The following is a 57671-nucleotide window of genomic DNA, read 5'->3' as shown; positions in this document are numbered from 1 at the left end:
ACGTATTTGCCTGAAAAAACAAATATGAGTCAATACATGGAAATTGTAAACCAAGCATGGATGAATGCAGGAAATCAACCAGTCTATGGTGATAATTTTTTTAATGCATTGGGTACAAATACAATATTGAATTTTGCTGATACAAATTTGGGAGGAGCTGTAAGAGAAGATAGTTACCTTATTTTTAATCAACCAGAAAACGCCTTTGTAGATCAGTTCTTTGAAGATGGAGTTCGTCAAAACCATAACCTAAGTATTACTGGAGGTGGAGAAAATTCTACCTACAGATTTTCTTTAGGATACTTTAACGAAGATGGTTTGCTTAATACTAAGTTTGATAATTATGAACGTTACAATATACGATTGAACAATACCTTTGATTTATCAGACAAATTCCGAGTAACCTTGCAAAATGCCGTAGAAATTGGTGATAGATCTAGAAATACTCAAGATTTTGCTGCTATAGGTCGTTTGCAAACCAACTGGACCTTTGCGCCTATAAGAAACCCACAAGGAGAGTATTATACGTTTAGAGGATTTAACAATGCACTAGATTTGTTAGAACAAGGTAGCGAAAACCGTTTAAAGCAGCATCGTTTTATTTCTAATATAAAAGCAGATTTAGAGCTTATAGATGGTTTAACCCTAACAGGACAAGCTGGTATAAACTATCTCACTACTAAGTCGAGAACAGAAGTTACTACCATCACTTTAAATAAAGCGTGGAGTCCAGGTGTAGTTAACGGAAACACATTTTCAAATACAACACCAGAACGTTTGTTAAGAGACGATAATACGGCTTCAGGATTTACGCTTAACGGTTACTTTACATACGAGAAAACAATTGCAGATGATCATAACTTTAAGCTAGTAGGTGGAGGATCGCACGAGGAATTTAGATCAGACAATTTAAGTACTCAAGCATGGTTGTTGGTAAATGGGTTTTTCTCGCCTAATGTAGCCGATGATGAAGAAGACAGAATTGGTGCAGGTGGTTCAAGATGGACATTGCGTTCGGCTTTTGGTAGGTTTAACTATGATTACAAAGGAAAGTACATTCTAGAATCTAACTTGCGTTATGATGGATCGTCTCGTTTTAATGCAGATAATAGATGGGGGCTTTTTTATTCGGGGTTAGCGGCTTGGAGAGCTTCAGAAGAACAATTTGTAAAAGACCTCAATATATTTGATAATTTAAAATTTAGATTTTCATACGGAGAAACTGGAAATCAAAGTGGTATAGGTCTCCACGATTATTTGGCGTTGGTAGGTTCTGGTACTGGTGCATTAATTGGGAAGCCAGCAGGCACGGGAGGCGTTGGTAATATTTCAGCATTTGGCGTGCAACAAATCTTACAAGTTTATGCTGAAAGCAATATCGTGAGTTTAGATAGAAGCTGGGAAACGGTACAAACTACTAACTATGCTGTAGATATGAGCTTCTTGGATAATAGATTAGGGTTAACCTTTGAATATTTTAAGAGAGTTAATAAAGATATGTTAGTGCCTCTCGATTTGCCTACCGTTTTAGGTGGAACGGCTCCATCGCTTAATGCAGGTGAGTTAGAAACCAAAGGATTTGAGGTAGAGGTTAATTGGCGTGACAATATAGGAGATTTAAATTACTTTGTAAGAGGTGTACTTTTTAACGACACAAACAGGCTTGTTGAGCTTCAAGCGGCTTCTGGAGTTGTTAGATCAGGTATCAACAACAGGTTGGTGGGCGAGTCTTTAGGTACTTATTTTGGTTGGGATTTTGATGGTATTTTCCAAACCCAGGCAGAAGTAGATGCGTATAGAGCAGATGTAACTGCTGGACTTCCTGCAATAGGCGTTGGTGATGCACGCTATGTGGATAGAGATGGTAACGGTAGGTTAGAAGCTGTTAATGAAGAAACAGGAGGTGATTTAATTAAGCTTGGTAATATTAGACCACAATATAGCTTCAGTTTTGATGTAGGAGGCGATTATAAGAACTTTGATTTTAGAATGTTATGGCAAGGTGTAGGTAAGCGTACCCTATTTAAAAGTGGAGGGTTTTCTGCACCATTCCAGTCTGGTTCATGGTGGAACCAAGGGCTTAAGTATTGGTACGGTAAAATATGGACACCAGATAACACGGGTGCTAGATACCCAAGGGTGCATACCAATGCTGGTATAGCTAATTATAATTACAGACCTTCTATAAACAATAAGCTTAATGGAGCTTATGCTAGACTTAAAAACCTGCAAATAGGGTATAGCCTGCCAAGTGATGTATTGTCAAAATTAGATATAGACAAAATACGCCTTTTCGTATCTGGTGAGAATATTTTGGAAATACAATCTAGAGAATCCAGAGAACTTGGATTTGACCCAGAACAAGGAACAGGATCTAGTGCATATCCGTTTACAAGAAACTTTTCTTTTGGAGCTCAAATTACATTTTAAGCATAACAATTAAAAACAATGAGAACAATGAAAAAAATAATATATATCATATGTATTGCGTTTCTGTTTACTGCTTGTCAGGAACTAGATTTGTCACCAGAGCATACAATAACAGATGGTTTCCTTTGGGACAAAGAACAAGATTATGAACTGGCCGTTAACTTTTTATATAATGATTTAGACGGGTTTAGGTCAGATACTAATTCAGATATAGCATTTGCAAATTCACCTAGCGATGTTAGTAATGGTAGTAGGGTAGCACCACAAACAAGTGGGTTTTATAATGGTTCGTATGCCGATATTAGAGATGCCAATTTTATTATAGATAGAGCTAGTACCAATGGTTTTGAAAATAGTCGTTGGGTTGCAGAAGCACGATGGTTTAGAGCCTTGTATTATACACGTCTAGTAATGGCGTATGGCGATGTACAGTTTTACACCAGCGTTATAGATCCTGCTGATAATGATGCGCTTTTTGCTTCAAGAACTTCAAGAGAAGTAGTTGTAGATTTTATTATAGACGAGCTTAATGCTATTAGGGATTTATTACCGTTGCAAAGCCAATTACCTAACAGCGAGTATGGGCGTATAACCAAAGGAGCTGCAGATGCCTTACGTGCAAGAATAGCTTTATTTGAAGGTACTTGGATTAAATACCACGGAACAACTGGAGATGCCAACCAAAGGTTTGATGAAGCTATTGATGCTTCTCAAGCTATTATGAATAGTGGCGAGTACTCATTATTTAATTACGCGCCAAATCCAGCGCAATCATATCGCTATTTCTTTATGGAGGTAGGTAACGATTCTCCTCAACAGATTGTAGCCAAACGTTTTGATAGAGATAGAAGGCATGGCCACAGTAGTACAGCAAGAGATCGAAATTCAGTCACTAAAAAACTGGCAGATATGTATTTGTGTACAGATGGCTTGCCTATAGATGTATCTCCTTTATTTCAAGGTAGGGCCTTGATGGATACTGAATTTGAAAATAGGGACCCTAGAATGGCTATGACCATTATTACTCCAGGTGCGTTTACTATAGATCGTTTAGATCAGACGGGAGCAGAAGCCGATTGGCCAATTATAGCATTAGATCAAACATTTTATGCTAACTATAAGTTTATAAGTGAGTTTTACTTTGAAGGGACAGGGTCAAATACATATTATGCCCATAGTTTTCACTTTGCAGAAGTATTGTTAATTAATGCTGAAGCTACTTTCGAGAGGAACGGTAGCATTACAGATGCACAATTAAATAGCAGTATTAACTTATTAAGAACAAGAGCTGGTATTGCAGCTTTAACTAATAGCTTAGTAACTACAAATGGATTGGATATGCTTTCCGAAATTCGTAGGGAGCGTACTATAGAATTAGCGCAAGAAGGATATAGGAGAGACGATTTGCGCCGTTGGAAAACAGCAGAAGTAGAAATGCCTATGGCTTTAAAGGGAGCACAATTTGTGGGCACAGAGTTTGAAACAGCAGAGCTCAGTCCAGGAGTATTACGTTATCCGTCTGCTCCTGCTACAGATGCACTAGGATTTGTTATTGTAGAACCTGGAAGTGAAAGAAACTTTACTGCTAGAGATTACTTAGAGCCATTTCCTGTAGAAGAAACCATAATAAACACTAACTTGCAGCAAAATCCAGGTTGGTAAAAATACTAAAGTCATAATCATATTATTTATATTTGAGTTATTTAATTTGATTTGTTTAATGAAAAAGGGAGAATATACTTTCTCCCTTTTTTTAAATTCACAAAAAACAAAATCAAAATAGCTTTTTATATAAGTGCATAATAGTATAAAATTGAAAATAATTACGATATAGCAATATAGTAATTAGAGCACAAGATTATAACAGAATTGCAAACCATTGGTACAAGGAATTTCAAAAAGAATTTAAATTCCAAAACAAGATACCGACAAATATTCGGCAAAAATAAAAGTGCTTTCAGGAACATTGGAAATATCAAAATTAGTATTTAAAAAAGCCAATACAATAAAGGTCAAAACAAAAACCTTAAAACAACATGAAGCATGGTTGTTTAAATAAAATGAAAAAGTTTAAATAATTTCAATATACATTACAAAAATATAATACATTCAGAATAATTATGAGATTAAAACATGCACTAATCAAATCCACTTTACTTTTTACGGTATTTTTGTTACTGTCCTGTCAGGAAGGAAAACAGAATAATGCAGAGGTCATTGCTGAAAACGTAAAAAAAGAATCTCAAAAAGAAGTTTCGTATAGTTACACAAAACTTAACGGCATAGGCGAGGAGGCGAACCTTACCCGTCGCGACCCAAGCGATGTGATAATGGTAAACGGCCAGTACTATGTATGGTATACTAAAACAGATAAGCATTTTAGTGGGTACAATGCCTCTATTTGGTATGCTACTTCTAAAGATGGGGTTAATTGGGAAGAAAAGGGAGAAGCCATTCCAAGAGGAGCAGCGGGAAGTTGGGATGCCTATAGTGTATTTACCCCAAACGTATTAAAGAGCAATAATAAGTTCTATCTATACTATACAGGCGTAAAACCTACGCCTGGTAATGCAGAAGGTGTTTTCGAAAACAACTCTGTCAACGATATTACAGCCATAGGTTTAATGGAGGCAGATAGTCCCGATGGTCCTTTTAAGCGGGTTTCAGAAAATCCCATATTAGAAACAAGTACCATAAAAAGTGATTTTGACAGTTACAGGATAGACGACTCCTGTGTGCTGTACAGGGAGGGTAAATATTGGTTGTATTACAAAGGACGTTCAGCAAATTATGGCAATAGTGGACCGAGCCATACTAAAATGGGTGTTGCTATAGCCAATCAACCCGAGGGGCCTTATGAAAAGCATACCGAAAACCCTATAACCAATGGAGGTCACGAAGTAATGGTATGGCCACATAAAGAAGGTGTGATGACATTGCTGTCCAGTCATGGAACAGAGGGCAGAACACTTCAATATGCAAAAGATGGTATTAATTTTTATGTAATCGGAAGTTTTGACAATAAGTATCCAAAAGCCCCAGGATATTTTAGGTTTGATGATTTTGAGGGAGAAAAAGAGGAAAAAGAGAACATCACGTGGGGTATTTCCATGTTTTATGGAGACAGAGCTAATAACATTTGGCCTTATTTAATGCGTTATGATATTGAAATCAAGGATGCTGAATAATAATACTTATGGGGTAAGCCTATAGTTCATGAGCAAATATAATTTAGTTGCCATTGCTGCTCAGACAGGAATCCATATAGAGACTGTTTAAAACAGTCTTTAAGTAATAAGAAGTGTAGCCATGGAATACAAAACCTGTCAAACCAATTAAAATGAACAGACCATTAATTTTTTTAATCGCCTTATCTGTATTAACAGCCTTTGGTTGTTCTGAAAAGACAAAATCCAATAAAGCTGTACCCGATAAACCCAATATCATACTCTTTTTGGTAGACGATATGGGCTGGCAGGATACTTCGGTACCGTTCTGGGACAGAAGAACCCCTTTAAACGATATTTACCAGACCCCCAATATGGAGCGTTTGGCAAGTCAGGGAGTCAAGTTCACCAATGCCTACGCGACGTCGGTCTGTTCGCCTACCCGAGTAAGCTTAATGACAGGCATGAACGCTGCAAGACACCGTGTGACCAATTGGACGTTACGAAAAGATGTAAATCAACCCATGGAGGACAATCATAAAACTTTGAGCTTTCCGCAATGGAACGTGAACGGCATCAGTCCGTCTCAAGATACTCCAAGGGCAGCACATGCTACCACATTGCCGCAGCTTTTGCAAGGTGCAGGCTATCATACTATACATGTAGGGAAGGCTCATTTTGGAGCCAGAGAAACCTTGGGCGCCAACCCAACAAACCTGGGTTTCGATGTTAATATAGCAGGTCACGCTGCTGGAGGTCCTGGAAGTTATTTGGGAACGGACAATTTTGGAAACAGGAAAAACAACGTTTGGGGCATCCCGGGACTGGAAGTCTACCACGGGAAGGATATATTTTTGACTGAAGCCCTTACCCTAGAAGCTAAAAAAGCGTTGGATGCATCATTAAGCAAGGAGGAACCATTCTTTCTGTACATGTCCCATTACGCCATACACGTGCCTTTAATGGCAGACAAAAGATTTATCCAGAAGTACTTGGATAAGGGCATGCCAGAGTCCGAGGCCAAATATGCCGCATTAATAGAGGGTATGGACAAAAGCTTGGGCGATTTGATGGATTATATAGAAGAAAAGAACATAGTCGACAATACCATCATCCTATTTATGTCGGACAATGGCGGATTGAGTGCTCATGCCAGAGCAGGTGAAAAGCACAAGCACAATGCTCCTTTAAATAGTGGAAAAGGTTCTATTTACGAAGGTGGTATCAGGGAGCCTATGATTGTAAAATGGCCAAGTATTACTAAACCTAATACTGTAAACGACGATTACTTGATTATTGAGGATTTTTACCCTACCATACTAGAACTGGCAGGGGTAGAGAATTACCAAACCATTCAAAAAATAGATGGGGTCAGTTTCACCGAAAAGCTAAAAGGCAAAGACGAAGCTATCCAAGACCGACCGTTGTTTTGGCATTATCCTAATGAGTGGGGTGTGTCGGGTCCAGGTATAGGGGCTTTTAGCGCTGTTAGGCAGGGTGATTGGAAATTCATCTATTTCCATGAGAGCAAAACCATGGAGCTGTACAATCTTAAAGAAGATATTAGTGAAGCCAATAACCTAATTGAGCAACATACAGATAAAACAAAAGTATTAGCAAAAACACTGTCAGATTATCTTGTAGAAGTAGGAGCACAAATGCCGAAGTATAAGGAAACAAATAAAAAAGTTCCATTGCCAATAGAGTTATTTTAATAGATTAATTGTTTGTTTTAGATCTAATTATTTAAGTAAAATGAATGTAAAATTTAACGTAGGTTTAATTTGTTTTTTCACATTGATTATATCGTGTAAAGGCAAAGTTGAAAAAATGCAAAGGTTGCAAGAATCACCTAAAAAAGAAGAATATCCAAAAGGAACATTTGGATACGATAGGCAGTTTTTAATGCAGCAGTATAAAAACACAATTGTTCTCGAAAATTCAATAGAAAAGTCTTCAATATTAGTGTCTCCAGAACTTCAAGGGCGCGTTATGACAAGCTCTTTAAATGGTAATGAGGGGATGAGCTTTGGGTGGATCAACCATGATTTGATAGCCTCGGGAGAATTGAGCGAACAATTTAATGCTTTTGGGGGTGAAGAGCGTTTTTGGCTGGGTCCTGAAGGAGGTCAATTTTCACTATATTTCCCAGAAAATGTTTCGTTCGATTTTAAGAATTGGAAGGTGCCTACATTAATAGATTCAGAACCCTTTGAAGTTGTAGCGAATAATAAATCAACTGCTGTATTTAATAAAAAGGCTGCTATAACAAATTATTCTGGAACTACGTTCAACTTAGATATTACAAGAACCATTAGTTTGATATCTAAAGACGATATTAAAAACAATTTAGGGTTAATAGATGTAGATTTTTCTGCGGTAGCTTTTAAATCTAAAAACAAAATCGTTAATCAAGGAAATAATGCTTGGACGGAAGATTCTGGAGTTCCTTCCATCTGGATTTTATGCATGTTAAATCCGGCACCGGCAGTTACCGTGGTCGCACCAATTAAAGAAGGAGGAAAAGAAGAATTGGGAGCGAAAGTAAATGATAATTATTTTGGAAAGGTAGACCAAGATAGATTAAAAGCAACAGATAAAACTGTCTTTTTTAAAGCAGATGGAAAGAGTAGAGGCAAAATAGGATTTTCACCTAAAAGGGCTACAAAGTTTATTGGCAGTTATGATGCTAATAACAAAGTATTGACTATTCTTGAAATTGATGAGCCTAGGGTTAAAGATAAGTATGTAAATTCTGCTTGGGAGATTCAAGAAAACCCATTCTCGGGTGATGTTATCAATTCTTATAATGATGGACCGTTAGAAAATGGAGAGCAATTAGGGCCATTTTACGAATTAGAAAGCTCATCACCAGCACTATTTTTAAAATCAAAAGAAAGTTACACACATACGCAAACTATATATCATTTTAGCGGAACCGATAAACAAATAAACGCTCTTGCATTAAAAATTCTAGGAGTTTCAGTAAATGAAATAGAAGCGGCACTGTAAATTAATCAAAAATAATTCCTTGAGGCTTTATTTCTTGCGACATAGCTGGCTACAGCGACGGAGTACGTCAGGGATGGTCTTTTATGTGAAATTTTTGAGCATAGCCTTAGTTATGGGGAGTTAGTAAAAATTTAAATTAATGAAATATAATTTATATCTTTATGATATTAAAGACAATCAAATTTTATTCTTTAATAGTTCTTTTAGAAAATAGTGTACAATTAGGTGAACAACCAAAATAATTATTGTACAATTACTAGTGATAAAGATACATGGCAAATGATTAGTTTAGTTCTGTCATGACGCAAATTGCTAATATTTAATCATTATTCAAAACCTGCAAAGCATTCTTCACAGCGGTTTCAACAAATTGACCTTTCATGACTTTTTCTTGAACTTTTAAAACATTGCTTTTCATTGTTGTATAATCTGTTTCAGATAAATTTTCTAGAATAGCATTCAAATCTTTTAAATTAGAAACGGTTAGCCCTAAATTATTTTCAACAATAAAAGTAGCTATTGCTGCTTGATCCCAAACAACAACTGGAAGTCCGCACAATAAATACAATGAGGTTTTATGCGGATTGTTATATTTTAAGTATTCGCCTAAATCGCCACTACAAGCTTCAGTAGAAATACCATCCCAAACTAAACCAAAATGAGCTTCAATTTTATGTGCAATTTGGTCTGACGGAAAAGCACCTTGATAAAAAATAATAGAATCATCTTTACTAACTTTTAGCTTACTTTCATCAAAACCAATACCGTATAATTTTAAATTATAGTTGCTATTATCTAAAATATCAAAATCAAAAATATAAGCATTCTTCCCTTCACCAAAACCACCTGCGTAAGCTATGCTATATTTATCTTTTTTAATAACTTTATTATTTTGAATCGGTTTTTCTCTAGACACATAATCAAAAATACCCAAAACCACCATAGGTATTGTTGTGCCTTGGTCTAAAAACCACTGCTTCATAGATTGGTTGTGCACGATAATAACATCAGAGCATACTATTTTAGACAGCTCCTTTTCAACATCTTTCACTCGCCCTTTTAAGCTTCTAACATCGTGTACAATGGTTATCATTTTGCAACGTTTTAATTTTACAAAAAACAAAATGAGTTTTCTAAATTTATTGTTGGGATATTGTGTGCAAATTGTTGATTTAAATGGTAAGCGTAAAAGAGCTATGGTAATTCCAAAAAAATTCTTTACTGTACCAATAGCTGAATTTGGTATTGATGATTGTTTAAAGCCTAAGTTTTTAAAACCCAAGTTTTGTAACGAAATCTCGCAATCGGTTTTTGCTTTTCCAGCAGCAGTAAATAACGACTTATAGTTTCTAGAAATGTAATACATTAAGTAAAAATTTTTTTAAGGAAATTAATATTCTAGTTTTGTTAAAAATATAAAAGTATGCAAAGGTATGATTATTTAATTGTTGGAGCTGGATTATTTGGTTGTGTATTTGCTCACGAAGCAACTAAAGCTGGTAAAACATGTTTGGTAATTGATAAAAGACCCCACGTTGGTGGTAATGTATACTGCGAAAACGTAGGTGGTGTAAACGTACATAAGTATGGTGCACATATTTTTCATACTAACGATAAACAAATTTGGGATTATGTAAATCAGTTCGCTGAGTTTAACAATTATGTAAATTCTCCTGTCTCAATTTCTAAAGGTAAGTTATATAATTTACCATTTAATATGAATACCTTTTATCAACTTTGGGGAACGAAAACGCCTGAAGAAGCTAAAGCTATTATTGAAAAACAAATTTTAGAGAATGGTGTTAAAAATCCGAAAAACCTTGAAGAGCAAGCCTTATCTTTAATAGGTAAAGATGTTTACAAAACCCTAATAAAAGAATATACCGAAAAACAATGGGGAATGAAAGCAACCGAACTTCCCGCCTTTATTATTAAACGATTGCCTGTGCGCTATACTTTTGATAATAATTATTTTAATGATAAATACCAAGGTATTCCTATTGGTGGTTACAATAAAATTATTGATGGTTTACTAGAAGGCATTGAAACAAAAACCAATGTTGATTTTTTTAAAAACAAAGAAGAGCTAAGCAAGTTAGCATCAAAAGTTGTATACACTGGAAAAATAGACGAATTCTACAATTACAAATTTGGTAATTTAGAATACCGCTCGCTACGTTTTGAAAATACTAGATTAGAAAAAGAAAACCACCAAGGTAATGCGGTTGTAAATTATAACGATGGTAATATTCCTTATACCAGAATTATTGAGCATAAACATTTTGAATTTGGTAAACAAAAACACACGGTTATAACCAAAGAATTCCCAGAGCAATGGACTAAAGAAAAAGAAGCCTACTACCCTATTAATAATGAAGATAATCAGAATAAATATCAACAATATAAAGTTTTATCACTAGGAGAAGACAATATTATTTTTGGAGGTAGATTAGCCGAATATAAGTACTACGATATGCATCAAATAATTGCTTCTGCGTTGCAAAAAGCTAAAAAAGAGCTAAACCAATAAATTTTATAAATCTGTATTTATAAATTGAAGAATTCTAACAAAATATCAGCTTTACTTATAACTTATAACGAAGTTAACCATATAGTAGATATTATAAAAAATATAAGCTTTGCTGATGAAATTATAATTGTAGATTCTTTTAGTACCGATGGTACTTTTGAAAAATTATTAGAATTTAAAAATGTCACTACAATACAACGTGAGTTTAAAAATTTTGCAGATCAAAGAAATTTTGCACTAAAACAAGCTACTCATGATTGGGTTTTATTTATTGATGCTGATGAGCGCATAACAGATAAATTAAAAACCGAAATTATAAAAAAAACCAACAGCCCAACCGATATTGTTGCATTTATGGTTAAACGTTTATATTTCTTTAAGAAAAAACGCATCCGCTTTAGTGGTTTTCAAACAGACACAACATACCGCTTATTTAAAAATGGTAGCGTAACATATATTAAAGACAAAATAGTACATGAAATGCCAGAAATAAATGGCAAAAGCTCAATGTTAAAAAACCCTATGTTACATTTTTGTTTTAATAGTGCGGTACATTATAAAGAAAAAATGGAGCATTATGCTAGCCTTAAAGCTTTAGAGCTTTATAAAAAAAACAAAAACGCAAATATGATTCATTTTGTTATAAGACCAATTTACAAGTTTATTACAAATTATATTTTTAGATTAGGTTTTTTAGACGGAAAAGAAGGGTTTCAAATATGTTATTTAAGTGCTTATGGTGTTTATTATCGCTATAAAGAACTTAAAAAGCTTACAGCTTCTTCCAAAATTTAAGCTTCTTTTTTAAACGCCTTTTTCTGTGGTATTTTTCTTGAAATGTTTTGGTTTCTTTCCACATTAAATTAAAAATAGTTTCATAATCTTTTCCAGAACATTTGGCATATTCATCGCTCATTACTTCAACCATAGATTTATGAATGGTTAATTTTGAAAAGTTTTTTATTCGTGTTTCAAAATCTAAAGTTTTAAATTCCATTCGGTTTAAATCAACCAAATAAAAATCATAGCCATTTTCTGTTTTCTTAATTAAAGTATTACCAGGAGAATGATCTAAAAAATGAACTCCTTTTTCGTGTAAATTGAATGTAAATCGTGTAAAGCCTCTTAATACTTCATTATAATTAGGAATATTAAAATCTGTTGTGAGCTCTCTATACGTGTAGTCACAATCTATTTGCTCGCTTATGTAATAACTTTTTTTAAATAAAAAAGGTGTTTTAAATTCATAATAGGCAATGGGTTGTGGTGTACCAATATTTAAGTTTTTTAATTTATTGGCATATTCAAAAGAGCGTTGTGCTTTACTTTTTCTAAAAAAACGATAGGCTATTTGATTTATAATATTTGGAATTCTAAACGATTTAACATTAATCGTTTCATTATTTAATCTAAATAATTTTAACGAGTTCCTATCTTGATTACCAAAGTTTTCTCCTTTTGAATCAAAATTGGCAATAATGTCATCAAAAAAAACATTATTGTGCTTGTACTCTTTGTGTATATTACTGCTTTTCACTTAAATATTTGTCAACGCCTTTTTCACACCAAACAGACTTATTTGCTATAGTACTCTCTTCAATATTATTATTAATTTCTAATCTATCTTTAGATTTTTCTTGATGAAAAATATGGTATACAATACCACAATACCTTAACCTTTTTCCTCTTATCCCTCTATTATGAAAACGCAATGCAAGTTCAGAGTCTTCTCTTCCCCAACCTTTAAAATCTTCATTATAACCATTTACCGCTAAAAAATCACTTTTAAAATATGATGTATTACATCCTCTAAATTTCTTAGAAAATACATTTTTAGTTTTATATAGTATCGTTAAAAAAGGTGCGTATATAGCTCTTGTTCTTTTTTTAATTCCTTTAGAAAAAACATGAAAACTCGTTTGCTTTTTTAAAAACAAGTCTTTTAAATAAAATGCTTGAATATTAACTCTGCTTCCAAACAAATAGTGATTTATTTTAGCAAACTTTAAATGATTTTTAATAAAGGAATTGTGCAAAATACAATCTCCATCGGTTTGAATAATATAATCTCCAATTGATTTAGAAACTGCTTTATTTAAAATCATAGATTTATTAAATCCAATATCTTCATGCCAAATATGTTTTAATGGTACAGGAAAATCTTTCTGAAAAAACTCAATTAAAAGTTTGGTTTCTTTTTTAGAACCATCATCTGCAATTATTACTTCGGTTGGAAATACTTTTTGATTTTTTACACTCATTAAAACCAACTCCAAAGCTTCTGACCAATTATAAGTAGATATAATTAAAGTTGAATTAATGTTTTGATTCATCTAGTGCCTTTAAATTTTATTTTTCAAAAACGTTATAACCATCTAATCTAAGTTTTTCAATGGGTATCAAAAAAACATTATCTAGAGTTGAGCACTCATTTAAGGATTTTATACGATTCCATTTCACCCCATTTTGCTTATAAATATTATAATTCTCTGGGATAAGTGGAAAAAAACGATTGTCTAACTCAACTTTTCGAGCTTCATAATACGGCTTATTAACTTCCATTAATATTGTTGGTCTATGCTTACTAAAAACTTCTTTTCCTCCTTCTAAACAAAAATCTTCATGCCCTTCAATGTCCATTTTTACAACATCTATATTAGCAAAATCACTATATTTTTCAATCCAAATATCATCTAAAGTTTCAAGTTTAATTGGAGAAAGTTTAAAGCCTTCATCCATAGATTTACTTGTTTTTATGGCAGCATTTCCTGTATTAGCCCCGTGCTTAAAGTCTTCTCTCAACGTAATTTGTGTTTCTTTAACTTTGTTTGATAATCCAAATTTATTAACCTCACATATCTCACTTAAATCATTAGCTGCTAAATTGTTTTTAAGTCTTAAATAGTTTCCTTCAAAAGGTTCAAAAGCGACTACTTTCCCTTTAGCATTTTTTAATCTGATAAAATTACCCATAGCAACAGAATAATATCCAATATTGCCTCCAATATCTAAAAAGCTAAAATCTGGATTAAATAGAGATTGTATAACAGCCATTAAATCTGGATCGTATTTTCCAGTATAGAATGAAATTCTTTCAGTTTTCGTACTTAAATCTACAAGCATTGTTGTCCCATCATGCATTTTAGCAGTTACAATAGGCTCAATACCAAAAAACAGAAATAATTTATTAAAATGTTTATATAGTTGGTTTAGTTTACGATGATAAACTAATTTTCTTGTAATTCTGGATAATCCATTTAAAACTTTATTAGCAAACTTCATTTATACAATTTTCAATCATGTCAAAAATAAACAAGTTTAATTTATTATAATATATAAACTTATAGTTTAATTTTTTCTATTTATAAAACATTAATCTAAAACTTAGTTCTTAATAATAGGAAAACTATATTTTTATGCATTATATTTTTTTTAGCCATAGCCCATATGAAAATTTTAATAGTAGATAGAGGCGGAAAAATTCCTGCAGTTAAGTACGGTGGTACCGAACGTGTTATTTGGGGGTTAGCAAAAGAACTTCATAATCAAGGGCATGACATAGTCTTTCTAGTACCTAAAGGATCGTATTGTGATTTTGCTAAAATCATTGATTTATGACCCTAACAAAGATTTAAATGATCAAATACCAAATTATATAGACTTAGTGCATATCCATTTTAATATTTATACACCTTTAAAAAAACCATATTTAATTACGATACATGGTAATTATAATTCAGATGAAAAACTACATAAACAATCCGTTTTCTTATCTAAAAATCATGCTCTCAGGCATAATTCTAAGACTTACGTATATAATGGATTGGATTGAGATGATTATCCAAAAATAGATTTAAATAAAGAACGATCCTATCTTCATTTTTTAGGCAAAGTATCTTGGAAATTAAAAAATTTAACTGGAGCTTGCGAAATTGCAAAAAAACTAATAATCAGCTAATGGTTATGGGTGGAAATAAATGGACAGAAGCCAATATAAAAAGAGGATTCAAATATCTTTTTAATTCAAAATAAAATACTTAGGCATGGTAGATAACACTTTAAAATCTAAAATAGTAAGCTCATCTAAAGGGTTAGTTTTTCCTGTAAAATGGCATGAACCTTTTGGCTTAGCTGCTATTGAAAGTTTATTTTATGGTAGCCCTGTTTACTCAACATCATATGGTTCTTTAAAAGAACTTATTATTAAAGATGTTGGATTTACAAGTAATTCTCTGAAAGAAATAATTTATGCTATAAAAAACAGTGACTTTTCTCCAAAATATTGCCATGAATATGCTAAGGATTGCTTTAATGCTAAAGTAATGACAAATAATTATCTTAAACTCTATGAAAAAGTTTTGAACGGAAAGCTTCTTAATGAAGAAAACCCTTATTTAATTAATCCTGAGGATAATAAATTATTAAAAATTTTTAAATCTGATTAATACAAAACCAATTAAACAAAGCCCTACAGATATTAAAAAATGGAGGACTTATACTTTACCCAACTGATACTTTTTGAAGCATTGGTTGCGATGCTACTAACCCAGAGGCTGTAAAAAAAATATATAATTTAAAACAACGCGAAATCACCAAACCATTGATTTGTTTAGTATCTGATGAAAGAATGCTAAAAAATATGTGAAAACTATACCCGAAGCCGCATATAGTATTATTGAAATTTCAGATAAACCAATTACAATAATTTACGACGAAGCACAAAATTTTGCTTCAAATTTAATGGCTAATGATGGTACCGTTTCAATACGAATTCCTGATGATTATTTTTGTTATCAATTAATTAGGAAACTTAACGATGCTTTCGTTTCAACTTCTGCAAATATTAGTGACTAACCTACTCCAAAATCATTTAAAGAAATAAGTCCTGCTATTTTAAAAGGTGTAGACTATGTTGTAAATTTGCATCACGAAAAAATCTGCAACAAACCCTCTTCAATTATTAAATTGAGTAATAGTGGTATTGTAAAGATTATACGAAAATAAAAGACTCAAATTTCAAGTACTAAATTCCAATCAATATTGGTTTGGAGTTTGGAATTAAATTTTTGGAATTTAATAAATGAATTATAAAACCGCACTCAAGCATCCTATTTTTAAGGTTATATCGCAATCTGCTAAAGAATTAAATTTAGACAGTTATGTAATTGGTGGCTTTGTGCGTGATTACATATTAAATCGTGGCAACGCTAAAGATATCGATATTGTTGCTATTGGTAGCGGTATTGAGCTTGCTAAGCAAGTAGCTAAAAACTTACCTAACAAACCCAAGGTTCAAATATTTAAAACCTATGGTACTGCCATGTTACGGTACGATGATATTGAAATAGAATTTGTTGGTGCTAGAAAAGAATCTTATAACGAAAACAGCAGAAACCCAATTGTTGAAAACGGCTCATTGAAAGACGATCAAAATCGTAGAGATTTTACTATAAATGCACTAGCTTTAGATTTAAACAAGAACAAACTTGGAGATTTACTTGATCCGTTTAATGGTATTGAAGATTTAAAAAATGAAATAATAAGAACCCCTTTAAATCCAGATATAACCTATAGTGATGACCCTTTAAGAATGATGAGGGCTATACGTTTTGCTACTCAACTCAATTTTAAAATTGAAGACGAATCGTTAAAATCTATTTCAAAAAACAACCACAGAATTAAAATTATAACTAACGAGCGTATTGTTGTAGAATTAAATAAAATCTTAGAAAGCAAAACACCTTCAACTGGTTTTTTATTATTAGAAAAAACAGGACTATTAAACTATATTTTACCAGAAATTACTGCATTAAAAGGTATTGATGAAATAGAAGGACAACGCCATAAAGATAATTTTTATCACACTTTAGAAGTTGTTGATAATATTGCAAAACATACTGAGAACATTTGGCTACGATGGGCTGCTCTGTTACACGATATTGGCAAAGCACCAACAAAAAAGTTTAGTAAAAAAGTAGGTTGGACATTTCATGGTCATGAATTTGAAGGCTCAAAAATGGTTTATCATTTATTCAAAAGACTTAAAATGCCATTAAATGATAAAATGAAATTTGTTCAAAAAATGGTACTTATGAGCTCACGCCCTATTGTACTAGCTCAAGATATTGTAACCGATTCTGCTGTGCGCCGTTTAGTTTTTGATGCTGGTGATTATGTAGAAGATTTAATGACGCTTTGCGAAGCAGACATAACGACCAAAAATCCGAAAAAATTCAATAAATACCACAATAATTTTAAAATTGTTAGAGATAAAATAATTGAAGTTGAAGCACGCGACCATGTTCGTAATTTTCAACCACCAATTTCTGGTGAGGAAATTATGAAAACCTTTAATATAAAGCCATCTCGCGAAATTGGGCTTATTAAAGAAGTTATAAAAGAAGCTATTTTAGAAGGAGAAATACCTAACGAGCACGATGCCGCTTTTAATTTAATGCTAAAAGAAGGCGAACGTTTAGGCTTAAAAACAAATGTCTGAATATGCTAAAATTGGTTAGAACAGATTTTAACAACACTGACTTTGCTAGTTTGGTTAAAAAACTTAATTTCTACTTAAAAACTGTGGACGGAGATGACCACGATTTTTACAATCAATATAATAATATTGATATTTTAAAGTATGTTGTCGTTGCTTATTATAAAAATGTTCCTGTTGGCTGTGGTGCTTTTAAAAAATTTGATAAAAATAGTGCAGAAATAAAACGAATGTACACAAATTCTAATTATAGAAATGAAGGTGTAGCTTCTAAAATATTAAACGAATTAGAAATTTGGAGTAAAGAGATAGGGTATAATACTTGTGTTTTAGAAACTGGAAAGAAACAAACTGAAGCAATTCAATTTTACAAAAAAAACAACTATACAATTATTCCTAATTTCTACCCTTATAAAAACATGGCAAACAGTTTATGTTTCAAAAAAGAGATTATGTAGCATGAAAAAAGACAACAAAAAAGTTATTTATTGGTTATTTACTGGATGTATTCTCATTTTTATAATGGTAATTGTAGGCGGTATTACTAGATTAACAGATTCTGGCTTATCTATATCAAATTATAAATTAATAACAGGCACCATTCCACCACTAAATAGTACCGAGTGGCAAGAAGCTTTTGAATTGTATAAGCAGTACCCAGAATACCAAAAGTTACACTCACACTTTACCATTGACAATTTTAAAAGCATTTACTTTTGGGAATGGTTACATAGACTAATTGGTAGAGTTATTGGTTTAGTTTTTATAACTCCGTTTTTATATTTTCTTGTAACCAAACAACTTACAAAAAAAACGATTAAAAAGTGCTTGGTATTATTGGCTTTAGGTGGATTTCAAGGTTTTTTAGGTTGGTATATGGTTAAAAGTGGTTTGGTAGATAGACCAGATGTAAGTCATTACCGCTTAGCCGCCCATTTAATTACAGCCTTCTTAACTTTTGCAGCAACACTTTGGGTAGCATTAGATTTGCTTTATCCGAATAAAAAATCAATAAACATAAAGTTTAGAAATCTCATCATTTTCAGTTACTTTATTCTTATAATTCAAATAATTTATGGTGCTTTTGTTGCTGGTTTAAAAGCCGGTTTATTACATAACCACTGGCCTTTAATGAATGAAGGTAAATTTATTCATCACACAGTTTATACACTTAATCCTTTTTATAAAAATTTAATTGAAAACCCAAGTGGTATTCAATTTATTCATAGAATTTTAGCATATTTAGTTGTTATTTCTATTGCATTTATATGGTTTAAAGCTCGTAAATTAACCCTTTCAAGCCTACAAAAAAAAGGCATATATGTACTGTTAATATTAGTTGGGTTTCAATTTTTATTAGGTGTTTTAACCTTAATATTTGCAGTTCCGTTATGGTTAGGAATTGCCCATCAAATAGGTGCATTTTTTCTGTTAAGCGCTATGACTTTTACTTTACATCGTTTTAGTAAATAATACAAAAAGACTTATCTTTGCATCAATAATTTTTTAGAATGATTTACAGATTTAGAGTTATACTTGATAATGATACCGAAGATGATATTTTTCGTGATTTAGAAATCCGAGAAACTGACACTCTAGAAGATTTACATAATATCATTACTCAATCTTTTGGGTTTGATGGTACTGAAATGGCATCATTTTATGTTAGTAACGACCAATGGGATCAAGGTGAAGAAATTTCTTTATTCGATTTAAGTGATGATAATTCGGCTCGTTTAATGAACGAAACATCTTTAGATAGTGTTGTACACGAAGCCCAAACAAAATTAATTTACGTTTACGATTTTTTAAGCATGTGGACTTTTTATGTTGAACTTGCCGAAATTGTTGAGGAAGAAGAAGGATTTAATTATCCTAACCTTATGTTTGTACAAGGTCAAGTACCAGACCAAGCACCTGAGAAATTATTTGAAGCCGACGAAGACGATGATTTTAATGAGTTTGAAGACGAATTAGATATTGACGATTACGATAATTTAGATTTTGATGAAAATTGGAATTAATTGTCTCTAAGGTCTTTTAAGGTTTACATCTTCATAATTTCTTACTAAAAACTCTAAAGCTGCTTTAAGAATTTGCCCCATATTTTTACAACGCTTAAATTTTACGTCTTGTGTATAATCGAAAATTTTCATTTTAAGTAAATCTATATTCTCTTCTTTAGATATAGAGTCGCTAAGCATACAATCTAACAATTTATTAACTCTAACATTAAAGCTTTTTAAACGTTTTACAAGTATAGAACGTTCTTCAATTTTATACTGATCAATCGAAAATTTCTGAAAACTTTCAGAAACTATATCCACCATTTTTAAATTTTCCTTAAAAAACTGTGGCCTATAAATATTAAACTTACCCTCGTAAGACTGCTGATCAAAATCAATAGCTCTAATATTGTACACCACATGATCAAAATCGTGTGTTGGTACAATAACGTAATTGTAAGATCGCATATCGCCTAAAAGCCTAATCATACAGCGCTCATTAAACTTTACAAACTCTTTGGCTATTTGAGATTTTTCAGATTTACTACAATTAGGTAACATATTTTTTATAAACTCATCACCCGGAATCCCTGCAATATGCTCTTCAATTAAGGTGTTTTTATAAACCAAAAAATTTAAGTTGTAAGGCGATAGCATATGCTCTAACTCTAAACCATAAATACGAGAGGCATCAGCAGTTTTTATGTAAAAATAAGTGTAATTATCATTTAAAATATTTCTGATTTTTATTCTAAATGGTTTTGAGTTTCCAAACGTGCAATAATCAATGGCATCAACATTTAAAAAAGGAATAGTACTTTCATTTCCATCAGAATGCAAAATAGTATACACCTTTTTTAGAGATAAATCTATCTCTTCTCTTTCATAATCATTGTAGTAAACACGAATCCATAAAGTATCTTTATCATCTTTATCATAAACTACAACAGAACCTTGAAAACGTAACAAATCATCATAAAAAATAGGAATCTCTATATCTCTATTATATCGAGAAAGGTATTCGTGTAGTTTATCGGTTATTGGAAACGATGGCTTTTTTTTAGATATTTTTAAATCTTGCATATATATAAGGTTATTCAAATTTAATGCTTTTAATTTATAATCTTGTAACAAAATATACAGAGTATCGTCATACTTTAATAACTAACCTTGTTGATTTTTTTCAGCATAAAAAACCACACATCTTGGAACCAATTCTTACAATTAATAATCTTACCAAAAAATTTGGGTACCTAACTGCAGTTAAAGATTTATCATTTACCATTAATAAGGGCAACGTTTATGGTATTTTAGGGCCTAACGGAAGTGGAAAATCTACTACTCTGGGTGTTGTTTTAAATGTTGTTAATAAAACACATGGCGATTTTAAATGGTTTGATGGACAAACAACAACACACGATGCGTTAAAAAAAGTTGGAGCTATTATCGAGCGCCCAAATTTTTATCCCTATATGACGGCAACTCAAAATTTAAAACTGGTTTGCAAAATAAAAGGTGTAGATTATAGTAAAGTTGAAGAAAAGCTTGAAATTGTTGGTTTATTAGAACGGAAAGATAGTAAGTTTAGAACCTACTCTTTGGGGATGAAACAACGTTTAGCCATAGCTTCTGCTTTGTTAAACGATCCTGAAATTTTAATTTTAGATGAACCTACAAATGGATTAGATCCACAAGGAATTCATCAAATAAGAGAAATTATTAAACAAATTGCAGAAAAAGGTACTACCATTTTATTGGCTTCGCATTTATTAGATGAAGTTGAAAAAGTATGCTCTCATGTTGTTGTATTGCGCAAAGGTGTAAAACTGTATTCGGGTCGTGTAGACGAAATGACTTCCAGCCATGGTTTTTTTGAATTAAAATGTAATAACCAAAGTGAATTGATTAAGCTTTTAGAAAAAAACACTTCTTTCAAATCGATTAAAGAAAAAGATGGATTAATTTCTGCTTTTTTAAATGAGCCTATAAAATCTGAAGATTTTAATAAATATCTTTTTGAAAACAATATAATACTAACCCACTTAGTGCAACGTAAAGAAAGTTTAGAAGAGCAATTTTTACAATTAACAGATAATAAATAAAAACTAACCCAACCAAAATATATTAACTATATGTTACGCCTTTTAAATTTAGAATTACAAAAACTATTACTTAATAGAACTAGTAAAACACTCATTTTTGTGTCTTTTGTCCTGCCTCTGTTTATAATACTACTATCTTCTTTTAAAATTCCTTTTTTCGGATACTTTACTTTAGAACTTGGTGAATTAGGGGTTTTTAATTTTCCCATGATTTGGCATTTAGTTACTTATTTTGCTGCACATTTTAAGCTGTTTTTTGCCATTGTAGTGGTAAGTATGATTGGGAATGAGTATAGTAACAAAACTATTAAACAAAATCTAATTGATGGTTTAAGCAAAAAAGAATTTATCCTATCAAAATTTTATACCATAGTTTTCTTTTCTTTGGTTTCAACCATAATTATTTTTATACTAAGTTTATGTATTGGCTTATACTACTCTAGCTATAATGAATTTAATATTATTATTAGAGAAACCGAATTTCTATTAGCTTACTTTGTAAAACTTGTTGCTTTTTTTAGCTTATGTTTATTTTTAGGCATGTTAGTAAAACGATCTGCTTTTGCACTTGCCTTTTTATTTATATTATTTATTCTAGAATGGATCTTTTATGGTATTATATGGAAATTTAGTACTGAAGATATTGCTACTAATATTCAAAATTTCTTTCCGTTAAAATCTATTTATAAATTAATAGATGTACCTTTTCTAAGAATTGCAGCTACAAAAATGCCAGATAACCAAGAATTTATTCATGATTACGCAGTACACTGGCATGAATTTGCAATAGTAATTGGTTGGACTATTCTATTTATCCTTTTATCGTATAGATTATTAAAAAAACGAGATTTATAATATCTTTGATAGCATTTTGCTACTTGAAAAGATGAAAAAAATTATATTATTCGTAATATGCTGTTTAATCTGTCTAAATTTATTTTCCCAAGGCGAAGCCAGTAATTGGTATTTTGGGTATGGTGGTGGTATAACATTTAACCAAAACACAAATGCTGTTTCTGCAGTTAATGATGGTCAATTATCAACTAACGAGGGTTGCGCCACAATATCTAACAGTTCTGGTGAATTATTATTTTACACTGATGGAATAACCGTTTGGAATAAAAATCATTTAACCATGATAAACGGGAATGACTTATTTGGTGACCCTTCTAGTACACAATCTGCAATTATAGTTCCTAAACCCGGAAACGAAGACATCTATTATGTTTTTACAGTTGATGACCATGGATTTAATGAACCTCATTTAGGATTAAATTATTCTGAAGTTGATATGTCATTAAACGGAGGCTTGGGAGCAGTTACAACCAAAAACGTAAACCTATTGCCAGAGTGTTCAGAAAAAATAACAGCTGTTCTTAATGATTGTGTATCTCAGTCCATATGGGTTTTAACATTAGCTTCTCAAAATGGAGATCAGAGTTTTTATAACACTTACCATGCTTTTGAAGTTAATGAAACTGGAGTAAATACACGATCAATAAAATCTCCAATTCCTACTTTTATATACGAAAATAGAGGCTATTTAAAGCTCTCACCAGATGGCAACAGATTAGCTTCTGCTAATGTTAAACAAGGGTTATATTTATATGATTTTGATACAACAACTGGCAAAGTAAGTAATCAAAGGTTATTAAATATAAGTGGGCTTGCAAATGGCTCATATGGTATTGAGTTTTCTCCTAATAGCAATCTACTCTATGTACATGCATCTAATGATTTTTTTGATATAGATAACCCAAGTAACAATGAAGTGCTTTCTAATCATACCTCCAAACTAATTCAATACAACTTGCTAAATTCTGATATTGTTGGAACTTCAGTAGTTATTGATGACAGAAACTTGTATAGAGGTGCACTGCAATTAGGTCCTAATGGTAAAATCTATAGAGCTTTAAGTGTAACGTATTCTCAAGGAACACCTTATCTTGGAGTAATAAATAACCCAAATAAAATTGGGACAGCATGCAACTATCAGCATAATGCTGTTTATTTATCTACAAATAATTCATCACAGGGACTGCCTCCTTTTATTCAGTCCTTTTTCAATGAGCAAATTGATATTATAAAAAATGGTAGTAGCTCAACAAATTTAGCGCTTTGTGTTGGAGACACTTACACTTTAGCTGCTGATGAAATGCATGGAGCCTCATATAGTTGGACACTTAATGGCAACTCATTACCAGAAACAGATTTTAATTTAGAGGTTGTTAAAAGCGGGCATTATCAAGTTTATATAGATCCTAATAACGGAGATTGTGCCATTGAAGGCGAAGCATTTGTTAATTATAATGAAAACCCCGAAGCCTTTAACCACACACTTTTACAATGTGATGAAGATGGCACTGTTGATGGACTTACACTATTTAACCTCAACCAAGCCAATGCTGTTTTAACTAATGGCGTTGCAGGACTTTCAACTCGGTTTTATACCGATGCTGCAAGAACCAATATTATTAATGGTGATGCTTTTACAAACACAATCAATCCACAAACTATTTATGTAGATGTTGTTAATAATAATACGGGGTGCTATTCCCCATCAGAATTAACCCTCGATGTAAGTGTTACAGATTCTGGCGATACAGAACTTATTGTTTGTGATGATGACGGTATTGAAGATGGATTCTATAATTTTAATTTAAATAATGCTAATAACGCTATTGTTAACGGGCTTCCTACGGGATTAACTATTGCTTATTACCAAACTTATGATGATGCTTTGCTTGAAGTAAATAATTTAGGAACATCTTTTACTAACACTAACCCTTATTCTCAGATTATTTATGCCCGAGTAGAAAATGCGAATAACTGCTACGGTATTAGTGAAGTGCAATTAACCGTAAACGAATTGCCTAATATTGAAACCGAAAAATTAGCATATTACTGTCTTAATACCTCTCCTACAAGTATTCCTTTAAATGCTGCTATTATAAACGATTCACCTTCTAATTACACCTATAGTTGGTCTACTGGAGAGAACACCTATCAGATTAATATTAATCAAGTTGGTACTTACACTGCAACCGTTACCAATACTAATGGCTGCAGTAAACAACGAACTATAACCGTTGAGCCTTCAAACATTGCAACTTTTAAAAATATTGAAGTAGTCGATGCTACTCAAAATAATACCATTACTGTTTTAGTTTCTGGTGAAGGCATTTACGAATACCGATTGCTAGACCAAAATAATGTCGTTTACGCTCCTTATCAAGAAAGTAATATTTTTGAGAATGTTTATCCAGGATTATATACTGTGACTGTGAGAGATATTAAAAACAATTGCGGCACTGTAGAAGGCCCCGTTTCAGTAATCGGGTTTCCTAAATTTTTTACACCAAATAATGATGGGGTACACGATACTTGGCAAGTGCTAGGTGTTTCTAGTATGTTTCAACCGAATACCAAAGTACTTATTTTTAATCGATTTGGTAAACTCATTAAACAATTAAATCCACTAGGTAACGGTTGGGACGGTCTCTTTAATGGTGAAAGGCTACCAGCAGACGACTATTGGTTTGCTGTAACTCTGCAAGATGGAAGAATTTTTAAAAATCATTTTACTTTAAAATATTAACAAATCATAAAAACCAATTAAAAACGCATTTCATCGTATTTATTTTGTATTTCATCTGAAAAAAGTCTATTTTTCGCAACAAATTCAGTTTGTAAATAAATTGAGTTTTCCAAATAAAAAAGAAACCTACTGCTATGAAATTTGTTAACTACTTATTGGGATTCCTTTTCTTATGGAGTAGCTGTATTTTTTCGCAACAAATTTCTGTCGATGATACTGTTAGCTTAGAATCACTTATTGAAAATAATTTAGTACAAAATAGTTGTGTAGAAATCACAAATATCACATCATCTGTAAACGGATCTTCTAGTGGTTTTTCTAGCTATGCACAATTTGATCGTGCAAGTTCAAATTTTCCTTTTCAAAATGGCATTATGCTTTCTACTGGTAATGCAACTTCTGGAGGTAACGGTGTTACTACACCAACACTAAGTGAGGGTTCAACTATATGGGGAACAGATCCAGATTTAGAAGCTGCTTTAGGTGTTACAAATACTCTAAATGCTACTTCGATAGAATTTGATATTGTATCCATTTCTAGTCAACTTCAATTTAATTATTTATTGGCTTCCGAAGAATATTTTGGTATTAACCCATGTCAGCTTTCTGATGGTTTTGCGTTTTTAATTAAAGAAACAGGCAGTCCACTACCCTATCAAAATATTGCATTAGTACCAGGTACCTCAACACCAGTTAACACAAACACTATTCATGATGAAATTTTTGGTGTTTGTCCAGCACAAAACGACCAGTATTTTGATGGCTATAATGTTGGAGACACCAATTATAATGGTAGAACTACCGTTTTAACGGCTGCAACAACAATTACACCCTATGTACAATACCATATAAAATTGGTTATTGCAGATCAAACAGATGGCACTTTTGATTCTGCTGTTTTTATTGAAGGGAATAGCTTTAAAATTTTAGATTTGGGTGATGACGTTACAACATGTGCACCTACAGTTACTTTAGATGCCGATATAGACAACCCATTAGCAACCTATGCTTGGTTTTTAGATAACGTACCATTAGCAACAACACTATCAAATATAACTGCAACTCAAGATGGCACATATAGGGTTGAAGTTACTGTAGATTTAAATGGTAATGCTTGTGTTGAAACCGATGAAGTTGTAGTGGTTTTAAACACTGAAGAACCTATTAACCCTATAACAGATTATTTTTTATGTGATGACCTTAGTGAAGATGGAACAGAAGTTTTCGACCTAACCACAAAAAATACCGAAGTAATAAATAACATTCCTTTTACAAACTATGATTTTTCTTATCATTTGTCTGATGCTGATGCAAGGAATAACATAAATAGTGTTTCTGGTAATTTTTCTAATACTGTAAATCCACAAACTATTTATGTGCGTATTCAAGATTTAGATTCTGGTTGTTTTGGTTTTACTACTTTTGATTTAGTAGTAAGCCCAATACCAAATATAACTGATCCTACAGATTTAGAGGTTTGTGATAGTGATACTGTACCAGATGGTTACACGGTTATCGATTTATCACAAAAAAATGATGAAATTACTGGTGGGCAAAGTAATTTATTGGTTACATATCACTACAGCGCTGTTGATGCAGATAACGGTGTAAACCCAATTCCTATACCTTATGTAAACACAAATACACCAACAGAAATGTTATATATAAGAGTTGTAAATACACAAACAGGCTGTGTAAATACATCATCTTTAACTATTAATATTACAACTAGCCCTATAGTTAATACCAACACTCAATATTTAGACGCCTGTGATACTGATTATGATGGTAGTGCAGATTTTGATCTTACACAAGTAATTAATGATGTTTTAATGGGTTTAACTGGTGTAACTGTTACATTTCATGAAACATTGCCCGATGCACAATCTGGTAGTAACCCTGTGGCTGACGAAACAAATTATCAATATCAAAACGCAGTGATAGAACCAGGAAGCGGATTACTTTATATAAGAATTTTAGATGATGTTACTGGTTGTTCTTCAATAGTGCCATTGGAGGTTCATACCAATTTATTACTTACAGGAACTGATACAGGAGATTTTGCTTTATGCGATAATAACGATGATGGCAACGATACTTTAGAATTTGATTTAACAACTGTAGCATTATTTATAGCTAACGAATTACCAAACTTAGTAATTACTTTTTATGAAACTGAAATAGAAAGAGACACAGACACTAACCCAATAGATGATAGTGTATTATATTCGGCTACTAGCCCAACAACATTATATATTAAAATAGATGATGTTGTTAGTGGTTGTTCAGATTTTTCAGAAATTACATTATTAGTAAATCCAGTATTATTATTTAATCCAAGTAACCCTTTACCCTATTGCGACACAGATGATGATGGTTTTGTAAGTATCGATTTAGCATCGTTGGATGATACTGTAACTGGTGGAAATCCTAATTTTGAAGTTAGATACTACCCAACTCAAACTGATGCTGAAAATAACTTTAATCAATTACCACCTTTCTATACAAATACGGCTAGTGTAGAAACCATTTACGCTCGTATAGAAAATATAGATACAGGTTGTAGCACTGTAAACCCTTTTGAAATTGAAGTTTATGTAGCTCCTGCTGCAACATTACCAAGTCCTATAGTGATTTGTGATAATGATCAAGATGGGTTTTCTATTATAAACCTAGACAGTAAAATTCCAGAAACAGTTACAAGTACTACCGGGATTAATATCGATTTTTTTACCTCTTTTGATGATGCTGACAACGATGTAAACCCAATTTTAGATAGAACAAATTATAATGCTAACACACAAACCGTTTACATACGAGTTGAAAACGATGATAGCTTAAATTGTTACAATATTGTAACACTAGACGTTACAGTAAATACCCTACCTGTAATTCCTAACATAACACCATTTCAAATATGTAAAGACGATGGCACTTTTACAGCAGATTTTTTACTAGTTGATAAAGATGCCGAAATTTTAAACGGACAAACAGGTAAAGAAGTGTATTATTTTGAAGATCCCGCTTTAACGATTCCAATTGACAAAAATACTATTTACCAAAATAACAGCACACCTCAAACCATTTATATACGTGTTGAAAACACTACTGACGCAACATGTTCAGCAACATCTTCATTTTTATTACAAGTATCATCAGACCCCGTTTACAATAGTTTTACACCATACTTAATTTGTGATGATATAACAAATGACCAAATTCATCTTTTCGATTTAAATGAAAAAGTTATAGAAATATCACAAGGTTCACCAGACAATCTTAATGTTTCATTTCATTTAACACGACAAGATGCCGAAGATAATTTAAACCCACAACCATTACAATATACTAATGTTTCTAATCCCCAAACACTTTATGTAAGAATAGAAAGTAGTGCATCGTTTTGTTATGTGGTTGAGGAATTAGGTATTAATATTATTGCATCACCAGATATTACTCAAGCAACCCCTTTTGAGCAATGCGATACAGATTACGATGGGTTTGTTACATTTAATTTAGAAGATGCTGATTTTCAAATTAACGATAGGTTACAAAATAACCTTATTACCAATTACTTTGAAGATTTTACTGATATAAATCAGAATGACGGTTTAGATAACAGTAATGAAATAATAGATCCTGTAAATTATGTATCAAACACAAGAACTGTATACATTAAAGTTGCCAATATTTTAACTGGCTGTTTTAGTGTGATTCCACTGGATTTAATAGTTGTTCCTCCGCCACCAACAAACAATATTAGCACCATTGAAATTTGTGATAATGATACCTATACTTTTGATTTAACTTCGGTTAATGCACAAATAGTTAACGACCCAAGTGTGGTAACCATATCGTACCATAACACTCAAAATGATGCCGATAATAATCAAAATCCAATTGGCAATATATTCAATTATACGGCAAGCAATCATACCATTTATGTTAGAGTTAACGACCCATTAATTAATTGCCCAAAAACAGATTCTTTTAACTTACAAATAAATACCAATCCAATTGCAAATACAGCTCCAGATTTAGTTAGTTGTGATGATGATTTTGATGGCTTTTTAGAATTTGATTTATCAGTAAATACTACTGCAATTATAGGCTCACAAAATGCTTCAATACACACAGTAACATATTATAGCGATTTAACTAGTGCAGAAACAGCTACCAATGCATTACCAAATTTGCATATTGCTTTTGATAGTGAAATTATTTATGCTCGAATTCAAAATAATACTACCGGCTGTTTTGCTATATCACAATTTACAACTCGTATAAATCCTTTACCAATAATTCCTATTGAAGATTTTGTACCACTTTGTATTAACAATTTACCTTTAATTATTAGCGCAAATACAGGAAACCCGAACGATAGTTATTTATGGTCTACAAGTGAAACATCTACCGAAATCCTATTAGATGATGCTAATGATATTGGCAACTATTGGGTAACAGTTACAACACCCCATGTAATTGGTTCAGACTGCTCGTACACCAAAAATTTTACTGTCATTGAGTCTGAAGATGCCACCATAAATTTTACTACAAAAGTTGATTTTGCAGACCCAAATAGCATAACCGTAGATGTAAGTGGTATTGGCGATTATGTGTTTATTTTAGATGATGGCGAACCACAAACATCAAATATTTTTAATAATGTTACTTTTGGTTTGCATATAGTAACTATTCGCGATTTAAATGGTTGTAAAGATGTAACTACCGAGGTTGTTGTTATAGATATTCCAAAATTTGTAACACCAAATAACGATGGTGCCTTTGATACTTGGCACATTGTTGGTGTTCAAGAAATACCAGGAACTGTGGTTTATATTTACAACAGGCATGGTAAATTATTAAAAACACTTCCGCATACTTCTATTGGTTGGGATGGTACTTTTAATGGTCAAAATATGCCATCAGATGATTATTGGTTTGTTGCAGAAATTATTCAAAATGGAAAATCTTTTAATATCAAAGGGCATTTTGCTTTAAAGCGTTAAAATCACTTAAAATTTCTATTGAATTTCTCTATTTAACATTAAAAATTAAACCTTAAGCGTTTATTTAAGTCTAAAAGACTTAAATTATATATATTTAGTTTTTTTAAAGAAAATAGTCCCGTATTTAATGAATATTATTAGTCGTCTTCTAAAAAAATTACTTGTATGCTTAATTATTTTAATAAGCTATAGTGGCTTTTCGCAATTAAGCAAAAAGCATTATATACCGCCATTAACAAGTGGTATAGATAATGCAATACCAGACGATCAATACATATATCTATCAACACCAAGTACTGCCGATATAGCATATACCATAAAACAAGTTGGATTGCCAACTAGTAGTGATATAACTGGTGTAATATCAAACACAAACCCAGGAGTTATATTAATTGGCACTGGATCTAATACTCAGCTTTTTATTCCTTCTTCTCAAACAAGCGTTGTAGTAAATAACAAAGGCTTTATAATTGAAGCAGAAGATTTGATTTATGTATCTGTTAGAATGCGTGCTGGCGGCGGCGGTAGTCCTCCACAAGCAGGAGCATTGGTTAGTAAAGGACTTTCTGCTTTAGGTACTACTTTTAGAGTTGGTAGTTTTACCAGTGAAGGAGCAACAGAACCTAATTATCTAAACTTTGTTTCTGTAATGGCTACAGGGGATAACACACAAGTAACCTTTGATGATTTTCAAACAGGAATAGACATAGAAGGCTATACTGGTGCTTTTCCAATAAATATTATTTTAAATGAAGGAGAAAGTTATACCATTGCTACTCGTATTGTAGACACAGCAATTAATCGAGATGGACTAATTGGCACTTTAGTCACTTCAGATAAACCCATAGTTGTTAACTGTGGATCTGCAAATGGTAGTTTTGGTGATGCAAGTGGTAATGGAAGAGATTATGGCATTGATCAAATAGCCGGCCTTTCAAAAGTTGGAACTAAATATATTTGTGTAAAAGGTATTGGTAGTAATGATTGGGAAAATGTTTTGGTTGTTCCGCATACTCCAAATACAACAATAAGTGTTAATGGAGAATCTCCTTTCACTATTACTGGAAGATATGAATTATTAGAAGGATTCAATTATACAGCCAATGGAAATATGTATATTGAAACCTCTACACCTGTTTTTGTTTACCAAGGAATTGGAACAAATTCTGAAGCCAATCAAGGTATGTTTTTTGTGCCGCCATTAAGTTGCGAAGCTAGAGGAAATATAGATAATATTGCTGCTCTAGATTTTATTGGTGGTGCTCAATTTAATCAAAATGGTGAAAGCGGAGTCTCAATTGTAACAAAAGTCGGGGCTACAGTATCAATAAATAATACTCCAATAAATTCACAACCATTTGGTGTAAATGTTATTGGTCCAAGTACAGTAACAGGAAACTTAGGTTATGTTACTTATAGAGTAACTGGACTAGGTGGCGATGTTTCTGTACAAGGAGATGATGAGCTTTATGTAGCATATTTTAATAGAAGTGGTGCGGCAACAACTGGTAGTTTTTACTCGGGTTTTCCTTCTCCACCAGAAATTAATTTTGATGCTCAATTTATAACGTTAGGTAATTGTATTCCTAATATAGATTTAACCGTAGCTAATGCACAGAATTTTGACAGCTTTACTTGGTATTTTGATGATGGCTCGGGAAGTGGCTTTGTAGATTTGATGAATTCAAATCCAACTATAACTCCTACCAATCCTGGAAAATATAAGTTAGTTGGTGTAATAACTTGTTCTGGATTAACACTTGAATCTGTCGAAGTTCCTGTTAGTATTTGTCCAGATGACATTGATAATGACGGTATTATTGATAATATTGACATTGATAATGATAATGATGGTATTCTAAACTGTACCGAATCAAGAGGCGATGTTATACTTAACATTACAAATCTAAACACACCACAACTCATTTTTCAAGATAATTCAACAAACTCACTAATAGCAAATGGAGTTTACACTCAAGCTAACAGTTCGAGCAACCTAAACACTTTTACTGGCAATAACATAGGAAACTTTACTAGTAGTATTAGTCCCGCTACGAATGCTGAAAATGATTATTCTATAACATTTACAGAATCTGTTAATATCAAATTATCTGAGGACAATTCAGTAGCACACTCATCAGCTGATGGAGAGTATTTTATTGCTAAAATTTTACCAAATAATAAAAATATTACTTTAATTGACCCTGATAATCGATTACTAGTAGATTCAAACTTTGATGGTATTTTCGAATCTGGAGTCACACAAATTTCAGGTTCAGAAATTCACTTTAGAGTAAACCCTACACCAATAGGAACAACGCCTTATCAATTTTTTGCAAATCAAGTTGATGGGTTTACATTCAAACACATTTTAGCAAATATTAATGATTCATCAACTTTTCGAAGTAATATTTCATTAACCTGCTTTAAAAATGATAATGATTTTGATGGTATAAAAGACGAATTAGATTTAGATAGCGATAATGACGGTATACCTGATTTTGTTGAAAACCAAGGCACCTTAATAGCACTCTCTGGAATTGATGCCGATGTTAATGGTTTAGATGATGTTTATGATATTAATAACCTCCCTATAGATACAGATAATGATTCTGTACCTGATTTTTACGATTTAGATAGTGATAATGATGGGATTACTGATTTAATTGAATCTGGGCAATTAGGATTATTATCTGATACAGATTTAAACGGAATTGTTGATGGACCAAATATTGGAATTAACGGATGGGACGACAATGCCGAAACAGCCCCAGACAGTAACTTAATAGGTTATACCTTGAATGATTTTGATGCAGATACTATATTCAGTTATATTGATGAAGATTCTGATGGCGATAGTTGCAGAGATGTTATTGAGGCAGGTTTTTCTGATGCTAACAACGATAATTTTTTAGGTGATAATAATGTCGTGATAGATTTAATACCCGATTTTAATACCGGTCAAGGATTAGTTACTAACGCCACAGATGGATATACATTACCTAATAGTGATTATCTAGATTTTGCGCCACTTTCTATTACCACACAACCAGCAAATACTGAAGTTTGTTTTTTATCTTCTAATACAATATCAGTAGTTTCCCCAGAAGCAGAAACTTACCAATGGGAAGTTAGTACAGATGGTATAAATTGGTCTCTAATTACAGACAACATAAATTATAGTGGCTCTTTAACAGCATCCTTAACGCTTACAAATACGCCACAAGCTTTTAATAACAATCAATACAGAGTAAATTTAAATAGAAGTGGAAATAGCTGTGGATTTTATTCAGACCCTGCGACGCTAACAGTATTACCATTACCTATTTTAAATTCGCCCAACGCTTACTCTCAATGTGATGATGAAACTAATGATGGTATTGCTCTGTTTAATTTAACCTTAGATAATATTAAAGCAGAAATTGATCCAGACTATGTAGCTAAAAACCTCATATTTTCTTATTACTTAGATAGTGGTGCAAACACGCCTATTAATAATCCTCAAAATTATCAAAATTTAACACCTTTCACTCCAGAAACAGTTTGGATAGGTATTGAAGACATTAATGGGTGTTTTGATGTAGTTTCAATAACTTTAGAAGTGAACCCTTCCAGTGCAGCGCTAAACTCTTACATCCCGCAACCTAAATACTTATGTGATGATGGCTTAGATAATAGAGATGGTATTTCTACTTTCGATTTTTCTGATATAAGGGATTATATTTCTAATACCCTTTTTTCAACATTTAGTGTAACTGTACATTTTTATGAAAGCCAATTAGATGCCGAATTAGAAACCAATGAGATTTTAGATATAACCAATCATCAAAACACAAATAGCCCTAATTCACAAGATATTTGGGTTCGTGTAAAAAGTGATTTGGGTAATAATTGCCTCGGATTAGAAGAATTTCCAAATTTTTTAAATGTTGAAGCATTACCAACAGCTAACCCTGTTAGCATTCAAAGGCAATGTGATTTTGATACAAGTGATGCAGTAGTAACTTATCCTTTTGACACATCTCAAATAGAAGCAGATTTACTTAATGGTCAATCATTAGCCAATGTCTCTGTAAGTTATACTTTTTTAGATATTACTGGTACACAAGTTACTGCATCTAGTTTACCAAATCCTTTTTTAACATCAAGTCAAATTATCGATATAAGAGTTACGAACAATGCAACTAACGATCCTAATGGACCATGTTATGATGAAACAACCCTTGAATTTATTGTAGATGAGCAACCCGTTGCTAACGCAATACCAGCCCAAATTGTATGTGACGGCGATGCAGGTGATTTAGATGATGATGGCTATTTTCCTTTTGATACCTCTTCTTTTGAAAGCACAATAAAAGGGTCTCAAACAGGAATGGATATTTTTTTCAATTACATAGATGAGAACGGCATTTCAATAACCAATAGTACAACACTACCTAATCCGCTTATTTCACAAAATCAAATGATAACTGTAGACCTTGTAAATCCTATCAATACAAATTGTATAGCCTCTACAAACATAGAATTTATAGTAAATCCGCTACCAGAATTTTCAGTAGATACACCAAGAATTGTATGCTCTTCAGACCCAACTTTTAATATCGTTTTGGATGTTTTTGGCACTAGCATAACAGAAACCTTTGATTATGAATGGACATGGACAAGTTTAGATGGCACAATAAAAAATCAATTCATCTCAAACGATGAAGAGATTACAGTTTCAAACCCAGGTACCTATTCAATAACATTATCAAAAACCGATGGTACTGGATGCTCTAGAACCAGAGAAATATTTGTTGATGCTTCAGAATTAGCTACCATTACACTTGATGACGTTACTATAATTGATATTACTGAAAACAATTCTGTAACCATAAACACAACCAATTTAGGTATGGGAGACTACAAATTTGGATTAAGAGAAGAAGGCTCTCCTTTTATAGTTTATCAAGATGAACCCATTTTTACTAATGTAAGAGCAGGTTTTTATACTATTTATGTTAAAGATAATATTTGTGGAGTGGCAACACTACCCATTTCTGTTATTGGACATGCTAAGTTTTTTACACCAAATGGAGATGGCACAAATGACGTTTGGAAAATAAAAGGAATAAATAGTACATTTCAACCAAACAGTACCATTTTTATATACGACAGGTATGGAAAATTAATCAAACAACTATCAGCGGAATCTGATGGTTGGGATGGTACTTTTAATGGTGCTTTACTTCCCACAAGCGATTATTGGTTTAAAGTCTATCTTCAAGATGGCAGGCAATTTATGGGGCATTTTACTTTAAAGCGCTAACACATATATTTTGCTTAATTTTGCAAAATGCAATTCAAAATCGATTCAGAATTTAATCCCACCGGTGATCAACCACAAGCTATACAGCAATTAGTTGATGGTATAAATGCTGATGAAAAATATCAAACATTACTTGGTGTAACAGGTTCTGGAAAAACATTTACAGTTGCAAATGTTATTAAAGAAGTACAACGACCAACTTTAGTTTTGGCACACAACAAAACACTAGCAGCTCAATTATATTCTGAGTTTAAACAATTTTTTCCAGACAATGCTGTTGAGTATTTTGTATCGTATTACGACTATTATCAACCCGAAGCCTATATTCCCGTTTCTGGAGTTTACATAGAAAAAGACCTATCTATAAATGAAGAAATAGAGAAGATGCGTTTAAGTACAACGTCTTCCCTACTCTCTGGTCGTAGTGATGTAATAGTTGTTGCATCGGTATCATGCTTATATGGTATAGGAAACCCTGTTGAATTTCAAAAAAATGTCATCACACTTAAAAGAGATCAGGTTATTTCACGTACTAAACTTTTGCATCAATTGGTACAAAGTTTATACTCGCGTACCGAAGGTGAATTTCATCATGGTAATTTTAGAATAAAAGGTGATACAGTTGATATTTTTCCGAGTTATGCAGATGATGCTTTTAGAATTCATTTTTTTGGTGATGAAATAGAAGATATTGAATCCTTTAATATTCAAACAAATGAGATTGTTGAAAAATACGACCGACTTACAATATATCCTGCAAATATGTTTGTTACTTCACCAGAAATTTTACAGGGAGCAATAAAAGATATTCAAGATGATTTAGTAAAACAGCACGATTATTTTAAAGAAATCGGAAAGCATCTTGAAGCTAAACGACTTAAAGAACGTACAGAATTTGATTTAGAAATGATACGCGAATTAGGTTATTGCTCTGGTATTGAAAACTATTCGCGCTATTTAGATGGCAGACAACCTGGAACACGCCCATTCTGTTTATTAGATTATTTCCCAGATGATTATTTAATGGTTGTTGATGAAAGCCATGTAACCATATCTCAAGTACACGCAATGTATGGTGGAGATAGAAGTCGCAAAGAAAACTTGGTAGAATATGGATTTAGATTACCTGCTGCTATGGATAATCGGCCGTTAAAATTCGAAGAGTTTGAAGCCTTACAAAATCAGATTATCTACGTAAGCGCAACTCCTGCAGATTACGAACTTCAAAAATCCAACGGTATTTATGTGGAACAAGTGATTCGCCCCACAGGTTTATTAGATCCTGAAATTGAAGTACGACCAAGCTTAAATCAAATTGATGATTTAATTGAAGAAATACAGCAACGTGTTGAAAAAGATGAACGCACTTTAGTTACTACCCTAACCAAACGTATGGCAGAAGAATTAACAAAATATTTAGATAGAATTCAAATACGTTGTCGATATATTCATAGCGACGTTGATACTTTAGAGCGTGTTGAAATTATGCAAGATTTACGCAAAGGCTTATTTGATGTTTTAGTTGGTGTAAACTTACTTAGAGAAGGTTTAGATTTACCCGAAGTATCGCTAGTAGCAATTTTAGATGCCGATAAAGAAGGGTTTTTACGCTCGGCGCGATCACTAACACAAACCGTTGGTAGAGCTGCAAGAAACCTTAATGGAAAAGCTATTATGTATGCTGATAAAATTACCAAAAGCATGCAAAAAACCATTAATGAAACTGAATACAGACGCGAAAAACAAATTGCTTACAACACAAAGAACAACATCACTCCCAAAGCATTAAATAAAAGTTTAAATAATGCTTTATCTAAAAACTCGGTAAGCACCTATAGTTATGAATTGGAAGCTGCAAAAGCTGCCGAACCAGAAAGCGAATATTTAAGCAAACCAGAATTAGAAAAGAAAATTCGTGAAAAACGTAAATTAATGGAAGAAGCTGCAAAAGCTTTGGATTTTATCATTGCAGCTAAACTTAGAGACGAAATTAAGAATTATCAAAATAAACTAGAAAAGCTAAAAATATAAACTTTTAGCTTTTCCATAGCCTAAAAAGGCTTTAATAACACAAATAAATTATAAATTTAGCAGATAAAATCTTTAATTATACTGTGTTTTAAAAATATCTATTAAAACATCTGGCGGTACAATTTTATTTGGAAAACTTTCCATTAAATATAAAACCTTAGTAATAGATTCGTGGCTTAACCCCATTCTTAAACCAAAATTATAAAGTTTTATAACGCCCGAAGATTTATTTTCTTCATCATATTCTTGTTCAATATTCATTAATAAAACTAGTCTATGGAACTGAACAATGCGCTCGCTATGAGATTTTAAATGTGTATATGTAACAGGATGTTCTATTAAATAGTCAAAATCTTCACGAGAAATATCAAGTTGTTTTGCAACACCTAACAAAAAGTTATATTCTATATTTTTTATGTCTTTATCATATTTTGCAAAAGCAATCATTTCAGATAAAAGACTTAATTTTTCTACTCTATTAACCATTACTAAAGGGATTAATTTAATTATACTATAAAGATACATAGAAGACCTCTTTAATAATCGTAGATATAATGTAACTTATCGAAAAACAGAGCGTTATTAGTCGAAGATTTTAATTATTTCATCATAACTGCATTTTTTTTATCCGATTTTTTTGTAAAACATAGATCGCATATCAATGGAAAACAAAAAAAACAAAACAATAAGTAACTGAATAACAATAATTTAAATTAAAAATAGACAGTTTTATTATTTAACAATAAAATTAATATTTAAAGTATCTTTATAAAAAATTAAAAACGCTAGTCAGGCATATTTGTAAAAAGCAAATCGATAAAATACATACTTAAAAAATTAATAAATGTAACCTATGACAAATAATGATATTTTAAAAAAGCTTCGTGTAGCCTTAAAATTAAGAGATGATGATATTGTAAAGATTTTAGGTCTAGTAGATTTTAGAATTTCTAAAAGTGAACTTGGAGCTTTTTTTAGAAGAGAAGACCATCCAAAATACATGGAATGTGGGGACCAAATTCTACGAAATTTTTTAAATGGTTTAGTTGTTCATTTACGAGGACCAATGCCCCAAAAAGGAAAACAAAAAAAAAGCAACTCATAAAAGTTGCTTTTTTTGTTTAATTATACTATTTGCTAGGTTGAAATCTAATTGGAATAACAAACATTTTTTTATCTGTATTTGATTTAGCTTTTAACTTCACATAATTTAACTTGTTTTTAATAAAGCTATCAATTTGTCGATTATCTGAATCTACAGAAAGTACGACCATTTCATGATTATCGTTTAATGCAAACTTTACAAAAACCAAAACTTCTTCTTTTAGATCTAAATTTGGATTTTTTAAAAGCTTTGCAACTTCTTTCGCTACTGATGATGATTTTGGTAATTCTTTGTTTGTGCTTGCAGAAAGTACACTACTAATTGAAATTGCTAATACTAGCAATAATGATTTGATTTTTTTCATAATTATTCGTTTTAATGATTGTTGATACTATTAAAGACGATTAAAACACAGCTATTGTTACGCTAAAGCCCTCATTTAACCTCAATTTAACACAAAAACGAGCTTGATGTTAATAAAAACAAAAGCCCATATCAAAAAGATACAGGCTTTTTCAAAAATATTTTTAAACTATTTAACCTAAAACTTGTTGAACTTTATCAGCAGCTTCTTGAAATTCGGTTGCACTCATTACATCCAACCCTGAATTGTCAATTAATTCTTTTGCAATATCAGCATTTGTTCCCTGTAATCGTACAATAATAGGTACATTAATATTACCCATATTTTTGTAAGCATCGATAACACCCTGTGCCACACGGTCGCAACGCACAATGCCTCCAAAAATATTAATTAAAATAGCTTTAACTGCTGGGTCTTTTAAAATTATTTTAAAAGCAGCTTCAACACGAGCAGCATCTGCAGTACCACCAACATCTAAAAAGTTAGCTGGTTCTCCTCCGGCTTGCTTTATTAAATCCATAGTAGCCATAGCAAGTCCAGCACCATTTACCATACAACCTACATTTCCATCAAGGTCAACATAGTTTAAGCCTAATTCTCCAGCTTCAACTTCTATAGCGCTTTCTTCTCTTATATCACGTAAATCAACATAATTTTTATGTCTGTATAAAGCATTATCGTCAATAGTTACTTTAGCATCAACAGCCATTATTTTATTATCGCTAGTTTTTAAAACTGGGTTTATTTCGAATAAAGAAGAATCTGATTTTACATAAGCTGTATAAAGATTAATAACAAACGTAGTCATTTCTTTAAACGCTAATCCAGATAACCCTAAATTAAAAGCAACTCGCCTTGCTTGAAATGGCATTAAGCCAACAGCAGGATCAATCTCCTCGGTAAATATTAAATGTGGTGTTTCTTCTGCAACAGTTTCAATGTCCATACCGCCTTCGGTAGAATACATAATCATATTTCTACCAGTGCCACGGTTTAATAAAACCGACATATAAAACTCATTCGTTTCACTTTCACCAGGGTAATATACATCTTCAGCAATTAAAACTTGATGTACTTTTTTACCTTCAGCAGATGTTTGAGGTGTAATTAAGTTCATCCCAATAATTTGTCCTGCAATGGTTTCTACTTCTTGTAAATTTTTAGCAAGTTTAACGCCTCCACCTTTACCACGACCGCCAGCATGAACTTGTGCTTTAATTACATGCCAACTTGTACCTGTTTCTTGGGTTAATTGCTTAGCAGCTGCAACAGCTTCTTGTGCATTTTGAGCAACAATACCGCGCTGTATACGCACACCAAAAGTGCTTAAAATTTCTTTACCTTGATATTCGTGTAAATTCATAATTTGCTTAAAAGTTTAAGATGCGCAAATGTAAATAATAGCTATTAATTAAGCTAATATTTTATTTATGAATATAGAATTTAAAAGTTGAAATTGGCCGTGTGTTAAATAATTAACATTATGTTTAATTTGATTAATTTTGTGGTTTTTAATTTTATATTGAAAATAAAAAAATACCTTTGAAAAAAAATATTGTTTAAGTATGACCAATAATGAATTGCTAAATATAGCCAAAGAACATGGGAGTCCTGTATATGTTTATGATGCAGATAAAATTGCAACACAATATAATAGCTTAATTAATGCATTTAAAAGTGTTAAAACATTAAAAATTAATTATGCTGTAAAAGCGCTATCAAATATTTCTATTTTAAAACTATTTAAAAGTTTAGGTTCTGGAATTGATACCGTTTCAATCCAAGAAGTGCAATTGGGTTTAGCTGCTGGCTTTTTACCAGAAGAAATTATTTTTACACCAAATGGTGTGTCTTTGACAGAAGTTGAAGAAGCTGCAAAATTAGGTGTTCAAATTAACATTGATAATCTAGCTATTTTAGAACAGTTTGGAACAAAGCATCCAGACGTTCCTGTTTGCATTAGAATTAATCCACATGTTATGGCTGGCGGAAATAGTAATATTTCAGTAGGTCATATCGATTCTAAATTTGGTATATCCATACATCAAATACCACATTTATTACGCATTGTAGAGAATACAAGAATGACTATCAATGGTATTCACATGCATACAGGTAGCGATATTTTAGATATTGATGTATTTTTATACGCTAGTGAAATACTTTTTGAAACAGCAAAACAATTTAACAATCTTGACTTTATAGATTTTGGCTCTGGTTTTAAAGTCCCTTACAAGGTAGGTGATATTGAAACGAATATTGAAGAATTGGGTAAAAAACTATCTTCAAAATTTAACCAGTTTTGCAAAGAATATGGCAAAGAACTAACCTTAGCTTTCGAACCTGGTAAATTTTTAGTTAGCGAATCGGGTAAATTTTTAACTACTGTAAATGCTGTAAAACAAACTACTTCAACAGTTTTTGCTCAAGTAGATTCTGGGTTTAACCATTTAATTCGTCCTATGTTTTATGGGTCTCATCACGATATAACAAACATATCAAACCCTAATGGACGTGAACGTTTTTATACGGTTGTAGGTTATATTTGTGAAACCGATACCTTTGGAAACAATAGACGCATTAACGAAATTAGAGAAGGGGATGTTTTATGTTTTAAAAATGCAGGTGCTTACTGTTTCTCAATGGCTAGTAATTACAATTCTCGTTACAGACCAGCCGAGGTTTTGTGGTATAACAAAAAAGCACATTTAATACGAAAAAGAGAAACTTTTGATGATATTTTAAAAAACCAAATCGAAATTGACTTTATTAAAAGAAAAGAAGCAGCTTTAGTAAAATAAGAATCTTAATTAAAGATAATTAATGCTTTATTAGTTCGTTTAAGTAGATTTAGGGTTTTTATTTTTAAATACCTAGTCGATTATCTTGTAAGAATAAAAATTCGTCCTATTTTTGAGCAATTAATACTATTAAATGAATTTCACTAACCCATTAGTATATGGTGTCCCTTGTTTTCTTGCTCTTATCCTAGTAGAATTAACCTATAGCAAACAACATAACAAAAGTAAATACTTATACAAATGGAAAGATTTATTTGCTAGTCTTACAATGGGTATAGGCTCAACTATTCTAGCTCCTCTTACCAAAACTATAGCAGCTATAGTTCTATTTGAGTATGTCTATGAAGTTTTTAATCCAGAAATTGAGGGCATTCGCACAAATATTATGGGTTGGGAATCGTTTGGGTATGCTTGGTATATTTGGTTAATTTGCCAATTGTTAGACGATTTTAGTTATTATTGGTTTCATCGTCAAAATCATAATGTCCGCATACTTTGGGCAGCACATATAGTACATCATTCATCAGAAAATTTTAATTTAGGTACAGCGGTTAGAAATGGTTGGTTTACAATTTTTTATAAGCCCTTTTTCTATATGTGGATTCCTGCATTAGGTTTCCCTCCAGAAATGCTTGTTGTTTGTTTAGGGATTGAGGCATTATGGCAGTTTCAGTTACACACAATTTATATTCCAAAAATGGGAATACTTGAAAAAGTATTTAACACCCACACCATGCATCAAGTACATCATGCTCAAAATTTAGAATACATGGATAAAAATCATGGCGGATTTCTAAATGTTTTTGATAAACTCTTCGGAACTTGGAAAGAGCTTGACAGTAGTATTAATATAAAATATGGGGTTTCTCATCCACCAAATTCATACAACCCCTTAGTTATATTAACACATGAATATAAAGATATTTGGAACGACATGAAAAAGTCTAAAAACTGGTACCATAAATTCATGTATGCTTTTGCTGCCCCTGGGTGGAGTCATGATGGAAGTACTTTAACTATAAAGCAACAGCAAAAATTATACAGGGAGAACTTATAATTTACTCCTTCCCTTTAAATTAAGTGCTTTTAACTATTTTAACATCATTCTATTCAACTGATTTACAAACAAGCAAGATTACAGAGTTGCTAGCTTTACTCGGACATAAAATTTAAGACCGTTTGTTGTAAGTGCAACCTATAGATGTGGCCATGTCGGGGCTTTTTAGTTGGGAACTTATTTTTTTAATAAATGCTATTGCTCCGTTGTTAACTTTAATACTGATTCAGTTTATAAAATTTCTATTGTTTTAGATTCCCATTTTCAAGTGAATTAGAATCTCAGCGTAAACTCCGTTGCAAGCATACAGGGAATTCTTTTCGAGCAAAAATAATTTTGCCTTACTAATTTACTCTATTTTTGCTCAATGCAAAACAACAACTCTTTTAAGTTCGAATTTGTTGCACTAATGGCATCTTTAATGTCTATAGTAGCTTTATCTATTGATGCTTTATTACCAGCTTTATCAGAAATTGGTAGCGATTTAGGTGTTACAAATCCTGCTAATAACCAACTGCTGATTACAATGATTTTTTTGGGTTTGGGTTTTGGACAGCTTCTTTTTGGACCATTATCTGATAGTTTTGGGAGAAAACCTATTGTGTATTTTGGATTTATAGTTTTTATTATAGCAAGTATTATTTGTGTTACCACTAACAGTTTTGAAATAATGATAATTGGGCGCATCTTTCAAGGTGTTGGATTATCTTCTCCGAGAAGCTTGAGTATTTCTATGATTAGAGATTCTTACAGCGGAGATTATATGGCTAAAATATTATCAATAGTGGTGATGTTTTTTATTTTAGTCCCAGTGGTTGCACCAACTTTAGGTCAGTTTTTAATTAACCTTTACAACTGGGAATCTGTATTTTATTTCAATTTACTATTTGGTGTTTTAATAATAATTTGGTTTTGGCTAAGGCAACCTGAAACACTAGAAAAGGATAAGCGTATCAAATTTACTAGTCATCTTTTTATTGATGGTACAAAGGAGTTTTTTAAACATAAAGATGCTGTTGCTTTTACTTTAGTTTCTGGGTTTATAACAGGATCGTTTATGGTATATTTAAGCACCTCGCAACAAATTTTTCAAGAGCAATACAATTTAGCAGATATGTTTCCTTATATTTTTGCAAGTTTAGCCATATCCGTTGGATTAGCTACATTTTTAAATAGTAGAGTCGTTGTTAAATATGGCATGCTTAAAATTGCTTATGTGTCTTGTATAGCCTACGCTATCATTTCTGTTTTGTATGTAGTTATATTTTCATCTGGAGAAAATCCAAGTATAGCAGTTTTACTAAGCTTTTTTGCGCTACAATTTTTTGCCGTTGGCTTTTTATTCGGGAATTTACGAGCTTTGGCCATGCAACCTTTAGGGCATATAGCTGGTATTGGAGCTGCAATAAATGGATTTATATCAACAGTAATGGCTGTTCCTATTGCAAATTACATTGGTAGTTTTGTAACGACTTCAGTATTACCACTATTTATTGGGTTTTCAATTTTTGGTGTTTTATCGCTTTTAGTTTTTATAGGAGTGAAAAGAAAAACAGGTATTATAAATATATAATCATCTGTTTTTCTTGAAAAATAATCCGATTTTAACAAAATATTTTTCCTGAACTAATGTGAAAGTATATATTAGCATTTTATAATTTTCAATATGCATAAAACAGTATTTTTCCTTACACTTATAACACTATTTTCAAATTATAGTTTTTCTCAAAAAAAAATTGAACCATCCTCAGAAGATAAATATACTGCCAAAGCATTAAAAGAAAAGTATCCTGACGATTCAGTTGTTCTTCTAAAAAGTGAAGATTATATCACTTTCGACTTTAATAAAAAAGAAGATAAAGTTGCTGTAAATCAAGAATCAACTGAATCAATGATTAATATAGATTCTAGATCAAATATTCAAAAATATTGCTTCTATGATGGGCAAAGCATCATTGACAAGTTTGAAATTAAAAATAAGAATAATAAAAAAGCTAGTATATATGTCAAAGATGAAGCATACACAAGTGAAGACTTATTTCATAATGACACCCGAGTAAAATATGCAAACATTAGTTTTCCGCTTTTGGGTTATAAGTTTAAAACCTATATTTCAAAAGAGTATCATGATATAAAATATTTTACTAAACTTTATTTTAACGATGACTATCCTGTAGTCAAAAAAATCATAAAAATTGAAGTTCCAAATTGGCTTGAACTTGAATTAAGAGAAATTAATTTTGAAGGGTATTCAATAAAAAAGAATATTACTAAAGACCCTAAAAAAGGTTCTAAGACTTACATTTTTACTTTAGAAAATATTCCTTCATTTTATAAAGAGAATAGTACACCAGGTCCAACATATATATATCCACATATTTTAGTTTTAGCGAAGTCTCATACATTTAACGAGGAAAAAAAACATATTTTTAATTCTACTCAAGATTTATATGATTGGTATAAATCTCTGGTTAACACCTTAGAAAATGACAATACATCAATAAAAGATAAGGTAAAATCACTTACAGAAAATGCTAAAAATGATGAAGAAAAAATTAAAAACATTTACTATTGGGTACAAGATAACATTCGATATATTGCTTTTGAAGATGGTATAGCAGGTTTTAAGCCCGATGAAGCTTCTAATGTTTTTAACAAAAAATACGGAGATTGTAAAGGTATGGCAAACTTAACTAAACAAATGCTTATTGAAGCTGGTTTTGATGCGCGATTAACATGGCTAGGAACAAAAAGAATTGCTTACGACTACTCTACACCTAATTTATCTGTAGATAATCATATGATTTGCTCACTTTTTAAAGATGGAAAAATATTTTTTTTAGATGGTACTGAAAAATTTAATGCATATGGTGAATATGCAGATCGAATTCAAGGTAAACAAGTGCTTATTGAAAATGGTGACGATTTTATACTTAAAACGGTTCCAGAAGTTACCGCTAATTTTAATAAAGAAATATTTAGCTATAACTTAAGCTTAAATAATGATACTCTTGAGGGTACAGTTTCAAAAAACTTTAATGGAGAAAGTAGAACTGGATTACTCTATAGTTTTGATACTTTGAAAAATGATAAAAAAGAAGAGTTTTTAGAATACTATTTAAACAATGGCAATACAAACATAAAAATTTCTGATATTGAAACAACCGATTTATTAAATAGAGAATTAAATTTAAATATATCATATAATATTAGTGTTAAAAATGCGGTTTCTTCATTTGACGATGATATTTATATTGACATAGATTTTGATAAAGAATTAGAAAATTTTCAATTAGAAAAAAGAAATACAGATTACGTTTTTAGTTTTAAAAGATCCTTAGAAACAACAACTTCTTTAAAAATACCTCCTGGTTATTCAATTACTCAAATACCTAAAGACATAAGTATTTCAAGTAAGAATTACGATATGTATGTTACGGTTACTAAAACCAATAATGTAATTACTTATAAAAAGTCTTTCAAAATTAAAAACGCCAAAATTGAAACATCAGATTTTAAAGAATGGAATGAATTTATTTCCAAACTAAAAAGTGTTTACAACGAACAAATCGTATTAACCAAACAATAAATCAAACATGAAAATTAGAATACTACTTACACTATTTCTCGTTTTTTCTTTAACCAGCATAGGTCAAACAAAACAAGAATTAAAAGTTAAAGACTTTTTTTGGGGAGAAAATGACACTCATAAAAATGCTAATGAAATACCTGATAAATGGAAAAACGAATCGGCAGTTATTATTTATAAAAACGAAAATTATGACTTTCATAAGTTTGGCAAAAGTGTTACCTATATAACCTCTACAAGAAAACGTATAAAATTATTAGACAAATCTGCTGTAAAAGAATTTTCAGAATTTTCTTTTTCAGACTTATTTAAAGAACCAAGCAAGGTTATTGTTTTTCCAATTCCGGTAGTATTTAAAGTTAAGCAACATACAGGAAGCTTTGTAGGAATAAAAATAATTAAACCTAATGGCAATGAAATAGAAATAGATGTTAAGAAAGAGTCTGTGCAAGTAGATGGAAAAACTAACATAGCAATTTCTAACTTAGAAGTTGGAGATATTATAGATTACTATATATACAAGGAAGATTCTTTTAAATCTACATACGCTTTTGGTTTTGACCCTGTTGAAACTACTTTATCTGAAGACTATCCCATAATTGATTTTAAACTATTTTTTGAAACTGAAAATGACTTCTTTATAAACTTTAATTCATATAACGGTGCTCCAGAGTTAAAAAACATTCCAACGGAAAAGAAAAGTTTTAGACGCTATAGCTTAGAAGCTTCAAATATTGACAAATATATTTCGAATAGATGGTTTTATCCATTATTGGACCTTCCTTCTTATAAATTTCAAGTTTATTTTGCACGTTCAGGAAAATTTGAAGATAGAGCCTTGGCGTTCTTACCTGAAAAAGAAAACATCATTAAAAAAAGTGTTACTAAAGAAGAGGTTCTAGATTTATACGATAAACGCTTCAAACCAGATGGAGATATCGGTGATATTAAAGATTTTTTTAAAGATAAAACTTTTAAAAATAATAACGAAAAAGTAACGTCCGCCTACTATTATATGAGGCACTACTATTTAACACGTTTTATTGAAGCTATAGTTATTGATGATGCAGGAATTAGATATAACCCATATACTTATTATGGTTCTAACCCTGTATTTATTAGAAATCAAAAACAATTTATTAGACATTTTACAGAATTTTTAAAGCGTGAAAAAATTGGCTTTGAAATAGTGGTAGCAAAAAAACGATTTGATGGTAGTATAAGTGATTTATTGATTGAGAAAAATGTAAATGTTCTTTTAAAAGTAAATACCAAAACCCCCATTTATGTCGAATATTTTGGACCACATACTTCAGTAAACCAATTCTCTCCAATTCTTGAAGGTACAGACGTTTATTTAATGTCAGCTTCTAAAAATAAAATTGATGAAATTAAAAAAGGTAAATTACCCATTAGTTCTCAGGCTCAAAACGAAAGTAAAAGAAATATAACATTAAAAATAAATGACGCTTTTTCGGAGGTATCCATTAGTACTGTAAATAGTTTCAAAGGTCATCAAAAAGAAGATAAACTATCAGAAAGATTACTTTTTACAGATTATGTAAATGAAGATTATAAAAAGTTTGGTACTAAATCATTCATAAATCATGTTAAACGTAAAAAAGATAAGGCTAAGTATAAAAAAGCATTAGATGCACTGATTGAAAAACTTAAAATAAAGCGTGAAGAAAGATTAAAGAAAAATATTGAATCTGAATTTAAAGTTAATGATATTGAAGATTATACTTTTGAAATTAAAGAAACTGGTCGTTATGGTTTAGATTCATATTTAACTTACACCGAATCTTTTAAAGCAAAAAATACTTTTATTAAAAAGGCTGGGCCAAATTACATTGTTGAAATAGGAAAGTTAATTACAGCACAAATTGATTTAACCGATAAAGAACGTTCTAGAACTGAAAATATACATATGAATTATCCAAGAAGCTATAATAACAAAATTATTTTTAATATTCCAGATGGCTACTCAGTTTTAGGTATAGATAAATTAAATAAGTCTATAAATAATAAAACAGGAGCTTTTATAAGTTCAGCTAAAATTGAAGAAAACACACTTATAGTAAAGACCTCTAAACAATATAAAAATAACTACGAACCAAATTCAAATTGGCATTTAATGGTTGAATTTTTAGATGCTGCTAATCAGTTTACAAATGAAAAAATACTATTGAAGAAAAAATAATTTTCAATATAATATTAATAAAACCTCTTTCAGTATTTCTCCTTTTTGAAAAATACTGAAAGAGGTTTTTAATATCTACTACACATTATTATTAATGCGTAGCTTCTCCTGCTCCACTTGGTATCCTAATGTTTTCTACAATCTCTTGAACCTCTTTTGGTGGTGCTTTTGTAAACTTCATAATAGTAATAGACACTATAAAATTAAGAACCATAGCTACTGTACCAAAGCCTTCTGGTGAAATCCCAAACCACCATTCGCTTTTATCTGGCAACACATCATCAAACCACCCCAGTTTATATTTAATCATATATAATAACATGGCTGTAATACCAACAACCATACCTGCAATAGCACCTTCTTTATTCATGCGTTTATAAAAAATTCCTAAAATAATAGCTGGAAAGAATGACGCTGCAGCTAACCCAAAGGCAAGTGCAACAGTTGCAGCTACAAAACCAGGTGGATTAATTCCAAAATAACCAGCTACACAAACAGCAACTACCGCGGATAAACGTGCTGCAACTAATTCGCCTTTTTCAGATATTTTAGGATTTATCATTTTCTTAATTAAATCATGAGAAACCGAAGAAGAAATCACCAGTAATAATCCAGCAGCAGTAGATAGGGCTGCTGCTAGAGCACCTGCTGCTACTAAAGCTATTACCCAATTTGGTAATTGTGCAATTTCAGGGTTGGCTAAGACCATAATATCGTTATCTATATATAACTCATTTTCGGTATTTGGGTTTGGTTTACTAAAATCAAATTTGCCATCATCACCTTTTAAAAAAGCATCACCTGACAAATACGTAACGAGACCGTCATCATTTTTATCATTAAACACAACTAATTTTGTTGTTTCCCATTTTTTAAACCACTCGGGTACATTAGCATAAGGTTGATTTGAAACCGTTTCAATCATATTGGTTCTAGCAAAAACAGCAACTGCTGGAGCTGTTGTATATAAAATTACGATTAATAATAAGGCGATTCCGGCAGATTTTCTAGCATCTTTTACACGTTTTACAGTAAAAAAACGTACGATAACATGAGGTAAACCAGCGGTTCCAACCATTAAAGCTAATGTAATAGCAAATACGTCTATTAATGATTTTGAACCTTCCGTATATTCAGAAAAACCAAGTTCGGTGCTTAAACCATCTAACTTATCTAGTAAATAAGTTCCTGAACCATCTGCTAATTCACTTCCAAATCCTAATTGCGGAATGGGATTTCCTGTCATTTGAATAGATATAAAAATAGCAGGCACCATAAATGCAAATATTAATACACAATATTGAGCAACCTGGGTATAAGTTATACCTTTCATTCCTCCTAAAACAGCATAAAACAGTACGATAATCATACCTATAATGACACCAGTATTTATATCAACTTCTAAAAAACGAGAAAATACAAGTCCAACACCACGCATTTGACCTGCTACATAAGTAAACGATACTAATAAGGCACAAAATACGGCGACAATACGTGCTATTTTAGAGTAATATCTATCTCCTATAAAATCGGGTACTGTAAATTTCCCAAACTTTCTTAAATAAGGGGCTAATAGTAATGCCAATAGCACATAACCACCAGTCCAACCCATTAGATAAACGGCACCATCGTATCCTGCAAACGATATAATACCTGCCATAGATATAAAAGACGCAGCACTCATCCAATCAGCAGCAGTTGCCATTCCATTTGCTAATGGCGAAACACCTCCTCCAGCTACATAAAAATCTTTTGTTGATCCTGCTCTACTCCAAATAGCAATACCTATATACAAAGTAAAGGTTAAACCAACTAAAATGTATGTCCAATTTTGAACGCCAATAGCTTCTATTAATAATGCATTATTCATCATAACCATATTTTTTATCGAGTTTATTCATTAACCTAACATATACAAAAATAAGGACAACAAATACATACATAGAGCCTTGTTGTGCAAACCAAAATCCAAGTTTAAATCCGCCTATTTTAACTTCATTTAAAGCCTCTTTAAAAATGATTCCTGCACCAAATGAGACCAAAAACCAAATAGCTAATAGTATAAGAACAATTCTAATATTTTCTTTCCAGTATGCTTTGGGTTTTTCTTGATTAATCATAATTTATTTTCTTTTAAACGCGCTTTATAAGCAGCTAATTCTTTTACAACTTTCGGAGCCAATATTATTGTAGCTAACATAGTAGGAATGGCCATTAATGCAAATACCCCATCAATAAGATTTATCATCATATCCAATGTTGTTGTTGCTCCTAAAATTATACTTGCAATATAAAAATAGTTATAGTAATGCTTTTTATCCGCACCAATTAAAAACGACAAACATTTTGAGCCATAATATGAATATGAAAATAGAGAAGAAATACTAAACACTGCAATACAAACTAACAACAAATACTTACCATATTCTGGCATAGCTTCGCCAAAAGCAGAAGCCGTTAAACTTACCCCATTATTTGATGTGGTTTCCCAAACGCCAGTAACTAAAATAGCTAAAGCAGTAAGTGTACAAACAATTAAAGTATCAATTGCTGGTCCTAACATAGCTACTAAACCTTCGCGAACAGGTTCATCAGTTTTTGCTGCGCCATGAGCTAAAGGTGCGGTACCAATACCAGCTTCGTTTGAAAAAGCACCACGTTTAATTCCTAGTAAAATTAATCCGCCTAAAACACCACCAAAAAAAGCATCGCCTTTAAAATTATTAGCAGCAAAAGCATCGGTAAAAATCATTGCAAAATATTTTGGGACAACCTCAATATTTACAATCAAAATAATAATAACAGAAACAAAATAAAGTAATACCATTCCAGGCACAAGTTTAGACGCTGTTTTACTAATAAGCCTTAAACCACCAAGTATAACAACTGCTGTAATGCTAACAAGCACCAAACCAACAATTAAATTAGATGTAAATCCAACTTCAACCCCATTAGGATATAGTAAAATATCGTTTATAGCTTGAGTAAGCTGATTAACATTAAAAACAGGTAATGCCCCAACTAAACCACAAATACTAAACATAACAGCTAATGGTTTCCAAGATTTACCCAAACCTTCTATAATAAAATACATAGGACCTCCTTGTAATTCGCCAGCACTATCTTTACCTCTAAACATAATAGCCAGAGTTGAAGTAAAAAACTTAGTAGACATACCAACAACTGCACTAATCCACATCCAAAAAACAGCTCCAGGACCACCAATTGAAATCGCCACTGCAACACCTGCAATATTTCCCATACCAATGGTGGATGATAGCGCCGTAGTTAAAGCTTGAAAATGACTAATTTGCCCAGGATCATTCGGGTCATCATATTTACCACGAAGCACTTGAATAGCATGACCAATTAAACGAAATGTTCCGAATTTTGACCGAATTAACAAATACAATCCGCCACCAATTAAAAGTATTAGCAAAGGTAATCCCCAAACTGCGCTAGAAAAATCGGCAGTGAGTTGATTAAGTCGTTCCATAAAAATTAGCTAATCTAATGTTATATATATAATAAAGATGATAAAAATATTAAAAATGTTTTACTTTCTTAAGAATATTTAAAACATATTGAAACAATAACCATTTTAAACTAAATTGATTAATTATTAAAACATATTTAAAATGGCTACGATGAGTTTTATAGCTAAATAAAATAACATTAATAACCAACCTAAAAATTACTTTTTAGACGACCTCTCATTTTTATGTATTGATGTAATTAATTAACAACCAATCTAAATCCTTCTCCATGAATGTTAAGTATTTCAACTTTATCATCTAATTTTAAGTACTTGCGCAACTTAGCAATGTATACATCCATACTACGAGAAGTAAAGTAATTATCGTCTCGCCATATTTTAGTTAGTGCCAATTCGCGGGGCATTAAATCGTTTTCATGTAGCGCTAATAATCGTAATAGTTCGTTTTCTTTTGGAGATAATTTTATAGGGTCTCCCCCATTATAACGCAAAAAACGAAGTTTAGAATTCAAATCAAAATTTCCAATTTTAAACTCAAATTGTTTACTATCAGAAATAGTTTCAGTTGCTTTACGTTGCATAATGGCTTTAATTTTCATTAAAAGCACTTCACTATCAAAAGGTTTATTTAAATAATCATCAGCACCAACTTTATATCCTTTTAAAACATCTTCTTTCATAGCCTTAGCTGTTAAGAAAACTATTGGAACATCAGTGTTTTTTTCACGGATCTCTTTAGCCAAAGTAAAGCCATCTTTATACGGCATCATAACATCAAGAATGCATAAATCGAAATCATCTTTTTTAAACTTTTCGAATCCTTCCATACCGTTTTTAGCATGAACAACATCATAATCGTTCATAATTAAATAATCTTTAAGAACTGTTCCAAAATTAGGATCATCCTCTACTAATAAAATTTTCTTTTTTTGCTCTTCCATGTTTATGTTATTATTGGAAGCCTTATTATAAATATACTTCCTTTTCCTTTTTCACTTTCTACGGTTACATGACCTTGATGGTCATCTACAATACGTTTTACATAAGCTAAGCCCAAACCATGTCCTTTAACATTATGTATGTTTCCTGTGTGTTCTCTATAAAATTTTTCAAACACGCGCTTTAAGGCAGCTTTACTCATACCGCTACCATAATCTTTTATTTTAAGCAAAATGTTGGTTCCAACATTTTCTGTAAATATTTCAATTTTTAATGTATCTGGAGAATACTTAATAGCATTATCCAAAATGTTTACTATAACATTGGTAAAGTGCATTTCGCTAGCTAAAACTGATGATTTTTCTGCGTTTAAATGCATTTTAATCGTTCCATTTCTGTCTTCAACTAAAAGCTGCACATGCGTTATAGCATCGTTTACTAAGTCGTGCAAATCTAATCTATCCTTACTAATGTTAAGTTCGTTTTTCTCTAGTTTAGATATTCTTAAAACGTTTTCAACTTGCGCATGCATACGCTTATTTTCGTCCTTTATCATGTTAAGATAACGAATAACTTTTTCTTTATCGTTTATAATTTTTGGGTTCTTTATAGAATCTAAAGCTAAATTAATAGTTGCAATAGGTGTTTTAAACTCGTGCGTCATGTTATTAATAAAATCTGTTTTAATTTCAGATATTTTACGCTGTTTTACTAACTGATATAATGCACTTGAATAAGCTAAAATGATAATTGATGTAAAAATTATCGATAATAAAATCATTCCCATTATAGATGATAATATAAACTTTTTATCATCAGGAAAATTAACTAAGAGCTTATAACTACTTCGATTATTTTCATCATAAAACAAAGGAATACTAAAAGTAGACGCTTCATATCCTTCAAAATCGTCGCTATGTACTTTTGTTGCTAATCCGTTGCTATAAATGGCAAATTCATAATCAATATCTATATCATCTGCTCTAAGTCTTTTTGATAATAAATTTTGAATTTGTTCTGCAGAAATTCTTTTATGAATAGGAAATGTTTTTGCATAAGCTTTAAAATTCTTTTCAAAATAGTTCTTTTCTGCTTCTTTAATTCTGCCACTACTCATAATATTAAGTATAGGGGTGTCACCTAAATCTTTATCATCAATTAGATCATTCCCTTTATATACTTCAAGATTTGATGTACCAGTAATTCTTTGTACAGTAATACTATCTAAACCAATGTCAAAGAGCGACGAAGATAATTTATAGTTTTCTTCTAAAACTCCAGCTCTATAAATAAGAGCCTCCTTTGTGTTGTTGTTTTGTTGATAAATAAACAATTGCGAAACAGCACTTGAATCAACTTCTTTTTCTTCTGTTATTAATTTTTGGTAAGTTTCAAACTTTTCATCAAGTTCATTTTTTTCAATGGTATTTGAAACATAACTTAGAGCCGTTTTTACTTTATGATTAAAACGCTCATCTGCATTTCTAACTGAATCTTTTATATAATAAGCCTGAACAAATATGATGCCTATAAGCGATAAACTCATTAAAATTACCAATAGGATGAATATTCTCTTGCTCATCATTCAAAATTAACATTTTAACATTTAGCGTACTTATCATTTAACCTTACATTAACAAAAATGTTAAATTTTAACACTTTTAAAGGTTTTTTAAGATTTGCTTGTGCACTTTAACAACCTGTTCTTTAGTGCTTTGTAGTGTAGTATTGTGTATAACAAAATCAGATAACTTTATTTTATCTTCATCGTTCCACTGATTTTTCATGATGGCTTTAATTTTGCGCTTTGTAGTTTGGTCGCGTTTTAGCAAACGCTCAAATCGCAAATCTATTGGTGCTGTAACAGTAATAATATAATCGCAGTTTTTGTATCCGCCATTTTCAAATAATATTGCAACTTCTTTTATTACATAAGGCGCTGTTTGCTTTAGCAGCCATTTTTTAAAATGTTTAACAACTTTAGGGTGTACAATAGCATTCATTTTTTCAAGATAACTGCTATCATTAAAAATAATATTTGCGATAAATGGTTTGTTTAATTCATCTTTAACATAAGCTTCATCTCCAAAAAGCTGAACTAGTTTACGCTTAATGATTTTAGATTTTTGCATTAAATTTTTGGCTTCTTCATCAGCAATATAAATTGGTATGCCTAAATCTGAAAATGCTTTGGCAACCGTAGTTTTTCCGTTACCAATACCACCTGTAAGTCCAACTATTATCATTCTGTTATAATAAATTCTATTTGCTGCTGATTAATTCTTACGCGCTTTGCTGTTTCCGGATATTTACTTATTTCTAGTAACAAAAAAGATTGATTATTGGTTGCTTTACTAAAATCGCACTCTACCCTAAAATCTTTTGCTTTAATGCTTTTGAAATTATTTAAACTCGTATAATAGGTAACGTTTACAGTTTTAGGAAAGTACTTTAATGTTTTATTGTTAGGAACATTTTTTATAATTACCGGAACTTTTATAGTGCCTTCTGTAAACTTTTCAACTTTGGCTGTTAATCGCACTGTTTGGTTAGAAAACTTTAAATCGTTACTGTTTATAGGTAAGTTTAATTGGACTACCTCTGTTATATCAGATTTAACATCAGTCATTTTTAAATCTTTAGTTTCAATACTATTTACTTGAGAAACTAGAACATTTGGACCAATAACTTCTATAGAATCTGGAGTTATTTTATAATAATCTACTACATCAAATCCTTGAGTAAATTGTATATCAGCATTTAAAATTACAGGTACTTTTTTAACCAAATTTACATCAAACTTAAATCGTAATGTATCGGGTGATATATTTAGTAATTCAACTTGTTTTCCAAATTGAGTACTTTCCAGCAAATAGGCTTTAGATTTGCTCCAAACAAAAGTAGAATCTATTTTATCGACATCTTTAACAAAATCAATAGCAATTTTAGGCTTATCAAAGTAATATTTAAGCCATTTAAAACCATGTGTTTTTAATGTTATATTTAAAACTGCAGCGGAATCATTTAGAATAATATTTTCTTGTGGCACATTTTTTTTATCAATTTTAAAAGTAATCGTATTGGTATATTCTTTTGATAGTTTTGTAAAGATTAAAATAACAAATGCAAAAAACAGAAACAAAAAAAACACATTTACTTTTTTGTTCTTTATTGAAGCTTTAATATCTGATTTTATTTTTTTTATCATTTAGATTTAAAGAATAATTTAGAAAAATACGCTTCGGGGTTCTTATTTAAAATACCAATTGCTATAGTGGATTTTAAAAACCCATAACCATAACCTAAAAACTGAACACTAATAGCTACTATAGACAATAACGCAACCACAATGCTTTTAGTTAATATTAAGGCCATTAAAAGCGCAATTACAAAATATAATATATAAGCTAGTATTCCCCATTTTACTTTAAAAAAAAGCATTAAAACTGAAATTAAAAAGCCTATACAAAATAACGTTGGAAACCAATACGACATTTTTTTAGTTGAAGGATGCCATTTGTTTAATATAGGACGAACTAAACCAAATTTATAAACTTGTTGGTAAAATTTACGCCAAGAAATACGGCGCTTATGATACACAAAAGCTTGAGGTATTAATTTAGTTTTAAAGCCTAAATGCCATAACCGTATTGACAAATCTGGATCTTCTCCGGGATGGATTCGTCCAAAACCTTTTGATGATAAAAAGGCTTTTTTTGAAATACCCATATTAAAACTACGCGGTTGAAACCTATTAACACTATTTTTACCACCTCGAATTCCACCTGTTGTAATAAATGAGGTCATTGAAAAATTAATAGCTTTTTGAAGATTTGTAAACGAATGGTGTGCCGCATCTGGACCACCAAAACAATCAACATAATTAGTTTTTAAACTTTTTTCTACTTCATTTAAATAATTGTTAGGCAAAATACAATCGGAATCTAAAATGATAAAATAGTTTCCTTTAGCGTGTTGCATGCCAAAATTACGCGAATCTCCAGGTCCCGAATTTTCTTTAAAATAATAAGAAATATTTAGTTTGGTTTTGTAGGTTTCAACTATAGATTTTGATGTAATATTTGATCCATCTTCAACAATTACAATCTCGTATTTAATAGCCGTTTTTAACTCAACAAAACTTTGTAAAAGCTCTTGTATTTCGTCTGGTCGATTATATACTGGAATAATAAATGAGAACTGTAATTGCATAACACAAATGTAATTAATCCTATAACAATAATTAACAAACTTGCTGCTGCTTTTAGGTTTATTACTGTTTTTGGCTGGTACGTGCAGGAGCGATAGTAGTGGTTAGCTTTTGTAAAACTTAAACCTATGGTTTTACAAAACTAGTAATGAATAGCGCGGTTTTTATTTTTTTTAATAAAAACCTGCTAAAAAATAACCACCGTAAAAACGATGGCT

41 protein-coding genes and 1 pseudogene (1 of these 42 cut by a window edge) are annotated in these 57671 nt (G+C 31.4%); 26 read left to right on the top strand and 16 right to left on the bottom strand.

All coding sequences use genetic code 11. The annotated features are described in order from the left end of the window. From L3X37_RS07635 to L3X37_RS07615, 5 genes are all read left to right on the top strand, one after another. Positions 1–2430, top strand: partial view of a SusC/RagA family TonB-linked outer membrane protein gene (locus tag L3X37_RS07635; RefSeq protein ID WP_237239576.1) — the 3' portion only. The gene continues 807 nt to the left of window position 1, outside the view; the window shows 2430 of its 3237 coding nt (coding positions 808–3237); its start codon lies beyond the left edge, outside the window; the stop codon is at positions 2428–2430. A gap of 27 nt (positions 2431–2457) precedes the next feature. Further along, complete coding sequence (locus L3X37_RS07630) at positions 2458–4092, top strand: RagB/SusD family nutrient uptake outer membrane protein (protein ID WP_237239575.1); 1635 nt, start codon at positions 2458–2460, stop codon at positions 4090–4092. A 458-nt stretch (positions 4093–4550) separates the two neighbouring features. Then, positions 4551–5618, top strand: coding sequence for a family 43 glycosylhydrolase (locus tag L3X37_RS07625; protein ID WP_237239574.1), 1068 nt, complete (start codon positions 4551–4553; stop codon positions 5616–5618). Between the two features lie 152 nt (positions 5619–5770). After that, positions 5771–7312, top strand: coding sequence for a sulfatase (locus L3X37_RS07620; RefSeq protein WP_237239573.1), 1542 nt, complete (start codon positions 5771–5773; stop codon positions 7310–7312). A gap of 115 nt (positions 7313–7427) precedes the next feature. Then, positions 7428–8609 (top strand): DUF6786 family protein, encoded by a 1182-nt coding sequence (locus tag L3X37_RS07615; RefSeq protein WP_237239572.1) that lies wholly within the window; start codon positions 7428–7430, stop codon positions 8607–8609. A 319-nt stretch (positions 8610–8928) separates the two neighbouring features. Here the strand turns inward: L3X37_RS07615 and L3X37_RS07610 are convergent, their stop codons facing one another. Continuing rightward, positions 8929–9975 (bottom strand): glycosyltransferase, encoded by a 1047-nt coding sequence (locus tag L3X37_RS07610; RefSeq protein ID WP_237239571.1) that lies wholly within the window; start codon positions 9973–9975, stop codon positions 8929–8931. Positions 9976–10032: 57 nt separating this feature from the next. Here L3X37_RS07610 and glf point away from each other — a divergent pair, with 57 nt between their 5' ends. Continuing rightward, positions 10033–11139 (top strand): UDP-galactopyranose mutase, encoded by a 1107-nt coding sequence (glf, locus tag L3X37_RS07605; protein ID WP_237239570.1) that lies wholly within the window; start codon positions 10033–10035, stop codon positions 11137–11139. Between the two features lie 24 nt (positions 11140–11163). Continuing rightward, the gene (locus L3X37_RS07600; protein ID WP_237239569.1) at positions 11164–11934 is read left to right on the top strand and encodes a glycosyltransferase family 2 protein; all 771 of its coding nucleotides are present in this window, start codon (positions 11164–11166) and stop codon (positions 11932–11934) included. Here the strand turns inward: L3X37_RS07600 and L3X37_RS07595 are convergent. Genes L3X37_RS07595 through L3X37_RS07585 form a run of 3 tightly spaced genes read right to left on the bottom strand, consistent with a single transcriptional unit; the run spans position 11912 to position 14421 of the window. Next, a complete protein-coding gene (locus tag L3X37_RS07595; protein WP_237239568.1) occupies positions 11912–12676 on the bottom strand; it encodes a lipopolysaccharide kinase InaA family protein in 765 nt (254 codons plus the stop codon). The genes L3X37_RS07600 and L3X37_RS07595 overlap by 23 nt on opposite strands. Further along, entirely contained in the window at positions 12663–13472 is an 810-nt protein-coding gene (locus tag L3X37_RS07590) for a glycosyltransferase family 2 protein (RefSeq protein WP_237239567.1), read from the bottom strand. Before L3X37_RS07590 ends, L3X37_RS07595 begins: the two co-directional genes overlap by 14 nt. A gap of 16 nt (positions 13473–13488) precedes the next feature. Then, on the bottom strand, positions 13489–14421 hold the full coding sequence (locus L3X37_RS07585; protein ID WP_237239566.1) for an FkbM family methyltransferase: 933 nt from the start codon (positions 14419–14421) through the stop codon (positions 13489–13491). Between the two features lie 165 nt (positions 14422–14586). Between L3X37_RS07585 and L3X37_RS07580 the strand changes: the two genes are divergently transcribed. The 7 genes and pseudogenes from L3X37_RS07580 (at position 14587) to L3X37_RS07550 (ending at position 19659) form a co-directional block, all read left to right on the top strand. Continuing rightward, positions 14587–14757, top strand: a complete 171-nt coding sequence (locus L3X37_RS07580; protein ID WP_237239565.1) for a hypothetical protein — start codon at positions 14587–14589, stop codon at positions 14755–14757. 425 nt (positions 14758–15182) lie between these two features. Next, positions 15183–15584: a glycosyltransferase family protein gene (locus L3X37_RS07575; RefSeq protein WP_237239564.1), complete on the top strand. Its 402-nt coding sequence runs from the start codon at positions 15183–15185 to the stop codon at positions 15582–15584. After that, a pseudogene (locus L3X37_RS07570) lies at positions 15584–16143 on the top strand (L-threonylcarbamoyladenylate synthase). The gene L3X37_RS07575 and the pseudogene L3X37_RS07570 overlap by 1 nt, the downstream one beginning before the upstream one ends. A gap of 76 nt (positions 16144–16219) precedes the next feature. Then, entirely contained in the window at positions 16220–17638 is a 1419-nt protein-coding gene (locus L3X37_RS07565; RefSeq protein WP_237239563.1) for a CCA tRNA nucleotidyltransferase, read from the top strand. Positions 17639–17640: 2 nt separating this feature from the next. After that, positions 17641–18093 (top strand): GNAT family N-acetyltransferase, encoded by a 453-nt coding sequence (locus tag L3X37_RS07560; protein ID WP_237239562.1) that lies wholly within the window; start codon positions 17641–17643, stop codon positions 18091–18093. A gap of 1 nt (position 18094) precedes the next feature. After that, entirely contained in the window at positions 18095–19108 is a 1014-nt protein-coding gene (locus L3X37_RS07555) for a COX15/CtaA family protein (RefSeq protein ID WP_237239561.1), read from the top strand. A 38-nt stretch (positions 19109–19146) separates the two neighbouring features. Further along, the gene (locus L3X37_RS07550; protein WP_237239560.1) at positions 19147–19659 is read left to right on the top strand and encodes an IS1096 element passenger TnpR family protein; all 513 of its coding nucleotides are present in this window, start codon (positions 19147–19149) and stop codon (positions 19657–19659) included. Positions 19660–19665: 6 nt separating this feature from the next. Here the strand turns inward: L3X37_RS07550 and L3X37_RS07545 are convergent, their stop codons facing one another. Then, a complete protein-coding gene (locus L3X37_RS07545) occupies positions 19666–20724 on the bottom strand; it encodes a hypothetical protein (RefSeq protein ID WP_237239559.1) in 1059 nt (352 codons plus the stop codon). A gap of 122 nt (positions 20725–20846) precedes the next feature. On the opposite strand from L3X37_RS07545, the gene L3X37_RS07540 reads away from it, so the two are divergent. The 6 genes from L3X37_RS07540 to uvrB all read left to right on the top strand — a co-directional run bounded on the left by L3X37_RS07540 (position 20847) and on the right by uvrB (position 37689). Further along, on the top strand, positions 20847–21743 hold the full coding sequence (locus L3X37_RS07540; RefSeq protein WP_237239558.1) for an ABC transporter ATP-binding protein: 897 nt from the start codon (positions 20847–20849) through the stop codon (positions 21741–21743). Between the two features lie 30 nt (positions 21744–21773). Continuing rightward, complete coding sequence (locus L3X37_RS07535) at positions 21774–22598, top strand: ABC transporter permease (RefSeq protein WP_237239557.1); 825 nt, start codon at positions 21774–21776, stop codon at positions 22596–22598. A gap of 31 nt (positions 22599–22629) precedes the next feature. Then, positions 22630–25341, top strand: a complete 2712-nt coding sequence (locus L3X37_RS07530; RefSeq protein WP_237239556.1) for a T9SS type B sorting domain-containing protein — start codon at positions 22630–22632, stop codon at positions 25339–25341. 134 nt (positions 25342–25475) lie between these two features. Beyond that, entirely contained in the window at positions 25476–30350 is a 4875-nt protein-coding gene (locus L3X37_RS07525; protein WP_237239555.1) for a T9SS type B sorting domain-containing protein, read from the top strand. 127 nt (positions 30351–30477) lie between these two features. Beyond that, the gene (locus L3X37_RS07520; RefSeq protein WP_237239554.1) at positions 30478–35658 is read left to right on the top strand and encodes an FIDD domain-containing protein; all 5181 of its coding nucleotides are present in this window, start codon (positions 30478–30480) and stop codon (positions 35656–35658) included. A gap of 27 nt (positions 35659–35685) precedes the next feature. Continuing rightward, on the top strand, positions 35686–37689 hold the full coding sequence (gene uvrB / locus L3X37_RS07515; RefSeq protein WP_237239553.1) for an excinuclease ABC subunit UvrB: 2004 nt from the start codon (positions 35686–35688) through the stop codon (positions 37687–37689). Between the two features lie 72 nt (positions 37690–37761). Here uvrB and L3X37_RS07510 read toward each other — a convergent pair whose 3' ends face one another. Beyond that, positions 37762–38175, bottom strand: coding sequence for a TerB family tellurite resistance protein (locus L3X37_RS07510; RefSeq protein WP_237239552.1), 414 nt, complete (start codon positions 38173–38175; stop codon positions 37762–37764). Between the two features lie 367 nt (positions 38176–38542). On the opposite strand from L3X37_RS07510, the gene L3X37_RS07505 reads away from it, so the two are divergent. Continuing rightward, positions 38543–38794, top strand: coding sequence for a DUF1456 family protein (locus L3X37_RS07505; protein ID WP_237239551.1), 252 nt, complete (start codon positions 38543–38545; stop codon positions 38792–38794). 25 nt (positions 38795–38819) lie between these two features. On the opposite strand, the gene L3X37_RS07500 is transcribed toward L3X37_RS07505, so the two are convergent. Both L3X37_RS07500 and sucC read right to left on the bottom strand, forming a co-directional pair. Next, a complete protein-coding gene (locus L3X37_RS07500) occupies positions 38820–39158 on the bottom strand; it encodes a hypothetical protein (protein ID WP_237239550.1) in 339 nt (112 codons plus the stop codon). A gap of 172 nt (positions 39159–39330) precedes the next feature. Continuing rightward, positions 39331–40521 carry an ADP-forming succinate--CoA ligase subunit beta gene (gene sucC / locus L3X37_RS07495; RefSeq protein WP_237239549.1) on the bottom strand — a complete coding sequence of 397 codons (1191 nt, stop codon included), beginning with the start codon at positions 40519–40521 and terminating at the stop codon, positions 39331–39333. A gap of 202 nt (positions 40522–40723) precedes the next feature. On the opposite strand from sucC, the gene lysA reads away from it, so the two are divergent. From lysA to L3X37_RS07470, 5 genes are all read left to right on the top strand, one after another. Then, a complete protein-coding gene (lysA, locus tag L3X37_RS07490) occupies positions 40724–41959 on the top strand; it encodes a diaminopimelate decarboxylase (protein ID WP_237239548.1) in 1236 nt (411 codons plus the stop codon). 133 nt (positions 41960–42092) lie between these two features. Beyond that, positions 42093–43016 (top strand): sterol desaturase family protein, encoded by a 924-nt coding sequence (locus L3X37_RS07485; RefSeq protein ID WP_237239547.1) that lies wholly within the window; start codon positions 42093–42095, stop codon positions 43014–43016. A gap of 367 nt (positions 43017–43383) precedes the next feature. Then, a complete protein-coding gene (locus tag L3X37_RS07480; RefSeq protein ID WP_237239546.1) occupies positions 43384–44589 on the top strand; it encodes a multidrug effflux MFS transporter in 1206 nt (401 codons plus the stop codon). A gap of 93 nt (positions 44590–44682) precedes the next feature. After that, a complete protein-coding gene (locus L3X37_RS07475; protein WP_237239545.1) occupies positions 44683–46605 on the top strand; it encodes a transglutaminase-like domain-containing protein in 1923 nt (640 codons plus the stop codon). A gap of 7 nt (positions 46606–46612) precedes the next feature. Next, the gene (locus L3X37_RS07470) at positions 46613–48808 is read left to right on the top strand and encodes a DUF3858 domain-containing protein (protein ID WP_237239544.1); all 2196 of its coding nucleotides are present in this window, start codon (positions 46613–46615) and stop codon (positions 48806–48808) included. Positions 48809–48899: 91 nt separating this feature from the next. Here L3X37_RS07470 and L3X37_RS07465 read toward each other — a convergent pair whose 3' ends face one another. From L3X37_RS07465 to L3X37_RS07430, 8 genes are all read right to left on the bottom strand, one after another. Further along, positions 48900–50651: a sodium:solute symporter family protein gene (locus L3X37_RS07465; protein ID WP_237239610.1), complete on the bottom strand. Its 1752-nt coding sequence runs from the start codon at positions 50649–50651 to the stop codon at positions 48900–48902. Between the two features lie 19 nt (positions 50652–50670). After that, positions 50671–50928, bottom strand: coding sequence for a DUF4212 domain-containing protein (locus tag L3X37_RS07460; RefSeq protein ID WP_237239543.1), 258 nt, complete (start codon positions 50926–50928; stop codon positions 50671–50673). Next, positions 50925–52304: an alanine/glycine:cation symporter family protein gene (locus L3X37_RS07455; RefSeq protein WP_237239542.1), complete on the bottom strand. Its 1380-nt coding sequence runs from the start codon at positions 52302–52304 to the stop codon at positions 50925–50927. The genes L3X37_RS07460 and L3X37_RS07455 overlap by 4 nt, the downstream gene beginning before the upstream one ends. A gap of 239 nt (positions 52305–52543) precedes the next feature. After that, entirely contained in the window at positions 52544–53245 is a 702-nt protein-coding gene (locus L3X37_RS07450) for a response regulator transcription factor (RefSeq protein ID WP_237239541.1), read from the bottom strand. Between the two features lie 2 nt (positions 53246–53247). Beyond that, positions 53248–54825 carry a sensor histidine kinase gene (locus tag L3X37_RS07445; protein ID WP_237239609.1) on the bottom strand — a complete coding sequence of 526 codons (1578 nt, stop codon included), beginning with the start codon at positions 54823–54825 and terminating at the stop codon, positions 53248–53250. A 79-nt stretch (positions 54826–54904) separates the two neighbouring features. Further along, on the bottom strand, positions 54905–55489 hold the full coding sequence (gene coaE, locus L3X37_RS07440) for a dephospho-CoA kinase (protein WP_237239540.1): 585 nt from the start codon (positions 55487–55489) through the stop codon (positions 54905–54907). Further along, complete coding sequence (locus L3X37_RS07435) at positions 55486–56451, bottom strand: YbbR-like domain-containing protein (RefSeq protein ID WP_237239539.1); 966 nt, start codon at positions 56449–56451, stop codon at positions 55486–55488. Before L3X37_RS07435 ends, coaE begins: the two co-directional genes overlap by 4 nt. Next, a complete protein-coding gene (locus L3X37_RS07430; protein ID WP_237239538.1) occupies positions 56448–57455 on the bottom strand; it encodes a glycosyltransferase family 2 protein in 1008 nt (335 codons plus the stop codon). Before L3X37_RS07430 ends, L3X37_RS07435 begins: the two co-directional genes overlap by 4 nt. Between the last annotated feature and the right edge of the window lie 216 nt (positions 57456–57671).

It is taken from the genome of Wocania arenilitoris (genome assembly GCF_021728535.1).
In the GTDB taxonomy this organism is placed as follows: domain Bacteria; phylum Bacteroidota; class Bacteroidia; order Flavobacteriales; family Flavobacteriaceae; genus Wocania_A; species Wocania_A arenilitoris.
The sequence above is the reverse complement of the archived record's forward strand: the minus strand, read 5'-3'. Positions and strand labels throughout refer to the sequence as shown.

What these genes read in the sequence shown, in the direction of transcription:
- L3X37_RS07445 (WP_237239609.1), bottom strand. Translation starts at nt 54,825, where the DNA reads ATGAGCAAGAGAATATTCATCCTATTGGTAATTTTAATGAGTTTATCG.
- L3X37_RS07580 (WP_237239565.1), top strand. Translation starts at nt 14,587, where the DNA reads ATGAAAATTTTAATAGTAGATAGAGGCGGAAAAATTCCTGCAGTTAAG.
- L3X37_RS07500 (WP_237239550.1), bottom strand. Translation starts at nt 39,158, where the DNA reads ATGAAAAAAATCAAATCATTATTGCTAGTATTAGCAATTTCAATTAGT.
- L3X37_RS07525 (WP_237239555.1), top strand. Translation starts at nt 25,476, where the DNA reads ATGAAATTTGTTAACTACTTATTGGGATTCCTTTTCTTATGGAGTAGC.
- L3X37_RS07560 (WP_237239562.1), top strand. Translation starts at nt 17,641, where the DNA reads ATGCTAAAATTGGTTAGAACAGATTTTAACAACACTGACTTTGCTAGT.
- L3X37_RS07630 (WP_237239575.1), top strand. Translation starts at nt 2,458, where the DNA reads ATGAAAAAAATAATATATATCATATGTATTGCGTTTCTGTTTACTGCT.
- L3X37_RS07455 (WP_237239542.1), bottom strand. Translation starts at nt 52,304, where the DNA reads ATGGAACGACTTAATCAACTCACTGCCGATTTTTCTAGCGCAGTTTGG.
- uvrB (WP_237239553.1), top strand. Translation starts at nt 35,686, where the DNA reads ATGCAATTCAAAATCGATTCAGAATTTAATCCCACCGGTGATCAACCA.
- L3X37_RS07505 (WP_237239551.1), top strand. Translation starts at nt 38,543, where the DNA reads ATGACAAATAATGATATTTTAAAAAAGCTTCGTGTAGCCTTAAAATTA.
- L3X37_RS07430 (WP_237239538.1), bottom strand. Translation starts at nt 57,455, where the DNA reads ATGCAATTACAGTTCTCATTTATTATTCCAGTATATAATCGACCAGAC.
- L3X37_RS07625 (WP_237239574.1), top strand. Translation starts at nt 4,551, where the DNA reads ATGAGATTAAAACATGCACTAATCAAATCCACTTTACTTTTTACGGTA.
- L3X37_RS07620 (WP_237239573.1), top strand. Translation starts at nt 5,771, where the DNA reads ATGAACAGACCATTAATTTTTTTAATCGCCTTATCTGTATTAACAGCC.
- coaE (WP_237239540.1), bottom strand. Translation starts at nt 55,489, where the DNA reads ATGATAATAGTTGGACTTACAGGTGGTATTGGTAACGGAAAAACTACG.
- L3X37_RS07575 (WP_237239564.1), top strand. Translation starts at nt 15,183, where the DNA reads ATGGTAGATAACACTTTAAAATCTAAAATAGTAAGCTCATCTAAAGGG.
- L3X37_RS07545 (WP_237239559.1), bottom strand. Translation starts at nt 20,724, where the DNA reads ATGCAAGATTTAAAAATATCTAAAAAAAAGCCATCGTTTCCAATAACC.
- L3X37_RS07585 (WP_237239566.1), bottom strand. Translation starts at nt 14,421, where the DNA reads ATGAAGTTTGCTAATAAAGTTTTAAATGGATTATCCAGAATTACAAGA.
- L3X37_RS07610 (WP_237239571.1), bottom strand. Translation starts at nt 9,975, where the DNA reads ATGTATTACATTTCTAGAAACTATAAGTCGTTATTTACTGCTGCTGGA.
- L3X37_RS07530 (WP_237239556.1), top strand. Translation starts at nt 22,630, where the DNA reads ATGAAAAAAATTATATTATTCGTAATATGCTGTTTAATCTGTCTAAAT.
- glf (WP_237239570.1), top strand. Translation starts at nt 10,033, where the DNA reads ATGCAAAGGTATGATTATTTAATTGTTGGAGCTGGATTATTTGGTTGT.
- L3X37_RS07485 (WP_237239547.1), top strand. Translation starts at nt 42,093, where the DNA reads ATGAATTTCACTAACCCATTAGTATATGGTGTCCCTTGTTTTCTTGCT.
- L3X37_RS07475 (WP_237239545.1), top strand. Translation starts at nt 44,683, where the DNA reads ATGCATAAAACAGTATTTTTCCTTACACTTATAACACTATTTTCAAAT.
- L3X37_RS07450 (WP_237239541.1), bottom strand. Translation starts at nt 53,245, where the DNA reads ATGGAAGAGCAAAAAAAGAAAATTTTATTAGTAGAGGATGATCCTAAT.
- L3X37_RS07460 (WP_237239543.1), bottom strand. Translation starts at nt 50,928, where the DNA reads ATGATTAATCAAGAAAAACCCAAAGCATACTGGAAAGAAAATATTAGA.
- L3X37_RS07615 (WP_237239572.1), top strand. Translation starts at nt 7,428, where the DNA reads ATGCAAAGGTTGCAAGAATCACCTAAAAAAGAAGAATATCCAAAAGGA.
- L3X37_RS07565 (WP_237239563.1), top strand. Translation starts at nt 16,220, where the DNA reads ATGAATTATAAAACCGCACTCAAGCATCCTATTTTTAAGGTTATATCG.
- L3X37_RS07480 (WP_237239546.1), top strand. Translation starts at nt 43,384, where the DNA reads ATGCAAAACAACAACTCTTTTAAGTTCGAATTTGTTGCACTAATGGCA.
- L3X37_RS07555 (WP_237239561.1), top strand. Translation starts at nt 18,095, where the DNA reads ATGAAAAAAGACAACAAAAAAGTTATTTATTGGTTATTTACTGGATGT.
- lysA (WP_237239548.1), top strand. Translation starts at nt 40,724, where the DNA reads ATGACCAATAATGAATTGCTAAATATAGCCAAAGAACATGGGAGTCCT.
- L3X37_RS07550 (WP_237239560.1), top strand. Translation starts at nt 19,147, where the DNA reads ATGATTTACAGATTTAGAGTTATACTTGATAATGATACCGAAGATGAT.
- L3X37_RS07590 (WP_237239567.1), bottom strand. Translation starts at nt 13,472, where the DNA reads ATGAATCAAAACATTAATTCAACTTTAATTATATCTACTTATAATTGG.
- L3X37_RS07470 (WP_237239544.1), top strand. Translation starts at nt 46,613, where the DNA reads ATGAAAATTAGAATACTACTTACACTATTTCTCGTTTTTTCTTTAACC.
- L3X37_RS07535 (WP_237239557.1), top strand. Translation starts at nt 21,774, where the DNA reads ATGTTACGCCTTTTAAATTTAGAATTACAAAAACTATTACTTAATAGA.
- sucC (WP_237239549.1), bottom strand. Translation starts at nt 40,521, where the DNA reads ATGAATTTACACGAATATCAAGGTAAAGAAATTTTAAGCACTTTTGGT.
- L3X37_RS07510 (WP_237239552.1), bottom strand. Translation starts at nt 38,175, where the DNA reads ATGGTTAATAGAGTAGAAAAATTAAGTCTTTTATCTGAAATGATTGCT.
- L3X37_RS07435 (WP_237239539.1), bottom strand. Translation starts at nt 56,451, where the DNA reads ATGATAAAAAAAATAAAATCAGATATTAAAGCTTCAATAAAGAACAAA.
- L3X37_RS07520 (WP_237239554.1), top strand. Translation starts at nt 30,478, where the DNA reads ATGAATATTATTAGTCGTCTTCTAAAAAAATTACTTGTATGCTTAATT.